This is a genomic window from Cellulomonas endophytica (assembly GCF_004123805.1).
GTDB lineage: Bacteria > Actinomycetota > Actinomycetes > Actinomycetales > Cellulomonadaceae > Cellulomonas > Cellulomonas endophytica.
This window is the reverse complement of the sequence record NZ_RWJX01000022.1, coordinates 1-56,933: the sequence shown is the minus strand read 5'-3', so window position 1 is coordinate 56,933 and position 56,933 is coordinate 1. Positions and strand designations below refer to the sequence as shown.

Genomic DNA, 56,933 nt, shown 5'->3' with positions numbered 1-56,933 from the left:
GACCTTCGACGCGCGCTACGCGTGGCCCGTCTACGACTGGATGGGCGTGGCCAAGGCGGCGTTCGAGTCCACCGCGCGCTACCTGGCGCGCGACCTCGGGCCGGAGGGCATCCGCGTCAACCTCGTCTCCGCGGGCCCGATCCGGACCACGGCCGCCAAGTCGATCCCCGGCTTCGCGACGATGGAGGGCGGCTGGCCCGAGCGCGCCCCGCTCGGCTGGGACGTCACGGACCCGGAGCCCGCCGCCCGCGCGGTGGCCGCCCTGCTCTCGGACTGGTTCCCGGCGACGACGGGCGAGATCGTGCACGTCGACGGCGGCGTGCACGCGATGGGTCTCTGACCGGGAGGTCCCCCGCGGCCGGACCCGCGGCGGGGCCGGTGGCGCGTGCGACGATGACGCCCGTGACCGCCGACAGCCCCCGCCGCCTGGTCCTGCTGCGCCACGCGCGCGCCGAGCACCCGGCCGGGCCCGACCGCACCCGGCCCCTCGCCCTCGAGGGGCGGCGGCAGGCCGGCGCGGTCGGCGGGGCGCTCGCGGCGGCCGGCCTCGTGCCGGACGTGGTGCTGTGCTCCTCCGCGCTGCGCACCCGCCAGACGTGGGACCTCGTCCGCCAGGGCATGGGCGCGGCGGGCGCGGGCGCGCGGCTCGAGCTGCGGGACGCCCTCTACGAGTCCGGCGTGGCCGAGCTCGTCGGGCTCGTCACGGCGCTGCCGCCGCAGGTGCGCACCGCGCTCGTCGTCGGGCACGAGCCGACGGTCTCGGAGGCCGTGGCCGCGCTCGCGGGCCCCGGCTCGGACGAGGCCGCCCTCGACCGCGTGCGGCACGGCACACCCACGGCCGGCTGGGCCGTCCTCGAGGTGACGGGCGGCTGGGCCGCCGTGGGCGCCGGCACCGCGCGCCTGGACCGGGTGGGCGCACCGGCCTGAGCGCCGCGGCCCCGCTCGGCGGCGGGGGCGCCGGACGAGGGGCGTGCCGGCCCCCGCCGAGGCGTCAGCGCGCGTCGGCGAGGGCCAGCACCTCGTCGAGACGCCCGGTGAGGGACACGTCCGCCCGCTCCACGACGAGGGGCTTGGCCCGCCACGCGACGCCCAGGCCCGCGGCCTCGATCATGTCGAGGTCGTTGGCCCCGTCGCCGATGGCGACCGTGCGGTCCATCGGGACGCCGAGCTCGGCGGCCCACTCCCGCAGCGCGACGGCCTTCGCCGCCCGGTCGACGACCGCCCCGAGCACGCGGCCCGTGAGCCGGCCACCGGCCTGCTCGAGCCGGTTGGCGCGGTACCGGGTGAGGCCCAGGCGTGCCGCGAGGGGGGCCACGACCTCCTCGAAGCCCCCGGACACCAGCCCGAGCGGCCACCCGCGCCGCGCGCAGCCCTCCACGAGCTCGACGGCGCCCGGCGAGAGCCGCACCTCCGCCAGCACGTCCGCCAGCACGGCCGTCGGGACGCCCGCGAGCGTGGCGACCCGCGCGTGCAGGGACGCCGCGAAGTCGATCTCGCCGCGCATGGCGCGCTCCGTCACCGCGGCCACCGCCTCGCGCGTCCCCGCCCGCTCCGCGAGCAGCTCGACGACCTCCGCGGTGATGAGGGTCGAGTCGACGTCCATGACGACGAGCCTGCCGGGCGGCGGCACGGGCGACGGCGTTGGCGACGGCACGGGCGGCGGCGCGGTGGCCGGGACGACGGGGGGCACGGCCGGCGGGACGGGGGGCTGCGTTGGCGCGCTCACGCCGGGGAGGGTAGCCGCCGGACGCCGACGGCCCCGGCCGGCGTCCGCTCGTCGGCGGGCGCGGCCGGGGCCGTCGGGCAGGGGTGCTCAGTCCTTGATGACGGTCCCCTTGGGCACGACGGTGATGCCGGACTCCGTGACGGTGAAGCCGCGGGCCAGGTCGTGCTCGCGGTCCACGCCCACCTTCGCGCCGTCCGGCACGACGACGTTCTTGTCGAGGATCGCGCGACGGACCTCGGCGTTGTGCTCGACGTGCACGTGGTCCATGAGCACGGACTCCGTCACCTGCGAGAAGGAGCGCAGCCGCACGTGCGGGGAGAGCACGGACCGGTTGACCTGCGCCCCGGACACGACGACGCCCGGGGAGACGATGGAGTCCGCGGCGTGGCCGAGACGGCCCTCCTCGGCGTGGACGAACTTGGCCGGCGGCAGGCCCGTGTACCCCGTGTAGAGGGGCCACTCGTCGTTGTAGAGGTTGAAGACGGGCTCGATGGCGATGAGGTCCATGTTGGCTTCGAAGTACGAGTCGATCGTCCCGACGTCGCGCCAGTAGTCCTTGTCGCGCGGGGCGGAGCCCGGCACGTCGTTGCGGATGAAGTCGTAGACCCCGGCCTCCCCGCGCCGCACGAAGTCCGGGACGATGTCGCCGCCCATGTCGTGCTTGGAGCCGGCGTCCTCCGCGTCCCGGGTCACGGCCTCGACGAGGGCGTCCGCGTCGAAGACGTAGTTGCCCATGGACGCGAGGATCTCGCCCGGCGACCCCGGGACGGGGACCGGGTCGGACGGCTTCTCCCGGAACGCGGCGATGCGGGTCGGGTCGGAGGGGTCCGTCTCGATGACGCCGAACTGGTCGGCCATCCCGATGGGCTGGCGGATGCCGGCGACCGTGAGCCCGGCGCCGGACTCGACGTGCGCGTCGACCATCTGGGAGAAGTCCATGCGGTAGACGTGGTCCGCACCCACCACGACGACGATGTCGGGCCGCTCGTCGTCGATGATGTTCAGGCACTGGTAGATCGCGTCGGCGGAGCCGAGGTACCAGTGCTTGCCGACCCGCTGCTGCGCGGGCACGGCGGCGACGTAGTTGCCCAGGAGCGGCGACATGCGCCACGTCTGGGCCACGTGCCGGTCGAGGCTGTGGCTCTTGTACTGGGTGAGCACGATGACGTGCAGGTAGCCGGAGCTGATGACGTTCGACAGGGCGAAGTCGATCAGACGGTAGATGCCGCCGAAGGGGACCGCGGGCTTGGCGCGTGCTGCCGTCAGCGGCATGAGGCGCTTGCCCTCCCCACCGGCGAGGACGATCGCGAGGACGCGCGGCGCTGCCATGGGCACACCCTAGGGCCGAACCCGCCCGTCGGCGCTAGCGTGGCGCCCCTGAGAACGCGCTGACGCCGTCGCAGGGTCCGACCTGCCGGCGGACCTCGCGAGGACGGGAGGACAGGGTGCGCATCGACCTGCTCACGCGGGAGTACCCGCCGCACGTGTACGGCGGGGCGGGGGTGCACGTCGTCGGGCTCGGCGAGGTGCTGCGCCGCACGCTCGACGTCCGGGTGCACTGCTTCGAGGGCCCGCGCGACGAGCCGGGGGTGCGCGGGTACGACGTGCCCGCGGGCCTGGCCGGCGCGAACTCCGCGCTCGGGACCCTCGGCGTCGACCTGGAGATGGTGGCCGGCGTCGCGGCGCCGGGGGAGGACGGGACGACGACCGACCTCGTCCACTCGCACACCTGGTACGCCAACATGGCCGGGCACCTGGCGTCCCTGCTGCTCGACGTGCCGCACGTCGTCACCGCGCACTCCCTGGAGCCCCTGCGGCCGTGGAAGGCCGAGCAGCTCGGCGGCGGGTACGCGCTGTCGGGCTGGGCGGAGCGCACCGCGTACGAGGGCGCGGCGGCGGTCATCGCGGTGTCCGGCGGCATGCGCGAGGACATCCTGCGCTGCTACCCCGCCCTGGACCCGGACCGCGTCCACGTGGTCCACAACGGCATCGACCTCGACGCCTGGGTCCGCCCGACGGGCCCGGAGGACCTCGCGCGCGACGCGGCGACCCTCGCCCGGTTCGGCATCGACCCCGACCGGCCCACGGTCGTCTTCGTCGGGCGGATCACCCGCCAGAAGGGGCTGCCCTACCTCCTGCGCGCGTGCGCCGGCCTGCCGCCGGAGGTCCAGGTCGTCCTCGTCGCCGGCGCACCCGACACGCCCGGCATCGCGGCGGAGGTCACCGGGCTCGTCGAGGGGCTCGCCGCGACCCGGTCCGGCGTCGTCTGGATCGACCAGATGCTGCCGCGCGAGGACGTCGTCGCCGTGCTCTCCGCCGCCACCGTCTTCGCCTGCCCCTCGGTCTACGAGCCGCTGGGCATCGTCAACCTCGAGGCGATGGCCGTGGGCGTGCCCGTCGTCGGCACCGCCACGGGCGGCATCCCCGAGGTCGTCGTCGACGGGGAGACGGGCTGGCTCGTCCCCATCGACCAGGTGACGGACGGCACGGGGACGCCCACCGACCCCGACCGGTTCGTCGCCGACCTCACCGCCGCGCTGACGTCGGCGACCGCCGACCCCGCGCGGGCGGCGGCGTTCGGCGCCGCGTCCCGGCGGCGGGTGGAGGAGCACTTCACCTGGGAGGCGGTCGCGGCGCGGACCGTGGAGATCTACCGCTCGCTCGTCTGACGCCGTCCCCACGGGGGTGGCCTCAGCGGGGCAGGTCGTCGAGCGGGCCGAGGTCGGAGGTGACGGCGGCGGCCAGGGCGCGACGGGCGGACGCGTCGACCTCGTCGAGGGCGTCGCGCCGCCGGTCCACCTGGCCGCCCGTCACCGCCGCGCCGTCGTCCACGCGCGCCAGCGCGACGACGGCGCGCAGGCGGGCGGCGCTGACGAGCAGCCGGACGCGGGCCCCCTCCGTCCCGGGCGGCAGGGCGGTCGTCAGCGCGCGGTCGTCGCGCAGGGCGGCCAGGTCGTCCTGCAGCCCCGGGCGCCAGCGCGCCACGTCGAGCCGGGTCAGCGCGTCCGTGGCGGTGGCCAGGCCCAGGCGCAGCGCGCGGTCGGCCTCCTCGAGCGTGGCCTGGCGGGCGAGCAGGTCGCGGCGCCAGTCGGGCACCCGCTCCACCGTCCAGGTCACCAGGTGCCCCGGCTCGAGCGCGGAGCCGAACCGGCGCACGTCCGGCACGGCGGCGAGGCAGCCGCCCCCGGTGCGGAGCAGGACGCACTCGCCCGCGGCGGTCGCCGCCGCCGACAGCGCGGGCGGCAGCGGCGGCGGCTCGCCGGGCACGGGCAGCAGGCAGCCGACGTCGTGCAGGTCGGCCGCGACGTCCGCCACGAACGTGCGCAGGTCGGCCGCCGAGCCGTCGGGGCCCTCGACGGCGTGCGGCTCGTCGTCGCCCTGGACCGTCGGGACCAGCCGGGCGGGGTCGGAGGGCACGGCGAGCCACGCGGCCAGCAGGACCGAGCGCGGGAGGGCGGGGACGGGCACGCCACCACGCTAGCCGGGGCGGCGGGCCGTCCCGTCCCGCGTCACGTCCCGCGTCCCGTCCCGCGTCCCGTCCCCCGTCCCGGTCCCCGGCCCGTCCGTCCGGTGCGTCCCTCCGGTACGTCCGCCGTGCCGCGGTCGCGGCGCGCACCGGGCGCGCCGGCCTCCCGTGCCGCCCGGGCGGAGGCGGCCGCCGCGCCCGGCTAGGGTGCCGGGCATGACCGACGTGCTCGACCTGCAGTCCGTCACCGTCCGACGCGGTGCCACCACGATCCTCGACGGCCTGATGTTCCGCGTCGCGGAGGGCGAGCGCTGGGTGGTGCTCGGGCGCAACGGCGCCGGCAAGACGTCCCTGCTCCAGGTCTGCTCGGGTCGCATGCACCCGACGTCGGGCACCGCGCACCTGCTCGGCGAGCGCCTGGGCGGGGTCGACGTCTTCGAGCTGCGGCCGCGGATCGGCCTGTCGAGCGAGGCCCTGGCCGACCGCATCCCGTCGGGGGAGACGGTCCTCGACGTCGTCCTCACCGCCTCCTACGGGTACACGGGCCGCTGGCGCGAGCAGTACGAGGAGCAGGACGAGGACCGCGCCCGGCGCCTCCTCGAGGCGTTCGACGTGGCGGCGCTGGCGTCCCGGTACTTCGGCACGCTGAGCGAGGGCGAGCGCAAGCGCGTGCAGATCGCCCGGGCCCTCATGTCCGACCCGGAGCTCCTGCTGCTCGACGAGCCCGCCGCCGGGCTGGACCTCGGCGGCCGGGAGGAGCTCGTCGCCGCGCTGGCCGAGCTGGCCCGCGACCCGCGCTCCCCGGTCATCGTCCTCGTCACGCACCACGTCGAGGAGATCCCGCCGGGATTCACGCACCTGCTGCTCCTCAAGGACGGGCGTGCGCACGCCGCGGGTCCGGTCGAGGAGGTCCTCACCGCGGACAACCTCTCCTCGACGTTCGGCCTGCCCCTCGCCGTCCAGCACGGCGGCGGCCGCTGGGCGGCGCGGGCCCTGCCGGCCGCGCTCGCGGGGGCGCGCCCCTCCCGCTGAGTCCGCCGCGCCGGTCCTGCGCCGGTCCTGCGCCCGCCTTGAGCCCGCCCTGCGCCCGCCCTGCGCCGGAGCGGTGAGGCGTCCGCACCGCGGCGACCGCCGCTGAGAGGCGGGAGGGTCACAGGTCCGTCAAGGGACCCCCCGCGAACCCCCTGGTACCGGTACGGTGGCTCCACGACGACGTGCGCGCCGACGGGCGGCCCCGGGGACCGGAGCCGCAGGTCGGCGACGGGGAGGGGGACCCGGTGGAGTGGCTCTGGTGGGTCGGGGGCGCCGTGCTGTGCGCCATCGTCGAGGTCCTGTCGCTCGACCTGGTCCTCATCATGTTCGCCGGCGGCGCGCTCGCCGGCGGGGCGGCCGCAGCGCTCGGCGTCCCGCTCGTGGGTCAGGTCGTGGTCGCCCTGGTCGTGTCCGTCCTGCTGCTGCTGACGCTGCGGCCCTGGATGCTGCGCCACCTGCGCGACCGGGTGCCCCTCGTCGAGACGAACGTCCACGCCCTCGTGGGCAGGCCGGCCACGGTCGTCGCGACGCTGAGCGCGGACGGCGGCCGGGTGAAGCTCGCCGGCGAGGTGTGGAGCGCCCGCCTCGACGGGCCGGGCGTGCTCGAGCCCGGGGCGCCCGTGCAGGTCCGCCGCATCGACGGCGCCACCGCCGTCGTCGCGACCCCGGTCACCGGCGGCACGGCCACCGGACCGGTCACCGCGTGACCACCGGCAGCGCCGGCCCCGCCGGCCCCGCCGGCCCCGCGCCCGCCCTCGTCATGACCCGCCGGACGGCCGTCGCGCCGCCGGCCCCGTCCCTCGTCGCCCCCGTCCCCAGGAGGACCACCGCATGACCGACACCGGAACCACCGCGGGGACGGTCGCCACGTTCGTCGTCGTCGGGCTGCTCGCGCTCTTCGTCGTGGTGACGCTCATCCGGTCCGTGCGGATCGTGCCGCAGACGGTGGCGATGCTCGTGGAGCGCCTCGGCCGCTACAACCGGACGATGGACGCGGGCCTGCACCTGCTCATCCCGTTCGTCGACCGGGTGCGCGCCGGCGTGGACCTGCGCGAGCAGGTCGTCTCGTTCCCGCCGCAGCCCGTCATCACCTCCGACAACCTCGTCGTGAGCATCGACACGGTGATCTACTTCCAGGTGACGGACCCGCGGGCCGCCGTCTACGAGATCGCCAACTACATCCAGGGCATCGAGCAGCTCACGGTGACGACGCTCCGCAACGTCATCGGCTCGCTCGACCTGGAGCAGACGCTCACGAGCCGCGACCAGATCAACGGCCAGCTGCGCGGCGTCCTCGACGAGGCGACGGGCCGGTGGGGCATCCGCGTCAACCGCGTGGAGCTCAAGAGCATCGACCCGCCCCAGTCCGTGCAGGGCGCCATGGAGGCGCAGATGCGCGCCGAGCGCGACCGCCGCGCCGCGATCCTCACCGCCGAGGGCGTGAAGCAGTCCCAGATCCTCACGGCCGAGGGCGAGAAGCAGGCCGCGATCCTGCGGGCCGAGGGTTCGGCGCAGGCGGCGATCCTCACGGCCGAGGGCGAGGCGCGCGCCATCCTGCAGGTCTTCGACGCCGTGCACCGCGGCGACGCCGACCCCCAGCTGCTGGCCTACCAGTACCTGCAGATGTTGCCGAAGATCGCCGAGAGCCCGGCGAACAAGATGTGGTTCCTGCCGTCGGAGCTGTCCGGGGCCCTCGGGCAGATCGCGCAGGGCTTCACCGGGGTGGCGCCGCCCGCCGGCTACGAGGACCCCAACGCGGGGCCGACCGGCGGCCGCCGGGCGCGCAAGGCCTCGCCGCTGCGCCCCGAGGACCTGCCGCCGAGCGCCCTGGCCGACCCGCGCGAGGCCCTGGAGGCGGCGCGGCGGGAGGCCTCGGCCGCCTCGGCCGACGCCTCCTCCTCGGGCACGCTCAGCGGGCGCCCGGCCGACCGTGCCGCCGAGCGCGGCCAGCTGCCGGACCTCGGTGCGACCTCGCAGGACCCGGGAGCCGGCCCGGTGCCGTGACGGGTGCGGCAGCGCGGTGACGTCCGACGGCGGGCGGCCCCCCGGGGTCGCCCGCCGTCGTCGTCCCCGCGCCGGGCCGTCGCCGCGTCCTTCACGGGTCCGTCGCCGCCGCCCCGGCTGGGAGGATGGCGCGCGTGCGCGCCGAGCTCCTCCCGCTGACCGACCCCGACGACGAGCGCCTGGCCGACTACGTCTCCCTCACCGACGTCGCCCTGCGGCGGCGGTTCGAGCCGGAGCGGGGCCTCTACATCGCGGAGAGCTCCACGGTGCTCGAGCGGGCGCTGCGGGCGGGGCACCGGCCGCGCTCGGTGCTCCTCGCGCCGCGGTGGGTGCCCGACCTCGAACGGGTGCTGGCCGAGCTGCCGGGGTCGCCCGACGACGCGCCCGTTCCGGTGTTCGTCGCCGACGAGCCCCTGCTCGAGGCCGTCACGGGGTTCCACGTCCACCGGGGCGCGCTCGCGGCGATGCACCGGCCGGTGCTGCCACCCGTGGCGGAGGTGCTGGCGCGCGCCCGCGGGGGTGCCGGCGCCCGGCGGGTCGCCGTGCTCGAGGACCTCGTCGACCACACGAACGTCGGCGCGGCGTTCCGCAGCGCGGCGGCGCTGGGTGTCGACGCCGTGCTGGTCACCCCTCGGTGCGCCGACCCCCTCTACCGGCGGTCCGTCCGGGTCTCGATGGGCACCGTGTTCCAGGTGCCGTGGACGCGGGTGGACCCGTGGCCGGGCGGCGTGGCCGTGCTGCGCGAGCACGGGTTCGTCACCGCGTCGCTCGCGCTGTCCGAGGACGCCGTGACGCTCGACGCCCTCGCCGCCGCGGCGCCGGAGCGGCTGGCGCTCGTGCTCGGTGCCGAGGGCGACGGGCTGGCGGCGTCGACGCTGGCCGCCTCGGACGTCGTCGTGCGGATCCCCATGGCCGGCGGTGTCGACTCGCTGAACGTGGCTGCCGCCGCCGCGGTCGCGTTCTGGGCGACCCGGACGGCCTGAGCCCGCGTCGCCGCTCAGGGGGCGGCGGTGCCGCCCGTCGGGCTGCCGGCCAGCGCACGGGCGATGACCTCGTCGACCGCGAAGGCCATGGTCGCGGCCTCGAGCGCCGCGTCGACGTCCGGCGCCGGCGTGCCCGGGCGGTGGTGCCCGGGCTCCCGGATGACGTCGAGGTCGACGCCCGGCCGCCGCGGCACGTACCGGAAGCCGGCGTCCGTCGTCGGGTCGTAGTCGAGGACGAGGTCCGTGCGGTCGAGGCGGCGGTGCCAGCCCTCGAGGCGGCGCACGTCGTCCTCCGCGAGGGCGGCGCCGTGGCGGCGGTCGGCCTCGAGGTGCAGGAGCGCCAGGTCCAGGTCGAGGCGGTGCTCGGGGAGGACGTGCCACGGCACCAGGCCCGAGCCGTCCGGGTGTCCGCTGCGCGGCGGTGGGGCCGGGGCGGGGCCGTCCGGGACGTCGGCCGCCGTACCGGTGGTCGTGCCCGTCCGGGCCGCGTGGGGCGCGGACGCCGGCGCGCGGGTGGCGGCCAGCAGCTCGTCCACCCAGCCGTCCACGCCCTCGTGCGGCACCGCACCCATGGGGGACCTCCCTGTCGGGCTCACCCTAGTGCGAGGCCGTCGACGACCTCGACCCCCGGGGCGGTGCCGAGCAGGGCGCCGGGGAGCGCGATCTTGGAGCGGCGCAGCCCCGAGCCGATGACGACGTGGTCGCCCGCCGCGTCCGGGACGGTGACCGCCGCGTCGACGAGGACCCGGTAGCCCGCGGGCAGCCCGAGCGGCGTGATGCCGCCGTACTCCATGCCGGACTCCTCGGTCGCGCGGTCCATCGGCAGGAAGGAGGCCTTGCGGACGTCGAGGAGGCGCTTGACGGCGTTGTTCACGTCGGCCCGGGTCGTGGCCCGCACGACGGCGGCGGCGACCTTCTCGTCCCCGGCGCGGCGGCCGGAGACGAGCACGCAGTTGGCCGAGGCCGACGGGGGGAGGGCGAACGCGTCCGTGAGGGCCGCGGTGTCGGCGAGGTCGGGGTCGATCTCCGCGACGAGCACCGCCGACGCGACCGCGGGGTCCGCGCCCGCCCAGGCCCGCAGGGCCTCGTGGGTGCTCGGCGCGAGCAGCTCGGGGTGCTCCAGCGCGGGGGCCCAGGGCAGCGTCCCGAGGGCGGGACCGGGTCCGGTGGTGGTCATGGCGGCAGGGTAGCGGCGGCCCCCGACACGGCTCCGGGCCGTCCGTCCCGGGGTCCCGCGGGGTCGCCGTCGCGTCCCGGCGGAGCCGTGTCGGTGGTCCGGTGCAGGCTCCGCCCGACACGCCGGAGGGGCGCGCCGGGCGGCCGGCGGACGGATTGACAGGCCCCGGGCGCCGGGGTTTCACTGACGGCGGGTGGTCGAACAGGTGTTCGAACAGGTGCCGGTCGGCGGTCCCGTCGACGGCAGGACGAGCACGGCGAGGGGGTGGGACGGGTGACGGTCGTCGACGCGGGGACGCGGGAGGAGCGGGTCGCCCGGGCCCGGGCCGCGCTCGCCCGTGCGGAGCTGCGCACGGGGGCGCGCAGCGTCCGGACGGTCACCGCGGCCCCGGTCGACCCGTCGGGGCCCACCGTCGTGGCGGACCCGGCCCCGGCCTCCGCCGGGACCCCCGAGGAGGGCTCGCGCCCGGCCGCCGGCCGCTCGGAGGAGCTGCTCGAGCACCTGCGCGAGCACGTGCGGGACCGGTCCTGGGGACGTTCCTGGCAGGAGACCGCCGCCGCGCCCGCCCCGGCACCGGTCACGCCCTCGGTCACGCCCTCGGCCACGCCCTCCGGCGCGCCCACCGCCCTGCCTGCCGCACCCACCCCTGTGCCCACCCCGGTGCCCACCCCGGGTCGTGGCAGCGGCCCCCGGACCGCGCTCCTCACCACGGAGCGCCCGCCCCTGCCCGTCCCGCCGGCGCTCGACCCCCTGCTGCCCGAGGGGCTGCGACGGGGGTCGACGACGGCGGTCGTCGGGTCGACGTCGCTGCTGCTGGCGCTCCTCGCGCAGGTCTCCGCCGGCGGGGCCTGGGGCGCGGTCGTCGGGCACCCCACGGTGGGGCTGCTGGCGGCCGCGCAGGCCGGGGTCGTCCTCGACCGGCTGGCGCTCGTCCCGCGCCCCGGGGCGGACGGCGCCGCGGTCGTCGCCGCGCTGCTCGACGGCGTCGACGTCGTCGTCGTCGGGCCGGGTGCGGTGCTGACCGACGCGGACCGGCGCCGGCTGTCCGCCCGGGCGCGGGAGCGGGGCTCCGTGCTGCTGGCGACGACGGCCTGGACCGGGGCGACCGTCGTCCTCGGCGTGCGCGACGCCGGCTGGGACGGCGTCGGCGCGGGGGAGGGGCACCTGCGCAGCCACCGGGTCCGGGTGGTGCGCACCGGCCGGGGCGGCGCCGCCGTGCCGCACGCCCTCGAGCTCGTGCTCCCGCTGCCCCGGCCGGGCGCGGACGTCGTGCCCGCGCCCGTCGTCGTCGCACCCGCGCCGCCCGTCACCGCCCCCGTCCTCGAGGAGCCCGCGGCGCCGGCCGCCACGGGCGCGCTGAGGCTCGTCGGATGACCACGCGGACCACGGTGCTGTGGGTGCCGGACTGGCCCGTCGTGGCCGCGGCGACCCTCGAGGGGCTGCCCGTCGACGTCCCGGCGGCGGTGCACGACGGGCGTCGCCTGACCGCCGTGTCCGACCTCGCCCGCGCCCACGGGGTGCGGCGCGGCCTGCAGCGGCGCCAGGCGCAGGGCCTGTGCCCGGACCTGGTGCTGCTGCCCGCCGACGAGCCGCGCGACGTCCGGCTGTTCGAGCCCGTCGCGGCAGCGGCGGAGACGGTCGTCAGCGGCGTGGAGGTGGTGCGTGCCGGCCTGCTCCTGCTCCCGGCGGGCGGGGCGAGCCGGTACCACGGGTCGGAGGACCGCCTGGCCGAGCGCCTCGTCGCCGCCGTGGCGGAGGGCACGGGGCACGAGTGCGCCGTGGGCACGGCCGACGGGCTCCTCGCCGCCGTCCTGGCCGCGCGCACGGGGACGCCGGTCCCCGCAGGGTCGTCGCCGGCGTTCCTCGCCGCCCGGCCCATGGCGGACCTCGTCCACGCGGCGGTCACCGACGAGGACGCGCTCGCGGTCGGCGAGCTCGTCGACCTCCTGCACCGGCTCGGGCTGCGCCGTCTGGGCCAGCTCGCGCGGCTGCCCGCCCCCGCGGTGCACGCGCGCTTCGGCCGGCGGGGCGTCTGGGCCCAGACGCTGGCCCGTGGCGAGGACGAGCGGCCTCCCGTGCGGCGCCGGCCGGAGGCCGACGTCGTGGCCGCCAGCGAGCTGGACCCGCCGCTGGCCCGCGTGGACCAGGCGACGTTCGCCGGGCGCCGGCTGGCGGAGGCGCTGCACGCCGAGCTCGTCGAGCGGTCCCTGTCCTGCGGGCGGCTGCGGATCGACGCCCGCACCGACCGGGGCGAGGAGCTCAGCCGCACGTGGCGCACGGACCTGGGTGGCTGGGGCGGTCTGACGCCCGCGCGCATCACCGACCGGATCCGCTGGCAGCTCGAGGGGTGGCTCACCGCCGCCGCCGTGGCGGGTGCCCGTGAGGCACGGGCGGCCGCCCGTGCCCGGGAGGCGGCCGCGGGCGGACGGGCCGTCGGGGGCGGGCGGCGCGACGGTGCGGGACGGGGCGGCGCGCCGGACGGGGGTGCGTGGCGCACGGGGCCGGCGCCCGAGGACGTCCCGGACCTGGGCCCCGAGCACCCCGACGAGCCGGGCGTCTGCCTCGTGCACCTGTCCGTCACGGCCCTGGACGTCGCCCCCGCGGGTGCCGAGCAGGGTCGGCTGTGGGGCGGCCCCTCCGGCGGCGACCTGCGCGCGCACCGCGCGCTCGACCGCGTCCAGGGCATCGTGGGCGTGGAGGGGGTGCTGCTGGCGGCGCTGCAGGGCGGGCGTGGCGTGCGCGACCAGGTGCACGTGCGCGTGTGGGGGGAGCAGGCGGCGCCGCAGCGACCCCTCGACCGGCCGTGGCCCGGGCGGCTGCCCGACCCGGCTCCGGCATCCGTGCTCGTGCAGCCGGTGCGGGTCGAGGTGCTCGACGCGGACGGGCGGCCCGTGCGCGTCGACCTGCGCCACCGCCTCACGGGCGACCCCGTGCTCCTGCGGTGGGACGAGGACGCGGGGTCGACGGGACCGGCCGGGCCGTCCTGGCGCGGCTCGACCGACGCGCCCGGGAGGCCCGGCAGGGCCGTGGCGGACGGCGGGACGGTGCACGACGGCGGGACGGTGCACGACGGGGGGACGGCGCACGACGGGAGGGCGGCGCGGGACGCCAGGCGCGCGCGCGACGGCCGGCAGGGGCGGGACGGCCGGGCGGCGGAGGGCGGGAGGACGGTGCCGCCGGCGGCGGGGGACGGGGACGGCCGGGCGCCGCGCGCGGTGACGGGCTGGGCCGGGCCGTGGCTCCTCGCCGAGCGGTGGTGGGCGGGCGAGTCGGCGGGTGCCCACGGGACCGCCGGTGGCGGCCCGGGCGCGGCCGGCCTGCCGGGGGTGCGGGCCCACCTGCAGGTCACCCTCGACGACCGGCGCGCCCTCCTGCTCACCGGCACGGACACGGGATGGACCTGCGAGGCGACGTATGACTGACGGGACCGGGCACCCCGGCGCCGCGCCCGGGTCCGCGGGACCGCGGTACGCCGAGCTGCACGCCCACTCCGCGTTCAGCTTCCTCGACGGCGCGAGCCAGCCCGAGGAGCTCGCGGCGGAGGCGGCCCGGCTCGGCCTGCGCGCCCTCGCGCTGACGGACCACGACGGCCTCTACGGCGTGGTCCGGTTCGCCCAGGCGGCCCGGGCGGTCGGCCTGCCGACGGTGTTCGGGGCGGAGCTGCACCTGCCGGCGCCGGACGGCCGCCGCCACGCCCGCGAGACCGCCCGGGTCGTGCCGGGGCTGCCCGTGCTCGACCCGCCCACCGCCGTGCCCGACCCGCGCGCGTCGCACCTGCTGCTGCTCGCACGGGGCGCCGACGGCTACCGCGCGCTGTCCTCCGCGATCGCCCACGGCCACCTGCGCACGGGCGAGAAGGGCGCCGCGGAGTACCGGCTCGAGGAGCTGGCGGAGGCCGGCGCGGGCCGCTGGGTGGTGCTGACGGGCTGCCGCAAGGGCCTCGTGCGGCGTGCGCTGGCGGGCGGCGACCCGGCGGGGGTCGTGCCGGTCGCCCCCGGCGGGATGGACGCGGCGGCGCGGGAGCTCGACCGCCTCGTCGCGCTGTTCGGGCGGGACAACGTCGTCGTCGAGACGACCGCGGCGGGGGACGCGCACGACGCGGAGCGGGCCGACGCGCTCGCGCACCTGGCCCGCCGGGCGCGCCTGCCGCTCGTCGCGACCGGTGCCGTGCACTACGCCACCCCGCGCGACGCCGACCTCGCGGCCGCGCTCGCGGCGGTGCGCGCCCGCGCGTCCCTCGACGACATGGACGGGTGGCTGCCCGGGGCGCCCTCGGCGCACCTGCGCTCCGCCGCCGAGATGCTCGCGCTGCACCGCCGGCACCCCGAGGCGGTCGGCCGGGCCGCCGCGCTGGCCGACGAGCTGGCGTTCGACCTCGCCCTCGTCGCACCGGCCCTGCCCCCGTACCCCGTGCCGCCGGGCCACACGGAGGCGACGTGGCTGCGGGAGCTCACGCTGCGCGGCGCGCGCGAGATGTACGGCTCGCCGGAGGCGGAGCGGGTGCCGGGCGCGTTCGCGCAGGTGGAGCACGAGCTGGCCGTCATCGAGCAGCTCGGGTTCCCGGGCTACTTCCTCGTGGTGTACGACCTCGTCGACTTCTGCCGCCGCAACGGCATCCTCGCCCAGGGTCGCGGCTCCGCGGCGAACTCCGCCGTCTGCTACGTCCTGCGGATCACCGCCGTGGACCCCGTGCGGCACGGCCTGCTGTTCGAGCGGTTCCTCGCCCCCGAGCGGGACGGGCCGCCCGACATCGACGTCGACATCGAGTCCGCCCGCCGCGAGGAGGTCATCCAGTACGTCTACGAGCGGCACGGGCGCACCCACGCCGCCCAGGTGGCCAACGTCATCTCCTACCGCCCGCGCTCGGCCGTCCGGGACGCGGCGCGGGCGCTGGGGTACGACACGGGCCAGCAGGACGCGTGGAGCACGAGCATCGAGCGCTGGGGGAGCCTGCGCGGGCCCGAGCGCCCGAGCGCCTGGTGGACGATGTACCGCTCGGCCACGGTCGGCCCCACGTCGGTGCACGAGGGGCCGCCGCAGGACTCCCGGACCGGGGCGCTCCTCGTCGTCGACCCCCTGGCCGAGCCCGAGGTCGACGCGGGGACGCGCGCGCCGGCCGGGGTGCCACCCTCCGCCGGGGCCGAGCGCCGGGCGCACCGCGACGCGACCCCGCAGACGCGCTGGGAGCAGATGCCGTCACGGGTGGCGCTCGCGGCACCCGAGGTGGCGGGGGAGCCCACCGCCGACCGGCACGACGTGGTCCCCACGGTCCGCCCGCCGTCGGCGGACGAGCTCGGCGAGATCCCCGACCACGTCGTCGACCTGGCGGAGCGGTTCCTGCGCCTGCCGCGGCACCTGGGGATCCACTCGGGCGGGATGGTCATGTGCGACCGGCCGGTGGTCGAGGTCTGCCCCGTGGAGTGGGCGCGGATGCCGGGGCGCACGGTGCTCCAGTGGGACAAGGAGGACTGCGCCGACGCGGGCCTGGTGAAGTTCGACCTGCTCGGCCTGGGGATGCTCACCGCGCTGCGGCTCGCCTTCGGCTTCGTGCGCGAGCGCGAGGGCGTCGACCTCGACCTCCACGCCCTGCCGCAGGAGGACCCGCTCGTCTACGACCTGCTGTGCGCGGCGGACACCGTCGGCGTGTTCCAGGTCGAGTCCCGCGCCCAGATGGGCACGCTGCCCCGGCTCCAGCCGCGGCGGTTCTACGACATCGTCATCGAGGTCGCCCTCATCCGCCCCGGCCCCATCCAGGGCGGGTCGGTGCACCCCTACATCGACCGGTACCACGGCCGCGAGCAGGTGACCTACCTGCACCCGAAGCTCGTGCCCTCGCTGGAGCGGACCCTGGGGGTGCCGCTCTTCCAGGAGCAGCTCATGCAGATGGCGATCGACGTCGCCGACTTCACGGGCGCCGAGGCCGACCAGCTGCGGCGCGCGATGGGCTCCAAGCGTTCGATCGACCGCATGGAGGCGCTGCGGGAGCGGCTCATGACGGGCATGACGGCCAACGGGATCCCGCCGGCCGCGCAGACGGAGATCTACGACAAGCTCAAGGCCTTCTCCGACTTCGGGTTCCCCGAGTCCCACGCCTTCTCGTTCGCCTACATCGTCTACGCCAGCGCGTGGCTCAAGGTGCACCACCCGGCCGCGTTCTACGCCGGGCTCCTGGCGGCGCAGCCCATGGGGTTCTACTCCCCGCAGACGCTCGTGGCCGACGCGCGCCGGCACGGGCTGACCGTGCTGCGGGCGGACGTCCAGGCCTCCGACGTGCTCACCACGACGGAGCGCACCGGCCCCGCGCGCCCCGGGGGCGAGCCGCGGCTGAGGCCCGTGCCGGGCGGGACCGCCCCCACCGGTCCGGCCGCCGGGGGCCGCGTCGACGGCGTCGCTCCCGGCCCCGCCCGCACGGTGGCCGTCCGGCTGGGGCTGGCCTCCGTGCGGTCGGTCGGGGAGGAGGCGGCGGGGCGCCTCGTCGCCGAGCGCCGGGCCGGGGGGCCCTTCCGCGACCTGCGCGACCTCGTGCGCCGGGTCCGGCTGACGACCGCGCAGCTGGAGTCGCTGGCGACGGCGGGGGCGCTCGACGGGCTGGGCGTGGACCGGCGGGAGGCGCTGTGGGCCGCGGGCGCGCTCTCCCAGGAGGGGCCGGAGACCCTGCCGGGGGTGTCGGTGGGCGTGGAGGCCCCCACCCTCCCGGGCCTCGACGCGGTGGAGACGGCGACGGCGGACGTCTGGGCGACGGGTGTGTCCGTCGACTCCTACCCCACGCAGTTCGTGCGGGAGGGGCTCGACGCGGCCGGGGTGCTACGCGTCGAGGAGCTGTTCCGCGGGGAGCCGGGCGGCCGGGTGGCCGTCGCGGGCGTGGTCACGCACCGGCAGCGGCCGGGCACCGCGCACGGCGTGACGTTCCTGTCGCTGGAGGACGAGACGGGGCTGCTCAACGTCATCTGTTCCGCCGGCCTCTGGCAGCGGTTCCGCACCACGGCCCGCACGTCGCGCGCGATGGTCGTCCGGGGCCGGGTGGAGCGGGCGGACGGGGCGACGAACCTCGTCGCCGAGCACATCGCCCCCCTGTCCCTGCGGGTGCGCTCGACCTCGCGGGACTTCCAGTGAGGGAGCGGGGGAGGGCAGCCGAGGACGCCCGGCAGGTCCCGGGGACGCCGGACGCCCCGTGGGTCCCGTGGGTCGCCGGCGGGTCCCGGGGACGCATCGACCCCCGGGCGGCGTCACCGCTGCCCGGGGGTTCGACGTGGTCCGCCCAGCATCGTCGTGCCGCCGTCCGCCGCACCCGCTTGTCCTCGTCGGTGCGGTCTGACCGTCCCCGGCCTGTGGGGGACCGTCGGCGACCTGCCTCCGGGCGACGTCCGTCCACCGCTCTCGTAGCGGTGCGTGCCCCGTCCCCGGACCGGTCCCCTCGCGGCGGGATGCTGGGCACCACCGCGCGGACCGGGAGTCTTGAGTTGTACCCCCCACAACCGGGGTGCGGTCCCGAGTGTTCCCGCACCCCTGCCCGGACCGCCACAGGTCTTCCGTGGACGGCCCCGGAGGGGCCAGCACCTGCCACCGCCCGTCGCGCCCGCTTGTCCTCGTCGGCGCGATCTGACCGTCCCGGGCTGTTCGGGACCGTCGGTGGCTGCTCCCCGTCCCGCGTCCGTCCACCCCTCTCGCAGGGGTGCGTGCTCCGCGTGCGGGCCGGTGGTCGTGCCGGGTGCTGGTTCCGGTACGTCCTCCGGGTCGTGCACCCCTGTCATCGGCGCCGGACGGGCGACCTTGAGCCCGACGGGCGATCTCTATCACCCGGACGGGTCATGAGGCGGTCCCGGACCCGGACCGTCCCCCGACCCCGTGCGGCGCGACAGGGCGCGTGAGAGCGTCCGTGCGTGACCGATGACGCCGTCCGCCCCGTCCTCGACGTCGTCGACTGGCGTCGCCGCGTCGCCGCCCTCTACGCGGAGGTCCGTGCGAGGGCCGCCACCGACCCGGCCGCGGCCCACGCCGCCTGGGTCGCCGGCCGCGACGCGCTGTTCGCCACGCACCCGGCCTCGCCGCTCCTCCCCGAGCACCGCACGGGCTTCACGGGGCTGCCGGTGGCGCCGTACGACCCGGCCTTCCGGTTCGTCGTCCCCGTGGACCCGGCGCCGTCCGAGCGGCGCGACGTGCCGACGGGCACCGACGGGGTGGTGCCGCTCGAGCGCGTCGGCACCGTCGTGCTGCCGGGGGTCGGGCCCCTCGACGTGTGGGCGCTGCGCGGGTACGGCGGCGGGCTCTTCCTGCCCCTGCGGGACGCCACGTGCGGTGACGAGGGGCCGGGCGGCGCGTACGGCGGCGGGCGCTACGTGCTCGACACGATCAAGGGCGCCGACCTCGGCGACGGCACGGACGGCCTCGTCGTCGACCTCAACTTCGCCTACAACCCGTCCTGCGCGTACGACCCCGCCTGGGCCTGCCCCCTGCCGAGCCCGGGGAACACGGTGGCCACGCCCGTGCCCGTGGGCGAGCGGGTCCCGCCGGCCTGAGACGGGGCTGTCCCGGCGACGCCGGGGCGGGCAGACTGGGCCCCGCGGCGAGGGAGCCGCGACGACCGGCCCCGGGAGGACCCGTGCTCGCAGACGTCCCCGCCTTCAGCGGCTTCTCGGTCGACGACCCGGAGCGGGTGCTGCCGTTCTACCGCGACGTGCTCGGCCTGCGGGTGGAGCTCGCGGACGGCATGCTCCGCCTCCACCTGGGCGGCGGCACCGACGTGCTCGTGTACCCCAAGGGCGGGGCGCACGCGCCGGGGTCGTACACGGTCCTCAACTTCCCCGTCCGGGACGTGGCGGCGACGGTGGGGGCCCTGCGGGAGCGGGGCGTGGCGTTCGAGCGCTACGCGGGCACGGCGGTGGAGACGGACGAGGACTTCGTGTTCCGCGGCGGCGGGCCGCTCATCGCCTGGTTCACGGACCCCGCGGGCAACACCCTCTCGGTCATCGAGGCGTGACGCGGTCGTCCGGGCAGCTGCACCGCTGGGCCGCCGGCACGCCGGCGAGGGCCTCCTCCACGTGCTGGCCGCAGCCGTCCCAGGTGGTGCCGCCGCACCGGGGGCAGCGGACGGGGTAGCACATGCGGGCCTCCAGGTGTCGGTGGGTGGTCCGGGCGCCCGTGCGCGGGGCTGCCGTCCGGTCCCAGCGTAGGTCGCGCCCGGCCCTCGACGGACCGTCCGCGCCCGTCCGCGGCCGTCCACGGCCGTCCGCGACCCCCGTGCAGGTGCGGGGACGCCCTCGTCGCCGTGCTAGTGTTTCCGACCGCACGCCCGGCCCGCCGGAGTGGCCCGGCAGCCGTCGGTCCACCACCACGGTTCGGGACGTGACCACCTGTCCGGGTGGCGGAATGGCAGACGCGCTAGCTTGAGGTGCTAGTGCCCGTATAGGGCGTGGGGGTTCAAGTCCCCCTCCGGACACTCGTTGAGACAGCGACGACGACGGCCCCGGGACCTCTGGTCCCGGGGCCGTCGTCGTGCTGCCCGCGTGTCCCGCCCGCTCGACGGGTGGCGCCCCCCACCGGGGTGAAGACTGGGGTCGGCCGGTGCTGGACGGACCGGCGGCGACGCGTGGAGGCACGGGACATGGCGGACGGGGACGGGCGCAGGCCGGGGCACGACGGGGCGTTCGACCGCGCGCTCCAGCGCGTGCTGCACCCGGGTCGTGCGGCGACCGGGGGCCCGGTGCCCTCGCCCCGCCCCGGTGCGCGGCCCGCCGGCGCCGACCGGCCCGCGACCACCACCCTCGAGCGGCCCCAGGAGCGGCCGCCCGTGCGGACGGTGGGGGCCGGGCCGGCCTCGCGGGCGCCGGCGGTGCGCCGGGTCGCCGGGCAGCGGCCGCGCCCCGGCGGCGAGAACGCCTCGGCCGCCCCGGGGTGGCTCGTGGTCATGGCCGCCGTCGGCTGGCGGCTGCTCGTCGTGGCGGCCGCCGTCGCCCTGGTCTTCTACCTCACGGCGCAGGTGCAGCTGCTCTTCGTCGCCCTGTTCCTCGCCCTGGTGTTCACCGCCGTGCTGCGGCCCTTCGTCGACCTGCTGGCGCGGGTGCTGCCGCGCTGGCTCGCGACCGCCCTCGGGCTGCTGTCGGGCTTCGCGTTCTTCGCCGGGCTGCTGGCGTACGTCGCCTACTCCGTGGCGAGCCAGTGGACGGACCTCGAGCGGCAGTTCAGCCAGGGCCTGGAGGAGATCACCCGGTTCCTCGAGGACGGCTCCCTGCCCTTCCAGATCTCGCGCGAGCAGCTCGCCGGGTGGGTCGACGAGGGGCAGGTGTGGGTCCAGGAGCACGCGGGGGAGCTCGCCAGCCAGGCGGCCGAGCGGGCCGGCTCCGTCGTCGAGGTCTTCACGGGCCTGGCGCTGGCCATCTTCTGCGCGGTGTTCTTCCTCGCCCGCGGCGCGACGATGTGGACCTGGTTCCTCAACCAGCTGCCCCAGCGGGTGCGCGGGACGTGGAAGGACGCGGCCGGCTCCGGCTGGGACACCTTCTCCGGCTACACCCGGGGCATCGTGTTCGTCGCCCTGTCGGACGGGGCCCTGGCCTTCGTGTTCCTGTCGATCGTCGGGGTGCCGCTCGCGGCGCCGCTGGCCGTCGTCGTCTTCATCGGCGCCTTCATCCCGCTCATCGGCGCACCGCTGGCGATGGTCATCGCGATGATCGTGGCGCTCGCGGCGAACGGCTTCTGGTCCGCGGTCGCCGTCGGCGTGGGGATCGCGCTCATCGGTCAGATCGAGGGGCACGTCCTGCAGCCGCTCATCATGGGCAAGCAGGTCCGGCTGCACCCGCTGATGGTGGCGATCGCGGTGACGGCGGGGACGCTCACGGCGGGCATCCTCGGCGCGGTGGTGGCGGTGCCGCTCGTCGCGGTGGCCTGGGCGATCTTCTCCCGGCTGCGGACCGTCGACCCGCCCATGGAGGACGAGGAGCAGGTCGAGGCCGACGAGGAGGCCGGCGTCGAGGTCGGTCTGTCCTAGGCGCCGAGCCGGCGGCACCCCGACGGTGTCCGACCCTGTCCCGCCGGTGTCGGCGCGGTGCCCGACGCTGTCCGACGCTGTCCGACGCTGTCCGACGGTGTCGTGCCGGTGTGCCGGGAGGTCCGGGTGCTGCCCGCGCCGCGGTCCCCGGCGGCCGGTCAGGCCGCCGCCGGACGACCGCCCGGCAGGGCGCGCAGGTGCCCCACGGGGTGCTGCACGTCCAGGGAGTGGAGGGCGGCGAGCAGGAGGCGGTTGAACTCCACCGGCCGGTGGCTGTTGACGTCGTGCCCCGCCCCGGCGACGACGTGGACGCGCAGGTCGGGCAGCGCACGCCGGTAGCGCCACTCGTCGAGGCGCAGCGGGTCCCGGGCGCCGTTGACGAGCCAGACGGGCACGCGCAGCGCCCGCAGGTCCGCCAGCGGCGAGTAGCCCGCCAGCGCGGTGAGCATGTCCGTCACGACGTGCCAGGTGCCCCCGCCCGTGCCGAGCGTGCGGGTCACGTGGTGCGCCGCGTCGCGGTAGGCCAGCAGGGGCTTGCCCCGCAGCTGCGTGGAGCACCCGGCGAGCAGCACCCCCGCGAGCCGGTCCTGGTGGAGGCCGGCGTAGGCGAGCGAGAGGTAGCCGCCGAGGGACAGCCCGACGAGCAGCGGCGGCGCGTGGCAGGCCGCCACGGCCGCGTCGATCGTCGCCAGCGCGGACGCCCGCGTGAGCCGCTCGCCGCGCCGCTCGCCGTGCCCGGGGAGGTCGACCGCCGTCACGGGGTGGCCGTGCGCCCGCAGCGCGGCGACCTGGGCCGTCCAGATGGCCGACGAGGTGCGGGTCCCGTGCACGAGCACGAGGGGACGGGCGGTGATGGCGGCCTCCGGGGGTGCGTCGGGACCACCATGCTGGCACCGGCGGCGGGGCGTCGCCGCCGCAGCGGTCCGGTGGCGCGGACGTCCCTCAGCCCGACCAGCGGGCCAGCGCCGTGCGCAGGGAGCCGACGTAGCCGCCGCCGAAGAGCACGGCGTGCAGCGCGAGCGGGTGCAGCTGGTGCAGGCTGCGCCGGCCCCGCCACCCGGGCCGCAGCGGGTGGACGCCTTCGTAGCCGGCCAGGACGGCGTCGAGGTGGGGCAGGCCGAACAGCGCCAGGAGCGCGAGGTCCGTCTCCCGGTGGCCCCCGTGCGCCGCGGGGTCGACGAGCACGCCGCCCTCGGCCGTCCACACGACGTTGCCCGACCAGAGGTCGCCGTGCAGGCGTGCGGGCGGCTCGTCGTCGTCCCACCGGCCCTCGCGGAGGCGGTCGGCGACCGCCTCCGCCGCGGCGCGGTCCGCGGCGGTCAGCACGCCGCGCGCCACGCCCTCGTCGACGAGCGGCAGCAGGCGGGCGTCGGCGGAGAAGGCGCCCCAGGTCGCGTGCGCGGCGGCGGGCAGCGGCAGCAGCTCCTGCAACGGGCCGACGAAGCCGTCCCGGTCCCAGCCCGGGGGCGGGCTGCCGAACGCCGGCGCACCCGCGTCGTGGGTGCGCGCCAGGGCGGCGCCGAAGGCCCGGGCGGCCGCCGCGTCGGGACGCACGGCGACGAGGTGCCGGAGCGTCAGCGACGTCCCGTCGACCGCGAGCACCTCGACGACGGGGGCGCCCCCGGCGTCCGCCAGCCACCGCAGGCCCGCCGCCTCGCACCGGAAGAGGCCCGGCGGCGCGTCGGTGCGGACCTTGCGGAAGACGCGAGGCGGCCCCGGGGCGGCCGCGGCGACGCGGGCGGCGTCGGGGGCGGCGTCGGGGGCGGGCACGGGGGCAGGGTGCCATCCCCGCTAGCGTCGGGCCATGCGCACGGCACTGGTGCTCGGCGGGACGGGGCAGGTCGGACGGGCGGCGGTGCCCGCCCTCGTGGCGGCGGGGTGGCACGTGCGGGTGCTGTCCCGCACCGGCGCGCCGGACGGCCGCACCGGCCTGCCGGGTGGTCGGGGTGCCGCGCACGGCGCCGGGAGCGGCAGCGGCGCCCACGTGGCGCACCCGGACCCGCACCCGGACCGTGTCGAGCACCTCGTCGGCGACCGGGCCGACGCCGGCACGCTTGACCGCGCCCTCGGGGAGGGTGTGGACCTCCTCGTCGACGTGGTGGCCTACGACGACCGGGACGCGGCGCCGCTCCTCGCCCGGGCCGACCGCATCGGGTCGGCGGTCGTCGTGTCGTCGGCGGCCGTGTACGTCGACGGGGAGGGCCGGGGCTTCGAGACGGAGGCGTTCGCCCGGTTCGACGGCCCCGTGCCCGAGGACGGCCCGACGGTCGCGCCGGGCCGCGACGGGTACGCCGCGGGCAAGGCGGCGCTGGAGGCGGCCTGGCTCGACGGGCCGGTCCCGGTGACGGTGCTGCGCCCCGGCGCGATCCACGGCGACGGCTGCCGGCAGCCCCGGGAGTGGGTGTGGGTCCGGCGGGTCCTCGACGGCCGGCGCCTGCGGGTGCTCGCGTCCGGCGGCCGGAGCCGGTTCGCCACCACGTCGACGCGCGGGCTGGCGGCGCTCGTCGTCGCGGCCGGGGAGCGGCCCGGCACGCGCGTGGTGAACGCCGCCGATGCGGACGCGCCGACCGTGGCGGAGATCGCGGCGACGGTCGAGGCGAGCACGCGACGGCTGCTGGCGAGGGGAAGCGGCGACGGACCGGACGCCGGCGCCGCCGACGCCGGCCCGACCCGCACGGTCCTGCTCGACGGGCCGCCGCGCGGCGACGTCGGCGCGACCCCGTGGTCCGTGCCGGACGACGTGGTGCTCGACCTGGCGGCGTCGCGCGCCCTCGCCGGGGAGCCCCCGACGTACGCCGGCACGGTCGACGACGTGGTGCGCTGGCTGCTGCACGTGGCGCGGCACGGGGACGTCGGGCGCGACCTGCCGGGGGTCGCACGGCTGGCCCGCGGGGGCGACCTGTTCCCCTACGCGGCGGAGGACGCGCTGGTGCGGGCAGGATGGGCCGAATGACGGACAGCGACACCCCCGCCCGCGCCCTCGACCCCGCCAACCCCTTCGCCGCGCCCTCCGTGCTGCCCTACGGGCTGCCGGACTACCGCGCGGTCCGGACGGAGCACTACCGCCCCGCCGTGCTCGCCGGGATGGCGCAGCACCGCGCGGAGGTGGAGGCGATCGCCGCCCGGGCCGACGCGCCGACGGTGGAGAACACCCTGGAGGCCCTCGAGCGCGCCGGCGCGGTCCTGCGCCGCACGCTCCACGCCTTCTTCAACCAGACGAGCTCGGACGGCACGCCCGACCTCGAGGCGCTCCAGCTCGAGCTGGCGCCGCGCCTGGCGGAGCACGAGGACGCGATCGACCTGGACCCCCGCGTCTTCGCCCGCGTCGACGCCCTGCGCGCCGCGCACGCCGAGGGCCGGCTCGCGCTCGAGCCCGACACCGCCTGGCTGCTCGAGCGCACCCGCACCCGCCTCGTGCGCGCCGGTGCCCGCCTCGGCGCGGCGGAGCAGGTGCGGCTCCGCGAGCTCAACACCGCGATCAGCGAGCACTCGACCGCCTTCGAGCGGACGCTCCAGGCCGCGAGCAACGCCGCGGCGGTGCTGCTCACGGACGAGGCCGAGACCGCCGGGCTGCCCGCCGGGGCGAAGGCCGCCGCCGCGCAGGCGGCCGCCGGGCGCGGGCACGCGGGCGGTTGGCTCCTCGAGCTCATCCTGCCCTCGCAGCAGCCCGCCCTGGCCTGGCTGGAGGACCGGTCCGTGCGCGAGCGGCTGTGGCGGGCGACCGCCGGCCGCGGGCTCAACGGCGAGCACGACACGCGGGGGCACGCCCTCGCCCTCGTCGCGCTGCGGGCCGAGCGGGCGCAGCTCCTGGGCTACGAGCACCACGCGGACTACGTCGCCCAGGACGCCACGGCCGGCTCCGCCGCGGCGGTCGCCGAGATGCTCGCCCGGGTCACGCCCGCGGCCGTCGCCAACGGGCACGCGGAGGCGGCGCCCCTGCAGGAGGCGCTCGAGCGGGACGTGCCGGGCGCGACGCTCGAGCCGTGGGACTGGGCCTACTACGCCGAGCGGGTCGGCGCCGAGCGCGGCTCCGTCACGGACGCGCAGACCCGCCCCTACCTCGAGCTCGACCGCGTGCTCCACGACGGCGTCCTCGCCGCCGCGCACCGGCTGTACGGGCTCTCGTTCACGGAGCGCACGGACCTCGTCGGGTACCACCCCGACGTGCGCGTGTTCGAGGTGTTCGACGCCGACGGCACGGGCCTCGGCCTGTTCCTCGGCGACTGGTTCACGCGCGAGACGAAGCGCGGCGGCGCGTGGATGAACGCGCTCGTCGACCAGTCCCGCCTGCTCGACGAGCGGCCCGTCGTCGTGAACAACCTCAACATCCCGAAGCCGCCGCCGGGGGAGCCGGCGCTGCTCACGTGGGACGAGGTCATCACGATGTTCCACGAGTTCGGGCACGCGCTGCACGGGCTCCTGTCGGCCGTGCGCTGGCCGAGCCAGTCGGGCACGTCCGTGCCGCGCGACTTCGTCGAGTACCCCTCGCAGGTCAACGAGATGTGGGCCTGGGAGCCGGACGTGCTGCGCTCGTTCGCGGTGCACCACGCCACGGGCGAGCCCATGCCGGCGGAGTGGGTCGACACGCTGCTGGCCGCCCGCCAGGACGGCGAGGGCTACGCGACGACGACCTACCTCGCCGCGGCGCTCCTCGACCAGGCCTGGCACCGGCTGACGCCCGACCAGGTCCCCACGGACGTCAGGGACGTGGAGCGGTTCGAGGCCGACGCGCTGGCGCGGGCGGGGCTCACGGTGCACGCGATCCCCACGCGGTACCGCACCTCGTACTTCGCGCACATCTTCGCCGGCGGCTACGCGGCGGGGTACTACTCGTACATCTGGTCCGAGGTGCTCGACGCCGACACCGTCGAGTGGTTCCGGGAGAACGGCGGGCTCCGCCGCGAGAACGGGGACACCTTCCGGGCGCGCCTGCTCTCGCGCGGCGGGTCGCAGGACCCGCTCGCGTCCTTCCGCGAGCTGCGGGGCCGGGACGCCAGCATCGACCCGCTCCTCGTGCGGCGCGGGCTGACGGGCGCCGCGGCCTGAGGTCGCGGCCGGCGGAGGAGGGGCGGCCCGGCCGGGGCCGCCCCTCCTCCCTCGCCTAGGGTGGTCGCCATGACGACCCCGCCCACGGCCGCCGACGAGGTGCTGGACATCTGCCGGGACCTCATCCGCTTCGACACCTCGAACTACGGGGACGGGTCGGGGCCGGGCGAGCGGGCCGCCGCGGAGCACGTGGCCGGCCTGCTCGACGAGGTCGGCCTCACCCCCGAGGTGTTCGAGGGGACGCCCGGCCGCACGAACGTCGTCGTGCGGATCCCCGGGGAGGACCCGGGCCGCCCCGCGCTCGTCCTGCACGGCCACACGGACGTCGTCCCGGCCCGCGCCGACGAGTGGACGGTCGACCCCTTCGGCGCCGAGGTCGAGGACGGGCTCGTCTGGGGCCGCGGCGCCGTGGACATGAAGGACATGGACGCGATGATCCTGGCGGTCGTCCGCCAGATGCAGCGGGAGGGCCGCCGGCCCGCGCGGGACGTCGTCGTCGCGATGTTCGCCGACGAGGAGGCCGGCGGCGTCCACGGCTCCCGCTGGTGCGTCGAGAACCGGCCGGAGCTGTTCGAGGGCGCCACGGAGGCGGTGAGCGAGGTCGGCGGCTACTCCGTGGACCTCGACGGCCGGCGGCTCTACCTCGTGCAGACCGCGGAGAAGGGCATCGCGTGGCTGCGGCTCGTGGCCGAGGGGCGCGCCGGGCACGGGAGCCAGGTGACCCCCGACAACGCCGTGGTGCGCCTGGCTGAGGCCGTCGCCCGCATCGGGGCGTACGCGTGGCCGCTGCACCTGACGCCGACGGTGCGCACCCTGCTCGAGGGCGTCGCGGACCTCACGGGCCTGCCGTTCGACCCGGAGGACCCGGCGACCGTCGACGCCCTCGTCGACGCGCTCGGCCCGGCCCGGCGCTTCGTCGGGGCGACGCTGCGCCACACCGCCAACCCCACCCAGCTCGCGGCCGGCTACAAGGCGAACGTCGTCCCGCGCACGGCGGAGGCGACGCTCGACGGCCGCTTCCTGCCCGGCGACGAGGCCACCTTCGACGCGGTGCTCAAGGACCTCGCCGGTGACCACGTCCGCCTCGAGGAGCTCCACCGCGACGTCGCGCTCGAGTCGCCGGTGACGGGCGACCTCATGGACGCCATGGTGGACGCGCTCCTCGTCGAGGACCCCGGCGCGGCCGTGCTGCCGTACACGATGTCGGCGGGCACGGACAACAAGGCCCTGTCCCGCCTGGGCATCACCGGCTACGGCTTCGTGCCGCTGCTGCTGCCGCCGGAGCTCGACTTCCCCGGCATGTTCCACGGCGTCGACGAGCGCGTCCCGGTGGAGTCGCTGCGGTTCGGCACCCGCGTGCTCGACCGGCTGCTGCGCACCTGCTGACCCCGCGGACCACCCGCCGACCGCGGCCGGCGCCGGTGACGACCGCCGGGCGGCCGACGCTCAGTCGTCGACGCCCGCGAGGGTGCTGCGGACGCGGATGATCTTGCGGCGCAGCCACACCTTGCGCAGCCCGCCGGCGAACAGGCGCGTGCGCGCGAGCTCCCAGCGGCCGTACTCCGCCTGCTCCGTGAGGAGGCGCGTCGCCTCGGAGCGGCTCGTCGACGTGGGCAGCGTGAGGACGCGGTACTCCCACGCGGCCCCCTGGTCGGCCCAGTCGCTGCGCCCCGCCCGGACCCGTCCCGGGACCGCGTGGTACGCGCCCCCGCCGAACCCCTCGCCGCCGTCCCGGCCGCCCGGCTGCCGTGCCCGCATCTGCTGCCCTCCGCGCTCGTCCCGACCTCCGTGCCGCCCAACGTCGTGCCGCCCCCCGTGCCTTCCCGGCACCCCCGGCCCGCCACGATGCGGGACGCCCCGCCGGGCCGCCCGTATCGCCGTGTCATTGTGCCCCGGGCACCGCTACGGTCGTGCCATGACCGCCGACCCGCGTGCCGCGCTGGACCGATTCGTCGCCGCGCTCGAGGCGCACTACCTCGCCGTCGCCGGACGCCAGGGGGAGGACGACCCCCAGGTCGACGACGCGTACGACGTGCTGGCGGACGCCTTCGACGCGTACGACGAGGCCCTGGGCACCGTCCACAACGAGGCCCTGCCGTTCTACCTCGCGGAGGACGACGAGGAGGACGACGAGGCGGACGCCGACGACGAGGACCTCGACGACGAGGAGCTCGAGGACGAGGAGACCCGCGCCGGCGCCCACCCGTCGTGACGGTGCCGGGCCCGCAGGACGCCGCCGCCGGGACCGCCCCGCAGGGGGCCGGCGGCCGCACGCCCCCGCTCGCCGAGGTGGTGGCGGCGCTCGAGCGGCGCTGGCCGCCGGGCACGGCCGAGGCGTGGGACCGCGTCGGCCTCGTCGCCGGCGACCCCGACCAGCCCGTGCGCCGGGTGCTGCTCGCCGTGGACGTGACCGCGGAGGTGGTCGACGAGGCGCTCGCCGTCGGCGCCGACCTCGTCCTGGCGCACCACCCGCTGCTGCTGCGCGGGGTGCACTCCGTGGCGGCCGACACGTGGAAGGGCGCGCTCGTGCACCGGCTCGTGCGCGGGGGCGTCGCGCTGCACACGGCGCACACGAACGCCGACGCCGCCGCCGACGGGGTCGCCGACGCCCTGGCCGCCGTCCTCGGCCTGGAGGGCACGCGGCCCCTCGTCGCCCACCCCGCCCCGGCGCTCGACAAGGTCGTCGCGTTCGTGCCCGTGGCCGACGCGGAGCGGCTCGTCGACGCGCTCGCGGCGGCCGGCGCCGGGGGGCTCGGCGACTACGCGCGCTGCGCCTGGACGACGACGGGCACGGGCACCTTCGAGCCGCAGCCGGGCGCGTCGCCGGCCGTGGGCGAGGTCGGCCGTCGCGCGGACGTCGTCGAGGCGCGGGTGGAGATGGTGCTGCCGCGGGGCCGGCGGTCCGCCGTCCTCGCCGCGCTGCGGGCCGCCCACCCCTACGAGGAGCCGGCGTTCGACCTGCTCGAGCTCGCCCCGACGGCCGCGGCGGGCACCGGGGCCGGCCGGGTGGGGCGGCTCGCGGTGCCGACGACGCTGCACGGGCTGGCGCAGCGGCTGGCGGCGGCGCTGCCCGCCACCGTGCCCGGGGTGCGCTACGCCGGCCCGCCGGACGCGCCCGTCGTCGACGTGGCCGTCCTCGGCGGGTCGGGGGACACGTTCTTCGACGCGGTGCGCGCCGCCGGCGTCGACGCCTACGTCACCGCCGACCTGCGGCACCACCCCGCCTCCGAGCAGCGCGAGCACGCGCTCTTCGAGGCGCGCACGGGGCGTCGGCCCGCCGCCACGCCGTACCTCGTCGACCTCGCGCACAGCGCCTCCGAGCAGCCCTGGCTCGCGCACGCCGCCGCGCACCTGCGCGCGGACCTGGCGGCCGCGGGCGCTAGCGTGGAGCCCCTCGTGAGCACGGTGCGCACCGACCCCTGGACGGGGCGGGTGGACGCGCCCGTGCCGCCCCCGGAAGGACGTCCGTGACCACTGCCCCCGCCGCCGACCAGCGCCGCCTCCTCGAGGTCCAGGCCCTGGACACCCGGCTGGACCAGCTCGCGCACCGGCGCCGCACGCTGCCCTCCCTCGCCCGCCTCGCCGAGCTCGGCGGGCAGGTGGCCGACCTCCAGCAGGCGCTCGTCACCTCGCGCACCGCGGTCTCCGACCTGCGCCGCGAGGTGGCGAAGGCGGAGGCGGACGTGGAGCAGGTGCGGGCGCGGTCGCGGCGGGACCAGGCGAAGCTCGACTCGGGCCAGGGCAGCCCCAAGGACCTCCAGGCGCTGCAGAGCGAGCTCGTCGCGCTCGCCCGGCGGCAGGGGGAGCTCGAGGAGGTCGAGCTCGAGGTCATGGAGCGGCTCGAGGCCCACGAGTCCGCGCTGGCGGAGATCACGGCGGCCCACGCCCAGCTCGCGGAGCAGGTGGCGGTCGTCGAAGCCGAGCGCGACGCGGACGTCGCCGGGATCGATGAGGAGGCGACCCAGGTCCGCGCGCAGCGCGTCACGGCCGCCCAGGGCCTCGACGCGGGTCTCGTCACCCTCTACGAGCGCCTGCGCGGCCAGCTCGGCGGGCGCGGCGCGGCGGCGCTGCACGGCCGGCGCTGCGAGGGCTGCCGGCTCGAGCTCAACCCGACGGACCTCGACGACATCCGCGCCAAGCCGGAGGACGCCGTCGTGCGGTGCGAGGAGTGCGGGCGCATCCTCGTCCGGGTGCCGCAGGACGCCTAGGGCACCCGTCGGGCGCGGCCCGGCGACGAGCGGAGCGCACGGAGGTGGCACGGTGACCGAGGGACCCGCCGCGGGCGGCGAGCGGACGCGACCGTCCGGCGCCATCCCGCGCTTCGACGACACGCTGCCCTGCACGGTGGTGCTCGTGCGCCACGGGCAGACGACGATGACCGTCGCCGGCGGGTACTCCGGCTCCTCGGAGCCCGGGCCGCCGCTCGACGAGCACGGCCGGCAGCAGGCCGCCGACACCGCGGAGCTCGTCGACCGCGTCGGGCGCGACCTGTGGGGGGACGTGCCCTACCCGGGCGAGCTCGTCGCGTCGCCCATGGTGCGCACGCAGCAGACGGCGGAGGTCGTCTCCGCGCGCCTCGGCCTGCCCGTCCGGACCGACCCGGCCTTCCGGGAGGCGGACTTCGGGGAGTGGCAGGGGCTCACCGCGCGGGAGATCGAGGAGCGCTGGCCCGGGCGTCTGGAGGCGTGGCACGTCGAGGGCACGCACCGGCCCCCGGGCGGGGAGTCCATCGCGGACGTGGGGGAGCGGCTGCGGGCCGGGCTCGACGGCCTGCTCGCCGCCGGGACGGACCGGACCGTCGTCGTCGTGAGCCACGCCGTCGCGATCCGGGCGGCGCTCGGCGTCGCGATGGGCGCGCAGCCCGGGTCGTGGAGCCAGCTGCGCGTGGCGCCGGCGTCCGTGAGCATCATCCGGCTCTACCACGACCGCCGGGACGAGATCGCCGTCGTCGGCGTCCCCGGGACGGGTTGGGCCGCAGCGCCGCGCTGACGCGCGCGGGCGGGGACGGGCGGACGGCCCGTCCTCTGCGCCTTCCCTCTGCGCCCGTCCTCTGCGCCCTCCCTCTGCCTCTGGGCGCAGGTGGGTCCTAGGTGGTAGGACGGAGGCCCGTGGCACCGTCGCCGCCCCTGGAGGGACCCATGCACCCGTCCACGCCCCGCCCCGCACCCGGTGCCGTCCCGACGCCCCTCCACCGACGGCGGCACGCGCGGGGCGCGGCGGCCCTGGCGGTGGTCGCGACCCTCGCGCTCGCGGTGGGCGGGATGCCGGCCGCCGCCCGGCCGCGGGTGGCCGAGAAGGTGCCGGTCGCCGTCGGGTCGGGGGGCGCGGTGGCGACCGTCGACCCCGAGGCGACGCGCGTCGGGCTCGAGGTGCTGGCGCGCGGGGGCAACGCCGTGGACGCGGCCGTCGCCGCGGCGGCGACCCTCGGCGTGACCGAGCCCTTCTCGGCCGGCATCGGGGGCGGCGGGTTCTTCGTCGTGCTCGACGGGGAGACGGGGGTCGTGCAGACGATCGACGGCCGGGAGACCGCGCCGGCCGCGATGGGCCCCGACGCCTTCGTCGACCCCGCCACCGGGGCCGCGATCCCGTTCCCGGAGGCGGTGACCTCCGGCCTGTCCGTCGGGGTCCCCGGCACGCCGCGGACCTGGCAGGTCGCCCTCGACACCTGGGGGACCCTGAGCCTGCGCGACGCCCTGCGCGGGGCGGAGCGGGTGGCGCGCAAGGGGTTCGTCGTCGACGAGACGTTCGTGTCGCAGACCGCCGCCAACGCGGAGCGCTTCGCGCGGTTCCCCGCGACCGCCGAGCTGTACCTGCCCGACGGCGCCCCGCCGGCCGTCGGCTCCCGGTTCCGCAACCGCGACCTCGCCGCGACGTACGACCTGCTGGGACGCCAGGGCGTCGACGCCCTGTACACGGGCGCGCTGGCCGAGGAGATCGTCGCCACCGTGCAGGACCCGCCGGTCGCCGAGGGCGTCACGGGCGTGCGGCCCGGGCTGCTCGAGACCTCCGACCTCGCCGCCTACACCGCGCCCCTGCGGGAGCCGACCGTCGTGCGGTACCGGGGGCTGGACGTCTACGGGATGGCGCCCCCCTCGTCGGGCGGCTCCACGGTGGGGGAGGCGCTGAACATCCTCGAGACGCAGGACCTCGGCGCGCTCGACGAGACCGCGGCGCTGCACCGGTACCTGGAGGCGAGCGCGCTGGCCTTCGCCGACCGCAACCGGTACGTCGGGGACGCCGACGTCGTCGACGTGCCGCTCGCGGAGCTGCTGTCCGACGGCTTCGCCGCCGAGCGGGCCTGCCTCGTCGACCCGGCCGCCGCGCTGGTCAAGCCCCTCGCGCCGGGCACGCCCGACGGCGACTACGCCGGGTGCGGGACGGCCGCGACCGGCGGCCCGGAGGCGGCCGAGGGCACCTCCACCACGCACCTGACGACCGCCGACCGCTGGGGCAACGTCGTCGCGTACACGCTGACGATCGAGTCCACGGGCGGCAACGGGATCGTCGTGCCCGGCCGCGGCTTCCTGCTGAACAACGAGCTGACCGACTTCAGCTTCGTCGACGGGCAGGGGGGCTCGGACCCGAACCTGCCCGGCCCCGGCAAGCGGCCGCGCAGCTCCATGGCGCCCACGATCGTCGTCCAGGACGGCGTGCCGGTGCTCGCCGTCGGCTCGCCCGGCGGCGCGACGATCATCACCACCGTCCTCCAGGTGCTCGTGAACCGGGTCGACCGCGGGATGGACCTCGCGCAGGCGGTGGCGGCGCCGCGGGCGTCGCAGCGCAACCGTGCGGCCGTCGAGGCGGAGCCCGGCTTCCCGCGCGAGGGCCTGGCCGCCCTGGGGCACACGTTCACGGAGACGGCGGAGATCGGGGCGGCGACGGGCATCGAGATCCTCGGCGAGGGGCACTTCATGGCCGTCGCCGAGCCCGTGCGCCGTGGCGGGGGGAGCGCGGGGGTCGTCGACCCGGACCCGGGGAGCTGACGCCGGCCCCGGCGGGCGGGCGCGGCCCGCGGTGGGTCACCGCCGACCTGCCCGGCGCTACCCGTGGGGTGGCGCCCACCGGGCCGGACGGCGTGGTCAGGCCGGGTCGGGGAGCGCTGCGGCGCGGGTCGCGGCCCCGACCGGCGGCACGACGAGCGTGAGCGTGCGCGCGCCGCGTCGGACCGGCGGGCCCAGCTCGACGGCCAGGACGGCGCCGGTCGCGACGAGCCCCGTGGCGGCGTGCGCGAGCTCGTCGGCGTCCTGCGGCGCCCGGCCCCGGCGCACGAGCAGGTGCCGCACGAGGACCCCGCGCGCGTGCTTCGCGTGGTGCGACACCACGGAACGGGTGCCGTCGACGTCCTGCTCCACGCGCACCGCCACCCACGTCGCGGCGGCGGGCGGGTGCCACGCCGCGAGGTAGGCGGCCGACCGGGCGTCGACGACGAGCCCTGCGCCCGCACCGGGGTCGAGGGCGGCGGCGTCGAGCACGGGGGAGAGCCGGGGCCGCCACCAGGGGCCGAGCGCGCCGAGCCCGGGCAGGCCTGTTCCCATGGAGAGCCGGTACGCCGGCACGCGGTCCTCGGGGGTGAGGGCGCCGAACAGCGCCGAGACGGTGCGGACCTGCGCCCCGGCCCGGGTCCTCGCCGCACCGGTGAGACCGTCCAGGCCGGCGGCCGCGTACAGCACGCCGCTGTAGACGCGCCGGGCGGGGGCGGTGGGGGCGGTCGCGAGGCCCGTGTTGGCGGCGACCTCGTCGGCGAGCGAGGCCCCGGCACCCAGCAGGGCGAGCGCGTCGGGGCGGGCGCTCGTCGCGACGAGCGCCTCCAGGACCGCGGCGCGGTCCGGGGTGAGGACCGGCGCGTGCAGGGCGTCGAGGTCGAGCGGCGCGCCGGACGCCGCCGGGCGACGCTTGCCCTCGGAGGGCGGCAGGACGAGGAGCACGGGCGGGACCGTACCCGGCGCGGCGGGGCGTCCGCGCCGCGGTACCCTGGGGCCGCGGATGAGTCGGTCAGGCGGCCGCGTCGGCCCGGTGCTCGCACCGGTCCGCCGAGGAACGTCCGGGCTCCGCAGGGCAGGGTGGTGGGTAACGCCCACCCGGGGTGACCCGCGGGACAGTGCCACAGAGAACAGACCGCCTGCCGGTCCCGGTCCGCCGGGTCCGGCCGGTAAGGGTGAAACGGTGGTGCAAGAGACCACCAGCGCACCGGGTGACCGGTGCGGCTCGGCAAACCCCACCCGGAGCAAGGCCAGACAGGGAGCGTCCGAGGGCTGCCCGCCCGAGCTCCCGGGTAGGCCGCTGGAGGCGTGCGGCGACGCACGTCGTAGATGGATGGTCGCCACCGGCGCCCGGGAGACCGGGGGCCGGGACAGAACCCGGCGTATCGACCGGCTCATCCGTCCCACCCGCCCCGGCGGGTGGGACGGTCGCGCGCCCGTGACGACCGGCCTCACTCCCGAGGTGCTCGGTGCCCGGTCGCGCCGAGGAGGGTTGTGCGGGCGGTCCGGAGGCGGTCCTCGCGCGGGCGGCCTAGCGTCGGAGTCGGCCGTCGGGATCGACGGCCGGAGAGGTGACGACCGTGAGCCAGAGCGACATCCCGCTGCCCGACGCGAGCGTGACGGGGGCGGACGTGGAGGCGGACCTCGGGCCGGACGGCACGCCGCTGAGCGCGCCGAGCGCCCTCGAGGAGCCCGGGGTCGACGAGGTCGCCGGCGAGCGCGACGACGCCGACGAGGTGGCCCGGTCCTTCCCCGAGGAGGGCACCGACAGCGACCCGGCGAGCTTCCTCAACCCCTGACGGGAGGGGGCTGCGGCCGGGCCGCGGTCCCGCGCCCTGGGGAGAGCGGCGGCCAGCACGACGGCGCCCGTCGGCTGGTGCGGTTCGAGCCGCTCGTCGAGGAGCGGGACGCCGACGGTCGCCGCGACGACCGGCACGAGGTCCGTGACGCTGCTGTCGTGGCGCCCGCCCGCACGGGGACCTGCGGGTCGAGCACCTACGCCGGGCCGGACCCGGGCGTGCCGAGGGCCAGCGCCGCGGCGACCGCCCCGCCCGTGACGGGTGCGCCCGTGCGGACGCCGCCGACCGGCACCATCGCGGGCCTCGTCGACGACGGCCTGCCTCCGGGGACGGACGTCCACCGCTTCGCCCCGCCGTCGAGCCGCCCTCAGCCGGTGCGGTTCGAGCATTGTTGGTGGTCGCCAGCCGCCCCCAGCCCTGCTATTCCTACCCATTCCCACCGGCATCACCCGATCGGTTGGGGATATCCGACACGCATTCCCGCGGCGACCCTTTCGGCCCTAGAATCGTGCACATTTTCGAGGCGGACGGGGTGGCAGCAGCGGCGGAGGAGACGTCGCCGCTGCCCGACGCCCCGTCCGCCCACCCCGCTCAGAGCTCGTTTTCGACGAGAAGCACCGCCTCCGCTGGCACAGCGGAGGCGCTTGAAGAAGCTCGCGACACGGAGAATCCTGCTGGCGAGAACGCTGCCGCGGCAGGCTACGAGAGCATCTGTTCCGTCACCGCGGAGAATGCGGTAGCGCCGTTCTCGTCAACGGGCCCGTCGTCGATCGAGCCTCACTCTGGCGATGCCGATCCCGCGGCTGCTTCTGCGGTCGCTCCTGCGGCTGCTCCCGCCGCGACCGCTCCCGCCGCGACCGCTCCTGCTGCTGCCGCTCCTGCTGCTGCCGCTCCTGCTGCTGCCGCTCCTGCTGCTGCCGCTCCTGCTGCTGCCGCTGCCGCTGCTGCCGCTGCCGCTGCTGCCGCTGCCGCTGCTGTTGACACCGTCGGCGGGGAGGTCGCGGCGGCGTCGGCGTGCGTGCAGGAGGCGTTGGCCGCCCTGGGGCGGCTGGACGCGGTGGTGCGCACGCCGGAGAGCTGGTCGGGGGTGCAGCGGACGTCGTTGTTGGCCGGGGTGGAGCGGGTGCGGGCCGCCCTGGTGGGTCCGGCCTCGCGGGTGCTGCTGGCGCACCGGGACACCCCCTCGCCGCGTCGTCCGGGTCAGGGGTCGACCACGGCGGTGGTGGCGGCGGTGACGCGGGTGGACGAGGTCGAGGTCAGGAAGCAGCTGTCCCAGGGGCAGGCGTTGGCGGACATGCCCTCCGTCGCCCGCGACGTGACCGACGGTCTGATGCCGGTCGGTCACCTGGCCGTGCCGGCGCAGGTGCGGGACCGGGCCTCGGCGGTCGTGCGGCAGTGGTTGGCGTCCCCGTCCGGGCAGCAGAGCGTGACGGCGTGGGCGCGGCTGCACGAGGTCCGCGCCTTCCTCCGGGCGGGGCCTGTCCGTCGTTCTGTGTAAGTGCGTGACTGGTGTTCATGGTGTCAGGCCCGGTCCAGGCGGCCGGGGAACATCAGGTCGAACTGGTTCAGGGCGGCTCGCCAGGAGCCGGTAGCCAGGGAGCGGCCGGCTGTCTGGCGGGTGTGGTCGACACCGATCTCCCGGCAGCCCAGGTAGAGCAGCTTGATCAGGGCATCGTCGGTCGGGAAGTGTCCGCGGGTCTTGGTGATCTTGCGCAGCTGGTAGTTGATCGACTCGATCATGTTGGTCGTGTAGATGACCTTGCGAACCTCGGGCGGGAACTCGAAGAACGGGATGACGTGCTCCCAGGCCGCTTCCCACTGGCGTTTGATCGCGGGGTACTGACGTCCGATGTCGGAGTCGGTCCAGGCGTCCAGGGCGTCGCGGGCGGCCTGCTCGGTGGGGGCGGCGTAGATCGAGCGGAGCTGGGCGGCGACCTTCTTGCGGTCCTTGTAGTTGACCCAGCGCATTGAGGCCCGGACGAGGTGGACCACGCAGGTCTGCACGATCGCCTCGGGCCAGACCGCCGTGATCGCGGCAGGCAGACCGACGAGGCCGTCGCAGACCACGATCAGGACGTCCTCGACGCCGCGGGCCTTGAGGTCGTTCATCACCCGCAGCCAGAACTTCGCGCCCTCGGTGTGCTCGACCCAGATGCCCAGGACCTCTTTGCGACCCTCGACGTCGACGCCGACGGCCAGGTGAGCGGCCTTGTTGCGCACGGTGCCCTCGGTGCGGACCTTGCAGATGATCGCGTCGAGGAAGATCACCGGGTAGACCCGGTCGAGCGGGCGTGCCTGCCACTCGCGGACCTCGTCCAGGACCGCGTCGGTGATCGTGGAGATCAAGTCCGGGGAGACCTCGACGTCGTAGATCTCCGCGAGGTGGGCGCGGATGTCGCGCACGGTCATGCCGCGCGCGTAGAGGCCGATCACGATCTTGTCGATGCCGTCCAGGCGCCGCTGACCCTTGCGCACGAGCCTGGGCTCGAACGTGCCCGCCCGGTCCCGCGGGACGTCCAGGTCGATCGTCCCGGCCTCGGAGTGGACCCTCTTCGACGTCGTGCCGTTGCGGGCGTTGCCGGCCCCGGCCCGCTCGTGGGGCTCATAGCCCAGGTGCTCGGTCAGCTCCTCGGCCAGCCCTCGCTCGAGGATCGCCTTCGTCATCTGCCGCAACAGCCCGTTCTCCCCGAGCAGCTCGACACCCTGCTCCCGGGCCCGGGCCACCAACTCCTCGGCCAGCACCGCATCCACGACCCCGGTTCCAGCCGACGGCTCGCTGGGCTCGCGACCACGCCGTCCTGTCCGTGCAGTCTCGGTCACATCGCTCATCAGGTGTCCTCCCCGGACCGTCTCCACGGTCCAGCGTCGAGGTCACGCACTTACACAATAGTTCCGACACGCCCAGCTCGTCGGCCACGAGCCGGTACCCGAACTCCGGGTCGTCCCTGTGCGCGTCGATCGCAGCGTCGGTCAGGTACGCGTCGGCCAGGTCCCGGTCGCTGATCGGCTTGGCGCACCGGGCGTAGTAGCCCTGCGTGGAGAACTTCAGCACTCGGCGGGTCACCGCGACGGGGATCCCGGCGCCGGCGAGGTCACGGACCAGCGGGTACATCATTGTGGGGAGATCTCCTTGGCGAGTTACGCCGCCGCCCGGCGCAGGATCTCGTTCTCCTGCTCCAGCAACCTGTTGCGCTTGCGCAGCTCACGCAGCTGCTCGGACTCCTTGGCGGTGACGCCCTGCCGGGTGCCGGCCTCGACGTCGGCGGCCTTCATCCAGTTGCGCAGGCACGACTCGGAGATGCCGAGGTCCTTGGCGATCTTCGAGATCGGGGCCTCGCCCTTGCGGGCGAGGGCGACCGCGTCGTCGCGGAACTCCTGGGGGTGGGGTGCGGGCACGGGACACATCCTTCCAGCGGGGACACACGTCCCCACAGGTCAGGTGTCAACCGAACCTGCAGCAGTCCCGGACGAATATGCGTTGCAGGCCGCCGTGCGGAGGCGCGATCCTGTCATCGCGGTCTGCGCACCTCGGACGTGGCCGCCGCCACCCGGTCGTGGTGCTGGCGTCCCACGCGGGGGCTGGAGACATGATGTCACGTGCACTGGCTGTCTCGACCGTCGCAGCACTCGCAGTGGCCAACGCGTTGATGCCGCGTTTCGGCTCCGAGGATCCGGTCCGCGGCGGTGACTCACCACCCGACGCGGACCCCGCAACCGCCCACGGCTGGTACCACCAGCTGATCACCCTCGAAGCCGCCAAGGCCACCGGCTGGGACGTCGGAGGTCGCTCGCCCCGCCCGGCCGAGAGCTCCGCGGCGGCGGGACTGGCGTGGTACGCCGACTTCCTTGACTCCTACCTGTACCACCCGTTCTGGTGGGCGGCAGGGGGCCAGGACCGATTCTTCTCCGCCGTCATGGCCCGACCGGCGTTGCTCCGGCTCCACTTCGATGACCTGCACGCCACGTGGCGCGTGCGCGAGGTGTTCCAGCGCGTGCTCGCCGGAACGGTCGCAGCCCTGGTCTGGGCCGCCGAAAGGGACCGGGTGGAGTCAGCGCGCCTAGCCGTCGGCGCCGGACTGCACGCCATCCAGGACTTCTACTCCCACTCCACCTGGCTCGATGACTCCGATCGCACCAGCACCCTGATCAACGCGCTGCCGACATCAGCCCTCCAGACACCGAAGAACGACAAGCCGGCCACGTGGGTAGACCTGCACGCGTTCGTCCTGGGCGCCGAGCCTTCGACCAGCCAGTGGGACCTCGGCTCCGTCAACCGCCGCAGGCGCGCGCTGCACCGCCGCCTGGCTGCCGCGCCACTGGACCTGTTCACCGGCTCCTACGAGTCGCAGCCGCACCTGGGGCAGAAGGAGCACGGCAGCATCGGCTTCGACTGCCTGGTCTACGACCTGCTGCCGGACTGGCTGTTCGACCTGCTCACAGCCCTGCCGACACCGTTGGCCAACTCCACGATGACCCGCCGATGGGACATCTGCCGCCAGGAGGGCCGCAACCCCGGCGTCACGTGGGACAGTCCCGTGCCGCCGTCCGTGGGGTACTACCTGCCCGGCATCAACCTCGACTCCCGCTGGCAGGCCGCCTACGGGGTCCGCGAACGAGGAATTCATACCCGCACCACTGGCGACGAGGCCTTCGACCTGGCGCGGCGCCTCGCCGTCCGGCACTCGCAGCAGTGGCTCGAGGAGCTCAACAAGCTCGCGCCGACGCTTGACTCGCTGGCAGCAGAGCACGGGCACCCCGCCGACTTCTGGCACCGCGTGCGTACCCAACCCCGCGGTGAGCTCTTCACTCCACCGGCCTGGACCAGCACCGCCGGTGACGTGATCGCAGCCCTGGCCGGAGGAGCGGCCTCCGAGGAGCACGAGTACGAGGCGCCCCACCTGCAGGTGTTCCGCTTCCTGACCGCCGGCCCGGACCCGGCCGGCAGCTACGACCAGTCCGGCACCTGGTACCTGCGACTGCAGATCACCACAGCAGACGTCTCGCTGGCAGGTACCGACGCTCAGGTGTGGGCCTGGGTCGACGGGGCACAGGAGGCCAAGGTGCTGCTGGACCACCGAACCGAACCCGGACAGCCCGCCTCGGGGCTGGAGAACATCATCACCGAGTACAACGACTTCGCCGCTGGCGCCCGCACCGCCTACGTCATCGGCCCGTTCGACCGGCGGCCGGAGCACCTGACCCTGGCAGTGGAGTCGACCAACGTCCTCGACGTCATCGGCGCACTCCTTGAAGGCATGGTCACGGCTATCGGCGCCATCGTCAGCCAGGTGATCGACCTCATCCGCTCGCTGTACGGCGCCGACGCCAACCCCATCGGACAGGACACCAAGAGCTGGAACTGGAAGCAGCTATCCGCGATGGCTCAAGCACCGGCGCGTGAGACACCACCATGGGTAGCCACGTGGACCTTCGACGGGACCCAGTTCCAAGAAGGTCGCTTCGCCCTCGACGGACGCCTCGCCGTCACCGCCCTTCCCGGCGGCGACCTCGAAGTCACCGTGCACCTGTACCGGCTGCACTGCCGCTCACTCAGCCCGGAATGGTCAGCCTCGGACGAACCATTCGTCGTCGGCGTCGTCGACGCACCCGGCACCCGCGCCGCCCCCGACGGGACCCAGGACCCCCGCATCACGTGGATGTTCGGGCCGTTTTCCGTCGCCACAGACGGCGGCCCCGACGGTGACGGGTCCTACCCCATCATTGACCGCCAAACCATCCGCATCCCACGAGGCTCGGGACTGATCATCGCGCTGCAGATGTGGGAGAGCGACCAGGAGAGCCACGCCCGCCGCCGCCGCATCCGAGACGAGTTCGCCTCCCTCTACGGGACCGGCACCCAGACGTCACGCAACGAGATCGCCACCGCACTCGGCGGGTGGCTCGCCTCGGACTGGCGCCCCCAACGCGTAGAGGTCTTCGCCTTCAACCGCGTCCGGCAACTCGAGGCCGGCACAGTCGCCGACGTGCAGGTGACCCGATGGGTCGAGGACGACGCCCCCCTCGAGATCCTCCTCGACAGCCGCCTCGCCCTCGGCCGCACCGAGGCCGCCAGACCAGCAGTCGTCATCCCTCACATCGTGGACTCGTGGTGAGGCAACCTGCCGCACTCCAACCTCACGCTCGCCTTCCCAGAGCTCGACCATCGCCGGGGCCACAAGGGCCCAGCGCTATCAGGGGTCAACCCGTGCGAACACCCGCCCCACGGGCGGCGTTCGACCCAGTCGCCGCTCGTTTCTGGTCGACGCCACGGTCGACGAGCGCCCTGGATCGTGGCACGACGGCGTGCCGTCAGGCGGCGGGTTGCCGCCGCCGGGTGGTGCGCCGGCGCGAGCGTGCAGCGCGAGCGGTCGTCAGTCGTCGAGCGCCGCGAGTGAGCGTCCGTGCGGGTCGGCGTATGCACGCGGCTCGCCGTTGACCATGACGACGACACCACGCTCGGCATCACCCGCCTCGTCGTCGACGCCGAGGGCGTCCCCCTCGACGTCGGGCGCACCCAACGGCTCTACACCGGCGAGATGCGCCGGGCCGTGTTCGCCCGGGACCGGCACTGCGCCTACCCGGGCTGCACCCGACCACCCCAGTGGGGCGAGGTCCACCACATCCGCTGGTGGAGCCACGGCGGAACCACCTCACTGAACAACGCCGTCCTGCTCTGCCTGCGCCACCACCACCTCGTCCACGAAGACCACCTCACCATCCGCCGCCTCCCACCCGACCCCGCCGACCCCGCGACCGGGAGGACCCGCCGGGGAGGCCTGCTGCCGCAGGCCCGGTACGAGTTCCGCGGACCCGACGGACGGCTCGTGGGTCCGTGGCGCCCTTCCGGTCCTCAGCCTGCGCGGTCGGCGTGCGGTGGCGACCTCGCGCCGACGGACATCCCTCGGCCGCGGTTCGAGTCGTCGACGGCCGTCCGTGCTCCTGCTGGGCTGTTCGCATGAGTGCGAACGGCGGCGGGCGCCGGCGAGGAGCGGTCGTCGGCGGCGTGGGCGGCGAGGGTGCAGGACGCCCGGCTCCGGTGGCCCAGGGCTGCCGCGTGTCGGCGCGGTCTGCCACGATCGGTCGGTGGCCTACGACGAGAGCCTCCTGCGGCGGGTGCAGCGCCTCACGGCGCACCACGAGGACCGGGTCGAGAAGCGGATGTTCAGCGGCGTCGCGGTCATGCTCGGGGACGTCATGGCCGTCGCCGTCCTCCGGGACGGGCTGCTCGTGCGGGTCGAGCCGGACCAGCTGGACGAGCTCCTCGGCGGGTCGGGCACCCAGCCCTTCGTCATGGGTCGGCAGGAGCCGGCGAAGGGCTGGGTCGTCGTCGTCCCGGAGGCCGTGCCGGACGACGACGAGCTCGCGCGCTGGGTCGACCTCGGCGTGGCGCGGGCGCGGCTGCTCGCCGCGCTGCCAGGGGCCGGCGCTCGACGGTCCAGGCGCTGAGGAGAGCCCGTCGCCGGTACCGCCAGGCGGGCACGAGCCCCGGGCGGCGGGCAGGAGGCGCCGGCGCACCGCCGGGGGTCAGAGGCACACGCCCCCCGCCCCCGCCCCTCGCCGGGATGGCGCAGGGGCGGGGCGGTCGCGCGATCGTGGGGAGCGGCCGCTCGCTACTCGTGCACCTGGGCGGCGAGGGCGGCGGCGCCGATGATGCCGGCGTCGTTGCGCAGGGCCGCGGGGACGATGCGGGTCCGCAGGTCGAGCAGCGGCAGGAAGCTCTCGTGCTTCTTGCTGACCCCGCCCCCGACCACGATGAGGTCCGGCCAGAGCAGGTTCTCGACGACGGAGAAGTAGCGCTGCAGGCGCTTCGCCCACTGCTCCCAGTCCAGGTCGTCGCGCTCCCGCGCACTGTCGGCGGCCTGGGTCTCCGCGTCGTGGCCGTCGATCTCGAGGTGCCCGAGCTCGGTGTTCGGCACGAGCCGGCCGTCGACGAACAGCGCGGATCCGATGCCCGTCCCGAGGGTGGCGACGAGGACGACGCCGCGCACGTCCTTGGCGGCGCCGTGCTGCACCTCGGCGAAGCCCGCGGCGTCCGCGTCGTTGACCGCGAGGACCTGCCGGCCCGTCGCCGCGCCGACCACCCGCTCCACGTCGGTGCCGATCCACGACTTGTCGACGTTGGCCGCGGACTGGGCGACGCCGTGGAGGATCACGGCGGGGAAGGTCACGCCCAGCGGCACGTCGGTCGGCAGCTCGAAGGAGTTGACGACGTCGGCCACGGTGCGCGCGACGGCGTCGGGCGTCGCGGGCTGCGGCGTCGGGATCCGGACGCGCTCCTGGGAGAAGAGCCCGGAGGCGACGTCGACGGGTGCACCCTTGATGCCGCTGCCGCCGATGTCGACGCCGAAGGCGCGCGTCGGCGGCACGGTGGCCCGGTCGAGGGAGGTGCGGCTGTGCTTGTCGCCCTCGCCCTCGCCGCCCTGCTTCTTGCCCCGCTTGTCCGCGTGCTTGTCGTCGGCCTTCTCGTCGTGCTTCTTCTTGTCCTTGCTCATGGCTGCGTCAGGACCTCCGCCCCGTCCTCGGTGACCAGCAGGGTGTGCTCGAACTGCGCGCTGCGGCGCCCGTCCGCGGTGACCACGGTCCAGCCGTCGTCCCACATGCGCCAGTCGGGGGTGCCGAGGTTGAGCATCGGCTCGATGGTGAAGACCATCCCCGGCTCGATGAGCCGGTCGTACGCGGGCGCGGCGTCGTAGTGGGGGATGACCAGGCCGGTGTGGAACGCGGGCCCGACGCCGTGGCCGGTGTAGTCGCGGACGACGCCGTAGCCGAACCGCGCCGCGTACCGCTCGATGACGCGGCCGATGACGTTCACCTCACGGCCGGGGCGGACGGCGGAGACGGCCCGCCGGAGGGACTCCTGCGTCCGCTCGACGAGCAGCCGCGACTCCTCGTCGACGTCGCCGACGAGGAACGTGGCGTTCGTGTCGCCGTGGACGCCGCCCACGAAGGCGGTGATGTCGACGTTGACGAGGTCACCGTCCTCGAGGGGCCGCGAGTCGGGGATGCCGTGGCAGATCGCCTCGTTCACCGAGGTGCACAGCGACTTGGGGAAGCCGCGGTAGCCCAGGGTCGAGGGGTAGGCGCCGCGCTCGACGAGGAACGCGTGGCCGACGGCGTCGAGCTCGTCCGTGGTGACGCCCGGGGCGACGTGGCGGCCCACCTCGGCGAGCGCCTGCGCCGCGAGCCGGGAGGCGACCCGGACGGCCGCGACCGTGGCCTCGTCCAGGACGTCCGACCCCGTCCAGGGTTGCGGGCCGGGGCGGCCGACGTACTCGGGGCGGGCGATCTCCCGCGGGACCTCGCGGCGGGGGGACACCCGGCCGGGGGCGAGCGGTGCCCGCGACGTGTGGACCGGTGGCATGGCTGGCAGTCTAGGGAGCGGCGGGGGTCGCCCGCAGGTCCACCTGACCTGCGGGGCTGCGGCCGCCCGGGCGAGGAGGAGGACGCGATGGCCGGCGACTACTGGTTCAACACGCAGACGCGGCAGGTCGAGGAGGGCCGGCAGAGCGACTGGTCCAACCTCATGGGTCCGTACGGCTCGCGCGAGGAGGCGGAGCAGGCGCTGGCGAAGGCCGACGCCCGCAGCCGGGCCTGGGACGCGCAGGACGCCGAGGACGACTGACGACCGGGGTCCCGCGCGTCGGCCCCGGCCGGATCCGGGTCGCGACGGCCGGGCGTCACGACGGACGACGGGACCTCAGGGCACCGCGCGTGGCTCGGGGGCCGCGTCGACGGCCCGGGGCGTGATCCGCACGAGCACCGGACGGTGGTCCGAGCGGCCCGTGGCCGGCAGCACGCGGTGCTCGACGACCCGCCAGGCGCGGGTGTCGACGAGGACGTGGTCGATCGGGGTGCTCACCGCCGAGGGCACGGCGGCCGGCCACGTGCCGTGGTCGCCGTGCCCCACCGCGCGGGCCGCGTCCACCGCAGGCCCGGGGCGGCGCAGCCAGGGGTGGTCGAGGGTCGCGTTGAGGTCGCCCGCGAGGACCAGGCCCGGCTCGGCCTTGACCGCCGCCACGAGCCGCTCGCCCTCGGAGCGCCAGCGATCCATGAGGCGCAGGGCGCCCGGGGCCTCGGGGTGCGCGGCGACGACCACGGGCAGCGGGGAGGACGGGTCCACGGCCCGGGCGACGAGCGTGCCCATCCGGGTCGGCGGGTCCAGCTCGGTCACCGTGTAGTCGCCGAGGTGCTCGGCGAGCAGCAGGGCGGTGGACAGCGCGCCCGGCCCGCCGGCAGCGAACCAGCGGTAGGGGCGGTCCCGCGTCGCGAGGAGCTCCGCCGTCCGGCGGGCCGTGCCCGCCCCCGTCTCGGGCAGCACGAGGACGTCGGGCCCGTGCCGTTCGACGAGGCGCACCAGCGTCACGGGCTCGACGAGCGCCAAGGTGTTGAAGGTCATCACCGTGACCACGGCAGGGCGGGAGGCGACCCCGGCCGGGTGGGAGGCCCCCGGGGTGGCGGCCGTCGGGCCGACGGCGGGCTCGGCGCCCCGGAGGAGCGGCCGGTCGCCGGTCGGGTGGGGCGTGGGATCCCCCGGACGCGGCGGACGCCCTCCGACCCGGCGGTGGCCCGGCAGCGGCCGGGCGCGGGCGGCGAGCACCACCCCGTGGGCGGCGGCGGCCGCGAGCAGGGCGCTGCCCAGCGCGGCCGGCAGGGGTCGCGACCCGCCCCGGCCCAGCCGGAGCAGGCCGGCCCCCGTGAGGACGCAGCCCGCGGCGAGGACCCGCCGGAAGGCCAGGGCGTGCGCGACGCCGGTGCGGGCGCCGGACGCGCCGGCGGCCTGCGCGACGAGCGCGGAGCCGACGGCGACGCCGACCGCGCCCTCGGCCACCCGCGCCGCGACGGGGCTCACGCGTCGAAGGTGTGCTCGGCGGCGGGGAACGAGCCGTCCCGCACGGCGGCGGCGTAGCCGGAGGCGGCGGCGGTGAGGGCCGCGCCGACCTCGCCGAAGCGGCGCGCGAACCGCGGGCTCCACTCGCCCATGCCCGCCATGTCGACCCACACGAGCACCTGGCCGTCGCAGCCGGCGCCGGCACCGATGCCGATCGTGGGGACCGCCAGCACCTCCGTGACCCGCTCGGCGACCGGCGCGGGCACCATCTCGAGCACCACGGCCACGGCGCCGGCCTCCTGGAGCGCGACGGCATCGGTGGTGAGGCGGTCGGCCGCCTCGTCGCCGCGCCCCTGCACGCGCGGCCCGCCGAGCCGGTGCTCGGACTGCGGCGTGTAGCCCAGGTGCCCGACGACCGGGATGCCGGCGTCGGACAGCGCGCGCACCTGCGGCACGATCCGCCGGCCGCCCTCGATCTTCACGGCGGCGGCGCCGGACTCCTTGAGCATCCGCACCCCGCTGGCCAGCGCCTGCTCGGGGCCGGCCTCGTAGGTGCCGAAGGGCAGGTCGGCGACGACGAGCGCGTACCGCGCGCCCCGCACCACGGACCGGGCCGCCACGACCATCTCGTCGAGGGTCACCGGCAGCGTGGTCGCCTGCCCGTGCATCGTGTTGCCGATGGAGTCGCCGACGAGCAGCAGGTCGACGCCGGCCTCGTCGAAGATCCGCGCCGTCACGGCGTCGTAGGCGGTGAGCATGGCCAGCCGCCGCCCCGCGGCCTTCGCCTCCTGCAGGTGGTGGACCCGCACCCGCCGCCGGCGCGAGGCCGCCGCGCCGGCCGTGCCGGGCGTGCCGGCTACATCGCCCACGCCGCCCACGCCGCCCGTGCCCGTCCGACCGCCCGCCGCGTCCGCCGACGCCCCTCCTGCCGTGCCCGGTGCCGGGGTGCTCATCGGCCCATCTCCTCCCGCCACCGGGTCGTCATCGGCAGCCTGCGGTCCCGGCCGAACGCCAGGGCCGTCACCTTCGGCCCCAAGGGGTACTGGCGCCGCTTCCACTCCGCGCGGTCGACCATCGTCAGGACGCGGTCGACCAGGTCCGCCTCGAAGCCACGGGCGAGCAGCTCGTCGCGGCCCTCCGCGTGCTCCACGTAGGCGTCGAGCAGCCGGTCGAGCACGTCGTAGGGCGGCAGCGAGTCCTGGTCCACCTGCCCCGGGCGCAGCTCCGCGGACGGCGGCTTCGTGATGCTGGACTCGGGGATCGGCGGGACGGTCGACGTCCCGAACCGCCCCTCGACGGCCGCGGTGTTGCGCCACCGCGACAGCGCCCACACCCGCGACTTGTCGACGTCCTTCAGGGGCGCGTAGCCGCCGACGGCGTCGCCGTAGATCGTCGAGTAGCCCACCGCGAGCTCGGTCTTGTTGCCCGTCGCCAGCACGAGGTGCCCCTCCTGGTTCGACAGGGCCATGAGCAGCACGCCGCGCACGCGGGCCTGGAGGTTCTCCTCGGCCAGACCGTCGAGGGGCAGCTCGCCGAGGAAGGCGTCGACCATGGGGGCGATCGGCTGCACGCGGTAGTCGGCGCCGAGGCGCGCGGCCAGGTCCGCGGCGTCGTCCTTGCTGTGCCCCGAGGAGTAGACGGACGGCATGGACACGCCGACGACGCGCTCCCCGCCGAGGGCGTCCGCGGCGATCGCCGCGACGAGCGCGGAGTCGATGCCGCCCGACATGCCGAGCACCACGGAGCGGAAGCCGTTCTTCTCCACGTAGCCGGCCAGGCCCGTGACGAGCGCGCGGTAGACGGCCTCGTCGGGGGTCAGGTCCGGCACCTGCGGGCCGGGGGCGAGGGGCTCGCCGCGCTCGGGCAGGTCCCAGACGAGCAGGTGCTCGACGAACTGCGGCGCGGAGGCGAGCGTGGTGCCGTCGGGGCCGACGACGAAGGACCCGCCGTCGAAGACGAGGTCGTCCTGGCCGCCGACGAGGTTCGTGTAGACCAGCGGCGCGCCGACCTGGACCGCCCGCCGCGCCGCCAGGGCGGTGCGCACGTCGGTCTTGCCCTCCTCGAAGGGCGAGGCGTTCGGCACGACGAGCACGTCGAGGTCGCGCTCGGCCAGGCGCGCCACCGGGCCGCCCTCCTGCCAGATGTCCTCGCAGATCACGACGCCGACCCGGCGCCCGTCGACCTCGAGGACGCAGTCGGCGTCGCCCGGGGTGAAGACGCGGAACTCGTCGAACACGCCGTAGTTGGGCAGGTGGTGCTTGTCGTACCGGTGCCGCACCGCCCCGCCCTGGAGCACGGCCGCCTGGTTCGTCGGCCGCGCGGGGGCGTCCTCGTGCTCCTGCGCCGTGCGCTCGCCGATGGTCCCCAGCACCACGACGAGGTCGCCCAGCCCCTCGTCGGCCAGGCGCGCGGCGAGGGCGTCCACGGCGGCCGCGGTGGCGGCGCGGAAGGAGCGGCGCAGCGCCAGGTCCTCCACGGGGTAGCCCGTCATCGCCATCTCGGGCAGGACGACGAGCCGGGCGCCGGCGCCTGCTGCGGCGCGGCAGGCGTCCAGCACGGTGGCGGCGTTGCGGGAGAGGTCCCCGAGCCACGTGTCGACCTGGGCCAGGGCGATCCTCAGTCCAGCCATGGCGCGAGCCTAGCCATGGACCCCGACCGGCCGCCGATCGGGCAGGATGGGCCCATGGACAGGCAGCAGGAGTTCGTGCTCCGCGCGGTCGAGGAGCGCGACATCCGCTTCATCCGCCTCTGGTTCACCGACGTGCTCGGGGTGCTGAAGTCGGTGGCGATCGCCCCGGCCGAGCTCGAGTCGGCGTTCGCGGAGGGGATCGGCTTCGACGGCAGCGCCATCGAGGGCCTCACCCGGGTGTACGAGGCCGACATGATCGCGCGCCCCGACCCCACGACGTTCCAGGTGCTGCCCTGGCGCGGGGAGCGGCACGGCACAGCCAGCATGTTCTGCGACCTGCTCAACCCGGACGGGGAGCCGTCCACGGCCGACTCGCGCCAGGTGCTCAAGCGGGCGCTGACGAAGGCCAGCGACGCGGGCTTCACCTTCTACACGCACCCCGAGGTCGAGTTCTACCTGTTCGAGGCGCCCGCCGACCCGTCGCGGCCCCTGGTCCCGGTCGACCAGGGCGGGTACTTCGACCACGTCCCGCGCGGCACCGCCCACGACTTCCGGCGCGCCGTCATCACGATGCTCGAGTCCATGGGCATCTCGGTGGAGTTCTCCCACCACGAGGCGGGCCCGGGCCAGAACGAGATCGACCTGCGCTACGCCGACGCGCTGTCGACGGCCGACAACATCATGACCTTCCGGACGGTGGTGAAGGAGGTCGCGCTCGAGCAGGGCGTGTTCGCCTCCTTCATGCCCAAGCCGCTGGCCAACCAGCCCGGCTCCGGCATGCACACCCACGTCTCGCTCTTCGAGGGCGACCGCAACGCGTTCCACGAGCCGGGCAACGACCTCGAGCTGTCGAAGGTGGGCCGGTCGTTCATCGCCGGCCTGCTCAAGCACGCCGCCGAGATCACCGCGGTGACGAACCAGTTCACGAACTCCTACAAGCGGCTGTGGGGCGGCAGCGAGGCGCCCTCCTACGTCTGCTGGGGGCACAACAACCGCTCCGCGCTCGTGCGCGTGCCCCTGTACAAGCCGGGCAAGGGCAACTCCAGCCGCATCGAGTTCCGCGGCATGGACTCGGCCATCAACCCCTACCTCGCCTTCGCCGTGCTGCTCGGCGCCGGGCTGAAGGGCGTCGAGGAGGGCTACGCCCTGCCCGACGGCGCCGAGGACGACGTGTGGGAGCTCACGGACGGCGAGCGCCGCGCGATGGGCATCGAGCCCCTGCCGGGCGACCTGGAGCAGGCCATCGACGTCATGGAGCGCTCCGAGCTCGTCGCGGAGATCCTGGGCGAGCACGTCTTCGACTACTTCCTGCGCAACAAGAAGCAGGAGTGGCGCGACTACAGCGCGCAGGTGACGCCCTACGAGCTCGGGCGCTTCCTGCCGAGCCTGTGAGCCGACGGGCGGCCGGGCGGGACGGGGAGGGGCCGGCGCGGTGAGCGCGGTCTCCTCGGGACGGGGCAGCAGCCTCGCCGCCCGGCTGTCCCGGGCGGGCGTGGTGGACACCCCGCGCGCGCTGCGCCTGCTCGACGACGAGGCGCTGGCCCCGGTGCTGCCGGAGCCGGGGGACTGGCTGCCGGCCGCGCTGACGGAGGTCGCGGACCCGGACCAGGCGCTGCTCTCGCTGGTCAAGCTCGCCGGGACGGCGGCGGAGGACCGGGCCGGCCGGCGTCGCCTGGCCGCCGTCCTCGCGCACGACGAGGCCCCGCGCCGCAGACTCCTGGGGGTCCTCGGCGCCTCGGCGGCTCTGGGGGACTGGCTCGTCGCCCACCCCGGCGAGCTCGGGCTGCTCGAGGACGCGAGCCCCGGCACGGGCGTGCCGCGCGAGGCCGTCCGCGCCGAGCTGCTCGCGGCCGTCGGCGCCGACCCGGCGGCCGAGGTGCCGGTGGCGGGGCTCGCCGGGGCGGCCGGCGTCGACGCCCTCCGGCTGGGCTACCGCCGCCGCCTGCTGCGCATCGCCGCCACGGACGTCACGGGCCCGGACCTGCTCACGCCCCTGCCGGCCGTGGCCGCCGCGCTCGCCGACCTCGCCGGGGCGGCCCTGGAGGGCGCGCTCGCGGTGGCCCGCGCCGACCTGGAAGACCACGGCCGGGGCGTCCGGCTCGCCGTCATCGGCATGGGCAAGGCGGGCGGCCGCGAGCTGAACTACGTGTCCGACGTGGACGTCGTCTACGTCGCCGAGCCCGTCGAGGGGGTCGACGAGGACGCCGCGCTGGTGGCCGGCGCGCGGCTGGCCGCCGGCCTCGCCCGGGTCTGCTCCGTGCCCTCGGGGGAGCCCGAGCTGTGGCCGGTCGACGCCGCCCTGCGACCCGAGGGCAAGAACGGGCCGCTCGTGCGCACCCTGGCCTCGCACGCCGCCTACTACGACCGGTGGGCGAAGTCGTGGGAGTTCCAGGCGCTGCTCAAGGCCCGGCCGCTGGCGGGCGACCGCGCCCTGGGCGAGGCCTACTCCGCCGTCGTCTCGCCGCTCGTGTGGTCGGCCACCCAGCGCGACCACTTCGTCGAGGACTCCCAGGCCATGCGGCGCCGCGTCGAGGCGCACATCCCGCGCGCGGAGGCCGACCGGCAGATCAAGCTCGCGGCCGGCGGCCTGCGCGACGTGGAGTTCACCGTCCAGCTGCTCCAGCTCGTGCACGGCCGCACCGACCCCGCGATCCGCAGCGGCAGCACCCTCACGGCGCTCGCCGACCTCGCCGCCGGGGGCTACGTCGGCCGCGACCACGCCGCACGCCTCGCCGTCTGCTACCGGTTCCTGCGCGTGCTCGAGCACCGGCTCCAGCTCTTCCGGCTGCGCCGCACCCACCTCATGCCCACGTCGACGGGGGACCTGCAGCGCCTGGCGCGGTCCGTCGGGATGCGGGCGGAGGGCGCCGAGGGGCTGCTCGAGCGCTGGCGCGAGGTGCGGCGCGACGTGCGGCGGCTGCACGAGGAGCTCTTCTACCGCCCGCTGCTCCCGGCGACGGCGCGCCTGTCCACCGCGGACGTGACCCTGGCGCCGGAGGCCGCGCGCGAGCGGCTGGCCGCCGTGGGCTACCGCGACCCCGTCGGGGCGCAGCGGCACATCGCGGCGCTGTCGGAGGGCGTCTCGCGGCGGGCGGCGATCCAGCGCCAGCTGCTGCCGGTGATGATCGGGTGGTTCGCCGACGGGCCGGACCCCGACGGCGGGCTGCTCGCCTTCCGGCGGCTGTCGGAGGAGCTCGGCGGCACGCACTGGTACCTCAAGATGCTGCGCGACTCCGGCAGCGCGGCGCAGCGCCTCGCGCAGGTGCTCTCGACCTCCCGGTACGTCGCCGACGGCCTGGCCCGCTCGCCCGAGTCCGTCGCGTGGCTCGGGCAGGACGGCGACCTGGCGCCGCGCACGGAGCGCCTCGCCGCGGAGGCCGACGCCGTGCTGTCGCGGGCGACCGTCCCCGAGGCCGCCGTCACCGCCCTGCGCGCGCTGCGGCGCCGCGAGCTCACGCGGGCCGGAGCGGCCGAGGTCCTCGGCACGCTCCCGGGCGCGACCGCGGCCCCCGCCATCACCGCCGCGGCCGACGTGCTGCTCACCGGCGCGCTGCGGGTGGCGCGCGCCGCCGCGCGGGCCGAGCTCGGCCTCGGCGGGCCCGAGGACGACCCGGCACGGCTGCTCCTCGTCGCCATGGGCCGGCTCGGCGGGCAGGAGATGGGGTACTCCTCGGACGCGGACGTCCTGTTCGTCCACGAGCCGACGGGCGAGGACGAGGCCGCGGCGCAGGCGTTCGCGCTCCTGGCAGCGACCCGGCTGCGCACGCTGGTGGGCTCCATGGGGCCCGAGCCGGCGCTGCCGGTTGACGCCGACCTGCGGCCCGAGGGGCGCAACGGCCCGCTCGTGCGCTCCTTCCGCTCCTACGCCGAGTACTACGGCCGCTGGTCCGCGCCGTGGGAGGCGCAGGCCCTGCTGCGGGCCCGCCCGCTCGCCGGCGACGAGGACCTGGGGCGGCGCTTCGTCGCCCTCGTCGACCCCGTGCGGTACCCGCAGGGCGGCCTCGACGCGGGGCACCTGCGGGAGATCCGGCGCATCAAGGCCCGGGTGGAGGCCGAGCGGCTGCCCAGGGGCGTCGACCCCGCCCGCCACCTCAAGCTCGGCCGCGGCGGCATCGCCGACGTGGAGTGGACCGCGCAGCTGCTCCAGCTCCAGCACGCGCACGCCGTCCCGGCGCTGCGGACCACCAGCACCTGCGGCGCGCTCGCGGCCGCCCGCGAGGCCGGGCTGCTCGAGGAGGAGGACGAGCGGATGCTCGTCGAGGCCTGGGAGCTCGCGTCCCGGCTGCGGGACGCGAACGTGCTGTGGTCGGGGCGCGCGGAGGCGGCGCACGCGGACGTCCTGCCGCACGACCACGGGGCGCTCGGCGGCCTGGCCCGGGTGTGCGGCCTGCCGCCGGCCTCGGGCACGCGGCTCGAGGACGACTACCTGCGCACCGCCCGGCGTGCCCGGGCCGTGGTGCAGCGGCTCTTCTACGGCTAGGCCGGCGCGGGCGTCGCGCCCGAGCCGGTGCCGGTCGTCGTGCCGGTCGTCGTGCCGGTCTGCTCGTCGGCGGCCGGGGCGGCCACGGCGACCGCGCCGCCCGCGTCCTCCTCGAGGAGGGCGGGGTCGACGAACTCGTGGCGGCGCACGTACGTGGAGGACGCGGCCTGGATGGTCGCGGCGACGGGCAGCGACAGGAACGCGCCGAGCGCCCCGAACACGGCCCCGAACGCGAGCACCGCGAGGAACGCCATCGCGGGGTGCAGCTCCAGCGAGCGCTGGGACACCCGCGGCGACAGCACGAGGTTCTCCACCTGCTGGTAGGCCACGATGAACACGACGACGACGAGCGCCGCGACGGGCGAGACCGTCAGCGCGACGAGCACCGGCAGCGCGCCGCCGATGTACGTGCCGATCGTGGGAACGAACTGCGAGACGAGCCCGGTGAAGACCGCCATCGGCACGGCGTAGGGCACCTTCAGGACCGTGAGCACGACGAAGGTCGCCACGCTGGAGAACACGGCCAGCAGGATGCGGGAGCTGAGGAAGCCGGCGACCTTCTCCTGCGACACCTCCCACACCCGCAGCACCTCGCGCTGCCGGGCCGGGGCGAAGTACCGGCAGACCGCCGCCCGGAAGCGCGGCCCCGCGGCGGCCATGTAGTACGTGACGAGCAGGACGGCCGTGGCGGTGAAGAGGCCGCCGGCCAGCGACGTGCCCAGGCCCAGCAGGCTCGGGGTGAAGGTCTGCCAGTTGCCCGCCACCGTCGTGAGGAGCTCGTCCACCGGTGGCAGGTCGAGGCCGAAGCGGTCGTCCGCGAGGTCGACGAGGTCCGCGTAGAGCGCGGGGAGGGACTGCACGAGCGCGACGAGCTGCTCGACGAAGAGCCCGCCGAAGAGCGTGAGGACCCCGGCGACGAGCACGAGGGAGCCGAACATGACGGCGCCGGTGGCCAGCCCGCGGCGCCACCGGTGGTGCACGAGCCACACGATGAGCGGCTCCATCGCCAGGGCGAGGAACCAGGCGATGACGACGATCGTCAGGACGTTCCCGAGCTGCCCGATCGCGCGCCAGACCGAGATCCCGACGAACACCGTGACGACCGCCATGACCAGCGCGCGCGGCAGCCACCGCGGGGGGCGACGGGGGTCCGGCGCACGACGGAGCGCGGGCGGCGTCGGCACGGCCGCGCGGACGGGGGTGGCGGGGCCGGTGGCGGAGCCTGGGGCGGTCATGGCGGGCTCCCGGGGAAGCGGTCGGACGGGCAGCTCGTCGCGGCGGACGGGGGACCGGCGACGTGCGCGACCGTACCGCCCGGCGGCGACGTCCGGGGCGGGTCGGCGCCGTGCCGCAGGGCGTCGGGGGTCAGCGCGCGACGGCGTACGCCTGCATCCCGCGGGAGGTCGCGGCGGCGCGCACGACGCCGTCGGGGCGGGTGCCCGCCGCGCTGAGCCGACCGAGCGACCACGGGCCGGTCGCGGTGACGCGGTGGCCGCGGCGGCGCAGCTCGTCGAGCACCCCCGCGCCGAGCCGCTCCTCCGCGTGCAGGCCCAGGCGGTGCACCACACGGGGCTCGAAGGACGAGACGAGGTGCGTCGTGTGCCAGGACGGCGCGTCGATCGCCGCCTGGAGGTCCATGCCGTACACGAGGTGGTTCAGCAGGAACGGCACCTGCCACTGGTCCTGCTGGTCGCCGCCGGGGGTGCCGCAGGCGAGCTCGGGGACCCCGTCGCGCAGCACGAGGGTCGGGCTCAGGGTCGTGCGCGGGCGGCGGCGCGGGCCCAGGGAGCTCGGCAGCCCGGGCTCGAGCCAGAACATCTGCCCGCGGGTGGGCAGGGAGAAGCCGAGGCCGGGGACCGTCGGCGAGCTCTGGAGCCACCCCCCGCTGGGCGTCACCGCGACGACGTTGCCCCACCGGTCCACGACGTCGAGGTGGCAGGTGTCGCCCCGGGTGCGCCCCGACGCCTCGACGGTGCCGTCCACGGCCCCCGCACCCGCGTCCTGCCCGTTGCCGTGCCCGATGCCGTGCCCGGTACCGTCCTCGCCACCCTCCTCGGTGCCGCCCCCCGTGCCGTCGCCCGTCGCGCCGCCGGTGTCCTCCGCCGGCGCCGCCGCGAAGGTCGGCTCGCCCGTCCCGGCCGCGAAGGTCGGCTCGCCCGAACCCGCGACGAGGCCGGACGCGGCGGCGCCCCGCGGCCCCCGGGACCCGCCGTCGTCACCCGTACCGTCCGTGCCTCCCGCGAGCGCCTCCGTGACGAGCGCGGGCAGCCGCGGGTCCCGCCCGTCCGGCGACCCCGGCCGCAGCCCGTCGGCGGCCTGAGCGCCGACGAGCGCACGCCGACCGTCGGTGTAGGCGGGCGACAGGAGCGCCCCCAGCGGGACGTCGGCGTGGTCCGGGTCGCCGTACCAGGCGTCCCGGTCGGCGAGCGCGAGCTTGGCGGACTCGACGACGGCGTGCACGAGCTCGGCGCTGCCGGGCCGGGTGTCGGCCAGGTCCATGCCCTCGAGCAGGCGCAGCTGCTGCAGCAGCACGGGCCCCTGGCCCCAGGGACCCGTCTTCGCGACCGTCCGGCCGGCGAACGTCGTCGTCGCCGGCGCCTCCTCGCGCACACGCCACCCCGCGAGGTCCTCGGCCGTCAGCAGCCCGCGGTGCGCCCGGCCGGAGGAGTCGAGGACGGGCTCGGCCACGTGCCGCTCGACCGCCTCGGCGACGGAGCCCTCGTAGAAGGCAGCGCGGGCCGCCTCGATGCCGCGCTCGCGGTCGGCGTAGGCGTCGGCGGCGGCGACGAGGCGCTCGAGCGTCGCGGCGAGGTCGGGGTTGCGCAGCAGCGCGCCGGCGGCCGGCACCTGCCCGTGCGGCAGCCAGACGGCGGCGGAGGTGGGCCAGTGGTCGCGGAAGAGGCCCGCGACCCGGCCGATGGTCGCCGCGGCGGCGGGCAGCAGGGGGTGGCCGTGCCGCGCGTAGCCCAGGGCCGGGGCGACGACGTCCGCCACCGTCCACGTCCCGTACCGGGCGAGCAGGTCCATCCACGTGCCGAACGCGCCGGGCACCACCGCGGGCAGGTGGCCCGTGCCGGGCACGACGTCGAGCCCCAGCGCCGCGAAGGCCGCGGGGGTGGCGGCGGCGGGGGAGGTGCCCTGCCCGCAGACGACGAACGGCTCGCCGCCGGCCCGGCACGCGACCACGGGCACGTCCCCGCCGAGCCCGTTGAGGTGGGGCTCCACGACGTGCAGGACGAGACCGGCGCACACCGCCGCGTCGAACGCGTTGCCCCCGCGCTCGAGCACCGACATGCCGGAGGCGGACGCGAGCCAGTGGCTGGAGGCGACGGCGCCGAGGGTGCCGAGGAGCTCCGGGCGGGTGGTGGTGACGGGTGCGGCCATGGCGCCACCCTGCCCGCCGGGCGGGCCCGTCGCGACCCATCACGTCCCGTGATGAGTCCACATGCAGGAACGCTGTTGGACGAGGCGTGGACGCTCGCCTACCGTCGGGGCCATGACGAGGACCTCCGCCGCTGCGCACCGGGCCACCGCCCCGGTGGCCGTCGGTCACCCCGTCGTCGTCCCGGCCGCACCGTTCGCCCCGGCCGGGGCCTGTCGCGCGTCGCTGCGCGGCTGTCCCTGTCCGGCTCTCTGAGCCGGCCGGCGGACGCCCGCCCGTCCCTCTGACGGGCCGGCCGCCCCGCCCACGCCCCTGACCGCCCCCGGGGCGCCCGCCCCGGCGGGCGTGCCCCCGGGGTCGCGCCGTCCGGGACGTGCCGGGCCACCCCTGACCCGCGCCGCCCGCCCACCGGCGGCCCGG

General features: G+C 76.6%; 48 protein-coding genes, 1 tRNA gene and 1 other RNA gene (1 of these 50 running past the window's edge). 32 read left to right on the top strand and 18 right to left on the bottom strand.

The features are described 5' to 3' along the window. Positions 1–340: the end of an enoyl-ACP reductase FabI gene (gene fabI / locus EJA20_RS08870; protein ID WP_129337794.1), read on the top strand. The gene continues 428 nt to the left of window position 1, outside the view; only the last 340 of its 768 coding nucleotides appear in the window; the start codon falls outside the window, past its left edge; it ends in the stop codon at positions 338–340. A gap of 53 nt (positions 341–393) precedes the next feature. Continuing rightward, positions 394–927 (top strand): SixA phosphatase family protein, encoded by a 534-nt coding sequence (locus EJA20_RS08865; protein ID WP_129337793.1) that lies wholly within the window; start codon positions 394–396, stop codon positions 925–927. 64 nt (positions 928–991) lie between these two features. Here the strand turns inward: EJA20_RS08865 and serB are convergent, their stop codons facing one another. Continuing rightward, positions 992–1,603 carry a phosphoserine phosphatase SerB gene (gene serB / locus EJA20_RS08860; protein WP_129337792.1) on the bottom strand — a complete coding sequence of 204 codons (612 nt, stop codon included), beginning with the start codon at positions 1,601–1,603 and terminating at the stop codon, positions 992–994. A gap of 210 nt (positions 1,604–1,813) precedes the next feature. Continuing rightward, positions 1,814–3,055, bottom strand: a complete 1,242-nt coding sequence (gene glgC / locus EJA20_RS08855) for a glucose-1-phosphate adenylyltransferase (protein ID WP_129337791.1) — start codon at positions 3,053–3,055, stop codon at positions 1,814–1,816. Between the two features lie 116 nt (positions 3,056–3,171). On the opposite strand from glgC, the gene glgA reads away from it, so the two are divergent. Further along, positions 3,172–4,395, top strand: a complete 1,224-nt coding sequence (gene glgA, locus EJA20_RS08850) for a glycogen synthase (protein ID WP_129337790.1) — start codon at positions 3,172–3,174, stop codon at positions 4,393–4,395. 22 nt (positions 4,396–4,417) lie between these two features. On the opposite strand, the gene EJA20_RS08845 is transcribed toward glgA, so the two are convergent. Further along, on the bottom strand, positions 4,418–5,194 hold the full coding sequence (locus tag EJA20_RS08845) for a hypothetical protein (RefSeq protein ID WP_129337789.1): 777 nt from the start codon (positions 5,192–5,194) through the stop codon (positions 4,418–4,420). A gap of 214 nt (positions 5,195–5,408) precedes the next feature. On the opposite strand from EJA20_RS08845, the gene EJA20_RS08840 reads away from it, so the two are divergent. The 5 genes from EJA20_RS08840 to EJA20_RS08825 all read left to right on the top strand — a co-directional run bounded on the left by EJA20_RS08840 (position 5,409) and on the right by EJA20_RS08825 (position 9,211). Continuing rightward, complete coding sequence (locus EJA20_RS08840; protein WP_129337788.1) at positions 5,409–6,224, top strand: ABC transporter ATP-binding protein; 816 nt, start codon at positions 5,409–5,411, stop codon at positions 6,222–6,224. A 245-nt stretch (positions 6,225–6,469) separates the two neighbouring features. Next, the gene (locus EJA20_RS08835) at positions 6,470–6,931 is read left to right on the top strand and encodes an NfeD family protein (protein WP_129337787.1); all 462 of its coding nucleotides are present in this window, start codon (positions 6,470–6,472) and stop codon (positions 6,929–6,931) included. Beyond that, on the top strand, positions 6,928–7,059 hold the full coding sequence (locus EJA20_RS19740; RefSeq protein ID WP_276319527.1) for a hypothetical protein: 132 nt from the start codon (positions 6,928–6,930) through the stop codon (positions 7,057–7,059). Before EJA20_RS08835 ends, EJA20_RS19740 begins: the two co-directional genes overlap by 4 nt. Next, positions 7,056–8,228 (top strand): SPFH domain-containing protein, encoded by a 1,173-nt coding sequence (locus tag EJA20_RS08830; RefSeq protein WP_129337786.1) that lies wholly within the window; start codon positions 7,056–7,058, stop codon positions 8,226–8,228. Before EJA20_RS19740 ends, EJA20_RS08830 begins: the two co-directional genes overlap by 4 nt. Positions 8,229–8,353: 125 nt before the next feature. Further along, positions 8,354–9,211, top strand: a complete 858-nt coding sequence (locus EJA20_RS08825; protein ID WP_129337785.1) for a TrmH family RNA methyltransferase — start codon at positions 8,354–8,356, stop codon at positions 9,209–9,211. A gap of 14 nt (positions 9,212–9,225) precedes the next feature. Here EJA20_RS08825 and EJA20_RS08820 read toward each other — a convergent pair whose 3' ends face one another. Beyond that, positions 9,226–9,783 (bottom strand): hypothetical protein, encoded by a 558-nt coding sequence (locus EJA20_RS08820; protein ID WP_129337784.1) that lies wholly within the window; start codon positions 9,781–9,783, stop codon positions 9,226–9,228. A 20-nt stretch (positions 9,784–9,803) separates the two neighbouring features. Next, on the bottom strand, positions 9,804–10,388 hold the full coding sequence (locus tag EJA20_RS08815; RefSeq protein ID WP_129337783.1) for a YbaK/EbsC family protein: 585 nt from the start codon (positions 10,386–10,388) through the stop codon (positions 9,804–9,806). Between the two features lie 273 nt (positions 10,389–10,661). On the opposite strand from EJA20_RS08815, the gene EJA20_RS19460 reads away from it, so the two are divergent. The 7 genes from EJA20_RS19460 (at position 10,662) to EJA20_RS08780 (ending at position 21,369) form a co-directional block, all read left to right on the top strand. Continuing rightward, positions 10,662–11,762: a hypothetical protein gene (locus tag EJA20_RS19460; protein ID WP_240675250.1), complete on the top strand. Its 1,101-nt coding sequence runs from the start codon at positions 10,662–10,664 to the stop codon at positions 11,760–11,762. Continuing rightward, on the top strand, positions 11,759–13,810 hold the full coding sequence (locus tag EJA20_RS08805; protein ID WP_129337782.1) for a Y-family DNA polymerase: 2,052 nt from the start codon (positions 11,759–11,761) through the stop codon (positions 13,808–13,810). Before EJA20_RS19460 ends, EJA20_RS08805 begins: the two co-directional genes overlap by 4 nt. Next, entirely contained in the window at positions 13,803–17,501 is a 3,699-nt protein-coding gene (locus EJA20_RS08800; RefSeq protein WP_129337781.1) for a PHP domain-containing protein, read from the top strand. Before EJA20_RS08805 ends, EJA20_RS08800 begins: the two co-directional genes overlap by 8 nt. A 767-nt stretch (positions 17,502–18,268) precedes the next feature. Continuing rightward, entirely contained in the window at positions 18,269–18,904 is a 636-nt protein-coding gene (locus EJA20_RS08795; RefSeq protein ID WP_129337780.1) for a DUF1684 domain-containing protein, read from the top strand. Positions 18,905–18,987: 83 nt separating this feature from the next. Beyond that, positions 18,988–19,365, top strand: a complete 378-nt coding sequence (locus tag EJA20_RS08790; protein WP_129337779.1) for a VOC family protein — start codon at positions 18,988–18,990, stop codon at positions 19,363–19,365. Positions 19,366–19,740: 375 nt separating this feature from the next. Further along, positions 19,741–19,824: transfer RNA gene (locus tag EJA20_RS08785), tRNA-Leu, on the top strand. A gap of 165 nt (positions 19,825–19,989) precedes the next feature. Continuing rightward, positions 19,990–21,369, top strand: a complete 1,380-nt coding sequence (locus EJA20_RS08780) for an AI-2E family transporter (protein ID WP_129337778.1) — start codon at positions 19,990–19,992, stop codon at positions 21,367–21,369. Between the two features lie 158 nt (positions 21,370–21,527). On the opposite strand, the gene EJA20_RS08775 is transcribed toward EJA20_RS08780, so the two are convergent. After that, positions 21,528–22,199 carry an alpha/beta fold hydrolase gene (locus tag EJA20_RS08775; protein WP_240675248.1) on the bottom strand — a complete coding sequence of 224 codons (672 nt, stop codon included), beginning with the start codon at positions 22,197–22,199 and terminating at the stop codon, positions 21,528–21,530. Between the two features lie 112 nt (positions 22,200–22,311). After that, positions 22,312–23,139, bottom strand: a complete 828-nt coding sequence (locus EJA20_RS08770) for a fructosamine kinase family protein (protein ID WP_129337776.1) — start codon at positions 23,137–23,139, stop codon at positions 22,312–22,314. 34 nt (positions 23,140–23,173) lie between these two features. Between EJA20_RS08770 and EJA20_RS08765 the strand changes: the two genes are divergently transcribed. From EJA20_RS08765 to EJA20_RS08755, 3 genes are all read left to right on the top strand, one after another. Further along, positions 23,174–24,322, top strand: a complete 1,149-nt coding sequence (locus tag EJA20_RS08765; protein ID WP_129337775.1) for a Rossmann-fold NAD(P)-binding domain-containing protein — start codon at positions 23,174–23,176, stop codon at positions 24,320–24,322. After that, positions 24,310–26,415 (top strand): M3 family metallopeptidase, encoded by a 2,106-nt coding sequence (locus tag EJA20_RS08760; protein WP_129337774.1) that lies wholly within the window; start codon positions 24,310–24,312, stop codon positions 26,413–26,415. Before EJA20_RS08765 ends, EJA20_RS08760 begins: the two co-directional genes overlap by 13 nt. 69 nt (positions 26,416–26,484) lie before the next feature. Next, positions 26,485–27,801, top strand: a complete 1,317-nt coding sequence (locus EJA20_RS08755) for a M20/M25/M40 family metallo-hydrolase (protein ID WP_129337773.1) — start codon at positions 26,485–26,487, stop codon at positions 27,799–27,801. A 60-nt stretch (positions 27,802–27,861) separates the two neighbouring features. Here the strand turns inward: EJA20_RS08755 and EJA20_RS19735 are convergent, their stop codons facing one another. Next, a complete protein-coding gene (locus tag EJA20_RS19735; RefSeq protein ID WP_129337772.1) occupies positions 27,862–28,173 on the bottom strand; it encodes a DUF5703 family protein in 312 nt (103 codons plus the stop codon). 157 nt (positions 28,174–28,330) lie between these two features. Here EJA20_RS19735 and EJA20_RS08745 point away from each other — a divergent pair, with 157 nt between their 5' ends. The 5 genes from EJA20_RS08745 (at position 28,331) to ggt (ending at position 33,398) form a co-directional block, all read left to right on the top strand. Beyond that, a complete protein-coding gene (locus EJA20_RS08745; RefSeq protein ID WP_129337771.1) occupies positions 28,331–28,627 on the top strand; it encodes a primosomal protein in 297 nt (98 codons plus the stop codon). Beyond that, positions 28,624–29,886, top strand: coding sequence for a Nif3-like dinuclear metal center hexameric protein (locus tag EJA20_RS08740; protein ID WP_420836422.1), 1,263 nt, complete (start codon positions 28,624–28,626; stop codon positions 29,884–29,886). Before EJA20_RS08745 ends, EJA20_RS08740 begins: the two co-directional genes overlap by 4 nt. After that, complete coding sequence (locus EJA20_RS08735; RefSeq protein WP_129337770.1) at positions 29,883–30,623, top strand: zinc ribbon domain-containing protein; 741 nt, start codon at positions 29,883–29,885, stop codon at positions 30,621–30,623. The genes EJA20_RS08740 and EJA20_RS08735 overlap by 4 nt, the downstream gene beginning before the upstream one ends. 52 nt (positions 30,624–30,675) lie before the next feature. Then, the gene (locus tag EJA20_RS08730; RefSeq protein ID WP_240675246.1) at positions 30,676–31,404 is read left to right on the top strand and encodes a histidine phosphatase family protein; all 729 of its coding nucleotides are present in this window, start codon (positions 30,676–30,678) and stop codon (positions 31,402–31,404) included. Positions 31,405–31,553: 149 nt separating this feature from the next. Beyond that, positions 31,554–33,398, top strand: coding sequence for a gamma-glutamyltransferase (gene ggt / locus EJA20_RS08725; protein ID WP_129337769.1), 1,845 nt, complete (start codon positions 31,554–31,556; stop codon positions 33,396–33,398). 96 nt (positions 33,399–33,494) lie between these two features. On the opposite strand, the gene EJA20_RS08720 is transcribed toward ggt, so the two are convergent. Continuing rightward, a complete protein-coding gene (locus tag EJA20_RS08720; RefSeq protein ID WP_164983897.1) occupies positions 33,495–34,340 on the bottom strand; it encodes a YaaA family protein in 846 nt (281 codons plus the stop codon). Between the two features lie 59 nt (positions 34,341–34,399). On the opposite strand from EJA20_RS08720, the gene rnpB reads away from it, so the two are divergent. The 3 genes from rnpB (at position 34,400) to EJA20_RS18660 (ending at position 36,692) form a co-directional block, all read left to right on the top strand. Next, positions 34,400–34,796, top strand: an RNA gene (rnpB, locus tag EJA20_RS08715) — RNase P RNA component class A. Between the two features lie 179 nt (positions 34,797–34,975). Next, positions 34,976–35,194 carry a hypothetical protein gene (locus EJA20_RS08710; protein WP_129337767.1) on the top strand — a complete coding sequence of 73 codons (219 nt, stop codon included), beginning with the start codon at positions 34,976–34,978 and terminating at the stop codon, positions 35,192–35,194. Between the two features lie 1,030 nt (positions 35,195–36,224). Then, on the top strand, positions 36,225–36,692 hold the full coding sequence (locus EJA20_RS18660) for a hypothetical protein (RefSeq protein ID WP_164983896.1): 468 nt from the start codon (positions 36,225–36,227) through the stop codon (positions 36,690–36,692). Between the two features lie 23 nt (positions 36,693–36,715). On the opposite strand, the gene EJA20_RS08700 is transcribed toward EJA20_RS18660, so the two are convergent. Together EJA20_RS08700 and EJA20_RS19925 are read right to left on the bottom strand one after the other, a co-directional pair. Continuing rightward, positions 36,716–38,023, bottom strand: coding sequence for an IS256 family transposase (locus tag EJA20_RS08700; protein WP_129337766.1), 1,308 nt, complete (start codon positions 38,021–38,023; stop codon positions 36,716–36,718). A gap of 309 nt (positions 38,024–38,332) precedes the next feature. Next, positions 38,333–38,590 carry a transposase gene (locus tag EJA20_RS19925; RefSeq protein WP_164983895.1) on the bottom strand — a complete coding sequence of 86 codons (258 nt, stop codon included), beginning with the start codon at positions 38,588–38,590 and terminating at the stop codon, positions 38,333–38,335. Positions 38,591–38,826: 236 nt separating this feature from the next. On the opposite strand from EJA20_RS19925, the gene EJA20_RS08690 reads away from it, so the two are divergent. The 3 genes from EJA20_RS08690 (at position 38,827) to EJA20_RS08680 (ending at position 42,640) form a co-directional block, all read left to right on the top strand. Beyond that, positions 38,827–41,307, top strand: coding sequence for a hypothetical protein (locus tag EJA20_RS08690; protein ID WP_129337764.1), 2,481 nt, complete (start codon positions 38,827–38,829; stop codon positions 41,305–41,307). A gap of 288 nt (positions 41,308–41,595) precedes the next feature. Beyond that, positions 41,596–42,153: an HNH endonuclease signature motif containing protein gene (locus tag EJA20_RS08685; protein ID WP_205687426.1), complete on the top strand. Its 558-nt coding sequence runs from the start codon at positions 41,596–41,598 to the stop codon at positions 42,151–42,153. Between the two features lie 124 nt (positions 42,154–42,277). Further along, positions 42,278–42,640 carry a TfoX/Sxy family protein gene (locus EJA20_RS08680; protein ID WP_129337763.1) on the top strand — a complete coding sequence of 121 codons (363 nt, stop codon included), beginning with the start codon at positions 42,278–42,280 and terminating at the stop codon, positions 42,638–42,640. Positions 42,641–42,804: 164 nt separating this feature from the next. On the opposite strand, the gene ppgK is transcribed toward EJA20_RS08680, so the two are convergent. Next, the gene (gene ppgK / locus EJA20_RS08675; protein WP_129337762.1) at positions 42,805–43,686 is read right to left on the bottom strand and encodes a polyphosphate--glucose phosphotransferase; all 882 of its coding nucleotides are present in this window, start codon (positions 43,684–43,686) and stop codon (positions 42,805–42,807) included. Beyond that, the gene (map, locus tag EJA20_RS08670; protein ID WP_129337761.1) at positions 43,683–44,555 is read right to left on the bottom strand and encodes a type I methionyl aminopeptidase; all 873 of its coding nucleotides are present in this window, start codon (positions 44,553–44,555) and stop codon (positions 43,683–43,685) included. The genes ppgK and map overlap by 4 nt, the downstream gene beginning before the upstream one ends. Positions 44,556–44,642: 87 nt before the next feature. Here map and EJA20_RS08665 point away from each other — a divergent pair, with 87 nt between their 5' ends. Continuing rightward, positions 44,643–44,816, top strand: a complete 174-nt coding sequence (locus tag EJA20_RS08665; protein WP_129337760.1) for an SPOR domain-containing protein — start codon at positions 44,643–44,645, stop codon at positions 44,814–44,816. A gap of 75 nt (positions 44,817–44,891) precedes the next feature. Here EJA20_RS08665 and EJA20_RS08660 read toward each other — a convergent pair whose 3' ends face one another. The 3 genes from EJA20_RS08660 to EJA20_RS08650 are packed head-to-tail and all read right to left on the bottom strand — an operon-like array spanning position 44,892 to position 48,651. Further along, positions 44,892–46,043, bottom strand: a complete 1,152-nt coding sequence (locus EJA20_RS08660) for an endonuclease/exonuclease/phosphatase family protein (protein ID WP_129337759.1) — start codon at positions 46,041–46,043, stop codon at positions 44,892–44,894. Continuing rightward, a complete protein-coding gene (gene panB, locus EJA20_RS08655) occupies positions 46,040–46,975 on the bottom strand; it encodes a 3-methyl-2-oxobutanoate hydroxymethyltransferase (protein WP_129337758.1) in 936 nt (311 codons plus the stop codon). The genes EJA20_RS08660 and panB overlap by 4 nt, the downstream gene beginning before the upstream one ends. Further along, positions 46,972–48,651 carry an NAD+ synthase gene (locus EJA20_RS08650; RefSeq protein WP_129337757.1) on the bottom strand — a complete coding sequence of 560 codons (1,680 nt, stop codon included), beginning with the start codon at positions 48,649–48,651 and terminating at the stop codon, positions 46,972–46,974. Before EJA20_RS08650 ends, panB begins: the two co-directional genes overlap by 4 nt. Before the next feature lie 54 nt (positions 48,652–48,705). On the opposite strand from EJA20_RS08650, the gene glnA reads away from it, so the two are divergent. Continuing rightward, positions 48,706–50,043 carry a type I glutamate--ammonia ligase gene (gene glnA / locus EJA20_RS08645; protein WP_129337756.1) on the top strand — a complete coding sequence of 446 codons (1,338 nt, stop codon included), beginning with the start codon at positions 48,706–48,708 and terminating at the stop codon, positions 50,041–50,043. A gap of 40 nt (positions 50,044–50,083) precedes the next feature. Further along, on the top strand, positions 50,084–53,131 hold the full coding sequence (locus EJA20_RS08640; protein ID WP_129337755.1) for a bifunctional [glutamine synthetase] adenylyltransferase/[glutamine synthetase]-adenylyl-L-tyrosine phosphorylase: 3,048 nt from the start codon (positions 50,084–50,086) through the stop codon (positions 53,129–53,131). On the opposite strand, the gene EJA20_RS08635 is transcribed toward EJA20_RS08640, so the two are convergent. Together EJA20_RS08635 and EJA20_RS19445 are read right to left on the bottom strand one after the other, a co-directional pair. Beyond that, positions 53,128–54,366, bottom strand: coding sequence for an AI-2E family transporter (locus EJA20_RS08635; RefSeq protein WP_129337754.1), 1,239 nt, complete (start codon positions 54,364–54,366; stop codon positions 53,128–53,130). The genes EJA20_RS08640 and EJA20_RS08635 overlap by 4 nt on opposite strands. A gap of 130 nt (positions 54,367–54,496) precedes the next feature. Beyond that, positions 54,497–56,515: a gamma-glutamyltransferase family protein gene (locus EJA20_RS19445; protein ID WP_240675245.1), complete on the bottom strand. Its 2,019-nt coding sequence runs from the start codon at positions 56,513–56,515 to the stop codon at positions 54,497–54,499. Between the last annotated feature and the right edge of the window lie 418 nt (positions 56,516–56,933).

Bases quoted from the DNA above. Each gene is read 5' to 3' on its own strand.
- EJA20_RS08745 (WP_129337771.1), top strand. From the start codon at position 28,331: ATGACCGCCGACCCGCGTGCCGCGCTGGACCGATTCGTCGCCGCGCTC.
- panB (WP_129337758.1), bottom strand. From the start codon at position 46,975: ATGAGCACCCCGGCACCGGGCACGGCAGGAGGGGCGTCGGCGGACGCG.
- glgC (WP_129337791.1), bottom strand. From the start codon at position 3,055: ATGGCAGCGCCGCGCGTCCTCGCGATCGTCCTCGCCGGTGGGGAGGGC.
- map (WP_129337761.1), bottom strand. From the start codon at position 44,555: ATGCCACCGGTCCACACGTCGCGGGCACCGCTCGCCCCCGGCCGGGTG.
- EJA20_RS08765 (WP_129337775.1), top strand. From the start codon at position 23,174: ATGCGCACGGCACTGGTGCTCGGCGGGACGGGGCAGGTCGGACGGGCG.
- EJA20_RS08825 (WP_129337785.1), top strand. From the start codon at position 8,354: ATGGCGCGCGTGCGCGCCGAGCTCCTCCCGCTGACCGACCCCGACGAC.
- EJA20_RS08755 (WP_129337773.1), top strand. From the start codon at position 26,485: ATGACGACCCCGCCCACGGCCGCCGACGAGGTGCTGGACATCTGCCGG.
- EJA20_RS08815 (WP_129337783.1), bottom strand. From the start codon at position 10,388: ATGACCACCACCGGACCCGGTCCCGCCCTCGGGACGCTGCCCTGGGCC.
- EJA20_RS08650 (WP_129337757.1), bottom strand. From the start codon at position 48,651: ATGGCTGGACTGAGGATCGCCCTGGCCCAGGTCGACACGTGGCTCGGG.
- ppgK (WP_129337762.1), bottom strand. From the start codon at position 43,686: ATGAGCAAGGACAAGAAGAAGCACGACGAGAAGGCCGACGACAAGCAC.
- EJA20_RS08635 (WP_129337754.1), bottom strand. From the start codon at position 54,366: ATGACCGCCCCAGGCTCCGCCACCGGCCCCGCCACCCCCGTCCGCGCG.
- EJA20_RS08665 (WP_129337760.1), top strand. From the start codon at position 44,643: ATGGCCGGCGACTACTGGTTCAACACGCAGACGCGGCAGGTCGAGGAG.
- EJA20_RS08830 (WP_129337786.1), top strand. From the start codon at position 7,056: ATGACCGACACCGGAACCACCGCGGGGACGGTCGCCACGTTCGTCGTC.
- EJA20_RS08840 (WP_129337788.1), top strand. From the start codon at position 5,409: ATGACCGACGTGCTCGACCTGCAGTCCGTCACCGTCCGACGCGGTGCC.
- EJA20_RS19735 (WP_129337772.1), bottom strand. From the start codon at position 28,173: ATGCGGGCACGGCAGCCGGGCGGCCGGGACGGCGGCGAGGGGTTCGGC.
- ggt (WP_129337769.1), top strand. From the start codon at position 31,554: ATGCACCCGTCCACGCCCCGCCCCGCACCCGGTGCCGTCCCGACGCCC.
- EJA20_RS08780 (WP_129337778.1), top strand. From the start codon at position 19,990: ATGGCGGACGGGGACGGGCGCAGGCCGGGGCACGACGGGGCGTTCGAC.
- EJA20_RS19445 (WP_240675245.1), bottom strand. From the start codon at position 56,515: ATGGCCGCACCCGTCACCACCACCCGCCCGGAGCTCCTCGGCACCCTC.
- EJA20_RS08865 (WP_129337793.1), top strand. From the start codon at position 394: ATGACGCCCGTGACCGCCGACAGCCCCCGCCGCCTGGTCCTGCTGCGC.
- EJA20_RS08800 (WP_129337781.1), top strand. From the start codon at position 13,803: ATGACTGACGGGACCGGGCACCCCGGCGCCGCGCCCGGGTCCGCGGGA.
- EJA20_RS08820 (WP_129337784.1), bottom strand. From the start codon at position 9,783: ATGGGTGCGGTGCCGCACGAGGGCGTGGACGGCTGGGTGGACGAGCTG.
- glnA (WP_129337756.1), top strand. From the start codon at position 48,706: ATGGACAGGCAGCAGGAGTTCGTGCTCCGCGCGGTCGAGGAGCGCGAC.
- serB (WP_129337792.1), bottom strand. From the start codon at position 1,603: ATGGACGTCGACTCGACCCTCATCACCGCGGAGGTCGTCGAGCTGCTC.
- EJA20_RS08805 (WP_129337782.1), top strand. From the start codon at position 11,759: ATGACCACGCGGACCACGGTGCTGTGGGTGCCGGACTGGCCCGTCGTG.
- EJA20_RS08700 (WP_129337766.1), bottom strand. From the start codon at position 38,023: ATGAGCGATGTGACCGAGACTGCACGGACAGGACGGCGTGGTCGCGAG.
- EJA20_RS08760 (WP_129337774.1), top strand. From the start codon at position 24,310: ATGGGCCGAATGACGGACAGCGACACCCCCGCCCGCGCCCTCGACCCC.